The organism is Candidatus Zixiibacteriota bacterium (genome assembly GCA_020853795.1).
GTDB lineage: Bacteria > Zixibacteria > MSB-5A5 > CAIYYT01 > CAIYYT01 > JADJGC01.
The window spans coordinates 1-46,943 of record JADYYF010000004.1; the positions used below are offsets into that span (position 1 = coordinate 1).

A 46,943-nucleotide genomic window follows, 5' to 3' on the forward strand; every position below is an offset into this window, starting at 1 on the left:
AAGTTCCCGTCGGTCAAAGCCTGGCTGCGCACGATTTGACAGATCGCTGTGATCGGCGCCGTCACGTCGTCTTCGTCGACGCGCAGAAACTGCGGATGGTGCTTCTTCCAGCGCGGCAGAGCAATCGTCATCTTGACCAATTCGTCGCGATGATAGTCGCGCCGGGCCTGGAACAATACTCCGCCCGCGCCGATATTCTGTGCCTGCCCCGAGGTTTCGGCGTCGGCTTTGGCGGAGAAAAGGATTTTCTGCGTCGAGAGGTTGCACGAGGATGGGATGCGCAGAAACTTGCGGCGATTCTTTTGCGTGAATTGTGTGGCGGTCGTCATATCCTTCCCCTGTATAGCCGGTCGGGCTGGTGCCGCTCCGGCTGCGCTTGAATTCCGTAACAGTTTGATTATCGGCGGTTTAGCGCGAACTTACAGTTCCCGAAATCAAGAATCTTCTTGATTAACATCGAGGGCTTTAGTAGCGTATAAAGCTGAGATGAGCACCGAGCGGCTGGCCAAGCCCAAATGGCTGATGATGAACGCTAACTTCGGCGCAGGCTACCGCCGCGTCCGCAGTCTGCTTCACGAACATGGGCTCCATTCGGTCTGCCAAGAGGCGTCCTGCCCCAATATGAGTGAATGCTTCGAGTCGGGGACGGCCACGTTTCTTATCCTTGGCCATGTCTGCACTCGCGGCTGTGGTTTCTGCGACATTCTCAAGGGCAAACCGAAAATGCACGATCTGGGCGAGCCGCAGCGGCTGGCGTCCGCTGTCGCCAAGCTTGGCCTGAAACACGTTGTCATTACGTCGGTTACCCGTGATGATCTTGCCGATGGCGGCGCCTCGATCTTTGCCGCCACCGTGCGCAAATTGCGCGAGTACGATCCAAAGATTCAGATCGAGCTGCTGGTCCCGGACTTTCAGGGTTCCAAGGAATCGGTCGATCTGATCCTCGAAGCAGCACCGGAAGTCTTCAATCATAACATCGAGACCGTGCCGCGGCTGTATAACAAAGTGCGGCCGAAAATGGGTTACCGCCGCAGTCTGTCGATCCTGCGTTATGCCAAGGGCTCCGGCAAGGTCAAGCTGGTCAAATCCGGCATTTTCGTCGGAGTCGGCGAGCACGAGGATGAAATCAAACAGACGATGCAGGACATCGCTAATGCCGGCGTTGACATCCTGACCATCGGCCAATACTTATCGCCGTCGGAGCTGCATTTGCCGGTCTTGAAGTACTATCCGCCGGAGGATTTCGCGAAATTCCGCGAATGGGGGCTGACGATGGGGTACAAACACGTGGAATCGGGGCCGCTGGTGCGCAGCTCCTACAAGGCGTCGCACCAGAGCGCCAACCTGATCGAAGTCTAATTTGCAGCCCGGTGAGGACCAAGAAGCAATATAATGAACAGGTTCATAAATTGACTAATACAGCCCGCATTGCCCTGAATTGCCCGTCGGAGAATCGCAGTGATTAGAGTCTTTTTCGCGAAGGAACTTGGTTTCTGCTGGGGCGTCGAACGCGCCATCAATCTGGCCGCGGAAGCCAAAAACAAGAACTCCGGCGACGTGACGATTCTCAAGGAGATTGTACATAATCGTCAAGTGGTCGACTTCTTCCGCGCCCGCGGAGTCGGCCAGGAGAATACCCTCGACAAGATCGACTCCGGCACGCTGGTGATATCAGCGCACGGCCTCAGCCCCAAGCTTAAAGAGCAAGCCAAGGATAAGGGGCTCAGCATCGTCGACACGACCTGTCCCCTGGTTGAGAACGTCCACAACTTCACGCGCGAACTGCTCGCCGACGGATATCAGGTCATTCTCTATGGCGAACCGGGGCATGACGAAGTGCACGGCGTGATGGGTATCGATGAAGACCGGATCCACCTCTTGGCGGAATACGAGGACATCGACCGATTGCCCCGCTTTGAGGGTAAGGTGGCGTTGATTACGCAGACCACCCGCGGTGTCCGGGCCTTTGACAAGGTCTGTGCTAAGATGAAGGAAATCTATCCGGAGATTAGAATCGTCAACACGATTTGCGATGCCACCGACAAGCGCCAACACGCAATTCACGAACTGGCGCCGACGGTCGATGTTGTGATCGTGATCGGCTCGCAGAGCTCCGGCAATTCGCAGCGCCTGCGCGACATCGCCGAGGAAATTTGCGGCCGCGCCTACTTGGTTGATCATCCGACCCAGATCGATTGGGGCTGGTTTGAAGGGGTCGAGAAAGTCGGAGTCACGGCGGGTGCCTCCACGCCGGCGTTTGCGGTTGAGGGGATGCTCAAGGCGATTCATGCCGGTGTTGGTATTGATGTCGAACATTCCGATCCCAAGCTGCTGGAGTACAAATCTTTTGCCCAATACAAAGATGTTCAACAAACCGCGTAGAAAGTCCCGCCAGATCAAGGTCGGTGGCGTGTTGATTGGTGGCGACGCGCCGGTCTCAGTGCAGTCGATGACGACGACACAAACCCGCAGTGTCGACGCCACCGTCGCGCAGATCAAACAGCTTGAAGCCGTTGGCTGTGATATTGTCCGCGTCGCCGTGCTTAATAAGGAGGACGCCCAGTCACTCGGCGAGATCAAGCGGCAGATTAGTATCCCGCTGGTTGCCGATATCCATTTCCACTACCGCCTGGCGCTGATCGCGGCGGAGCAGGGCGTCGACAAGATCCGCACCAACCCGGGCAACATCGGCGATGATACCAAGATGGAAACCGTTGTTGCGGCCTGCAAAGAACGCGGCCTGCCGATCCGCATCGGTGTCAATACCGGTTCGCTCGAATGGGACTTGGTCAAATCGATGGGTCGCTACAATCCCGACGCGCTCGTCGAGTCGGCTCTGCGCAAGGTGCGCTTGCTTGAGGAGATGGATTTTCAGGATATTTGTATTTCGATGAAATCCTCCGAAGTTCCCGGCATGGTCGAGGGCTACCGCAAAATCGCACAACTGGTCGACTACCCGTTGCACCTCGGCGTTACCGAAGCCGGTCCGCTGATGGGCGGCACGATTAAGTCTTCGGTCGCTTTCGGATTGCTCTTGCATGAAGGCATCGGCGATACGATTCGCGTTTCGCTGTCGGCCGATCCCGTCGAGGAAATCAAAGTCGGCAAGAAGATTCTCCAATCACTCGGCTTGTTCTCAAATGCGCCCGACCTCGTCAGCTGTCCTACTTGCGGTCGTCTCCAGACCGACTTGTTCGGCCTGATCGGTCGCGTTGAGAAGGTGCTTGAAGGGATCAAGAAGCCGATCAAGGTTGCTGTGATGGGCTGCAATGTCAATGGTCCGGGTGAGGTCGGCGATGCCGATCTCGGCGTCGTCGGATCGGCGGATTATCTGGCGCTGGTTCGCAAAGGCGAGGTGATCGGCAAGTTTCCGCCGGAGCAACTGGAGGTTGAACTTCTTAAAGAACTTCAGGCCTTCCGCGACGAAGATATGAAGGCCAATGCTGCCTCGCCGGTCATGATTCCGACCGAATAGCGACAAATTCTCTTCGCGCACCACGAATCCACACTAAGCCCCGCCTGTCGCGCTTCCGACATCTATTATAGGTCTGTCGACGGTATAACCTTTGTAGATGTTGATGTCGATTCTGAGTCCGCAATGAAATCGTTCTATCTGACTGCCGCCGTTATCGCGACCCTTTGCCTTGCCTATCTCGCTACCGGCGAGAACCACTTTGTCTTGCTCCTGGCGGCGTTGGGATTCTTCTACGTACTTGCGATAATCGCCGCTTTCAGTCCGCCGGTGCGAAGACTCTATTCGCCCACTGGACCGCGTACCGATACCCGCTACATGACTCGCCTGGAATTGTTGCGCAGTTCCGTCACATTCGCCGGGTTGGGGCTCGGCTCGATGGTGATCATGATCCTCGCTGCCTCGATACTGCCCAAACTCGGCGATAGAGTTGCCGGCAGCCCGGTCACTCTGGGGATCTTCTTTGTAGCCTTCGTGCTCACAGCAATTTGGTTCGTTGGCGGAGTGTACCTGTTGATCCGCGGCCTTCTGCGCCGGCGCGATTACGATCCCCGTGCTGTCTATGAGCGCGATCAGGCCAAGCTTGCTCGGCGCGAAAGTGAAGACGAGCACGAGTAAGTAACCGCCCTCTCATCAGCTGACCGCAGTTGGCGGATGTTACTGCTGGTGCGCAACAATCTGCTTGCGCCTCGCTGTGCTCGGAAGCTTCATTTCCGCCACATGACACTCTATCGCGTCATCGCCGCACACACTCCGCCCGAATATCCGCCGGTCTTCTGGCGCTCCGGACACGCCGTGTCGGTGGGCCGGCGCGATGACGAATGGACCGAATTCTTGTGGTGCACGGACGGTTCCGGGCAATCAGCGTGGGTGCCGAAGTCATTCCTATGCCGTGACGGCGCAACGGCTGCTTTGGGTCATGATTACGATAGCCGCGAATTGCGGGTAGAGGTTGGTGAGCAATTGGAGGCCTTGGATACTGTCGGCGGCTGGGTCTGGTGTCGCAACCAGCTAGGCGAATTTGGTTGGGTGCCGTTGCGTTGTTTACATTATATTAGAGTGAACGATTAAACGATCAATGGTGTTACACTTCACGCCCAACCAGCATGTCGCCGTCGGTGCGATCCTGATATCCACGACCAAGCCGGAGCAATTGGCTGGGTTCTACGCCGCCGGCCTGGAGACCGAGGCTCCGCGCCCGGTTGGTGCCGATCATGTCGGTCTGATGGTCAGCGAAACCTTCCTCGGCTTTGAGCGTGTCCCCGTGCAGCCTCGCAATATCGAAGCGGCCGTCACCGCTTGGTTTCGCGTTGTTGATGTCCGTCTAACATACGAGAGATTTCTGTCCCTCGGCGCGGCCATCAAATCACCGCCCACCTTACAGCCGTGGGGCGAGACTCTCGCCGAAGTTGTCGATCCCGAAGGCAATGTTATCGGTCTGATGGGCGCGGCGCTGATGTCACAACGGTAATCGACCGCGCGAACGGCAACAAGCGATTGACAACGATCGTGGAAAAGCGCACTATGCGCGCCACGAGTCGTCCGAGATGAATCGCTTGTCACTGTTGCACCCTGCGCTCTACGTTCTGCTTTGCCTGATCTGGGGCACGACCTGGATGGCGATTAAGGTCGGCTTGCGTGATGCTCCGCCCTTCTGGAGCGCGGCGTTGCGCTTCATTATCGCTGTGACCATTCTCATGGTTATCAACGCCATCCGGCGCAGTGAATATCCGCGCGGCTGGCGCAATAAGCTCCGTGTCGCCTGGCCTGGGCTCTTCACCTACTTTGGCTCTTACACCTTGACCTACGTTGGCAGCGTCTACATCACCTCGGCGCTTGCTTCGATCCTCTTCGCTGTCATGCCATTCTTTGTGATGCTCTTGATGGTGTTTATGATCAAGGACGAACGCGTAAGCTGGCGGTCACTGCTCGGCGTCGGCATCGGTTTCGCCGGCGTCGTCTTGATCTTCGCCGAACCGGTGAGTTACAGCGAAAACGCTCTGGTGGGAATGGTGCTGCTGCTGCTGTCGCCGTTGGCCGCCGCCGTCGGCACCGTTTCGATTCGTGCTTACCTCAAAGACGAACCGGTACTGCCGATGGTCACCATCCAGATGGCATTGGGCGCGATCCTGTTGACAGCGACGGCCTTCATCGTCGAGGATTTTGCACTATTCCATTTCACCGCCGATTCGGTCGGTGCCCTGCTGTTCCTGGCGATCTTCGGATCGGTCATAGCCTTCAGCGTCTACTACTGGCTCTTGCAGCGAATCAAGCTGATGACGATGTCGTTGATCGCGCTGATTACACCGGCCGTCGCCATGGTCGCAGGCTACATCTTCCTCAATGAGATCCTGACCCCGACCGACTATTTCGGCGCGGTGCTGATACTTGGCGGCGTCGCGGTCGTAAATCTGCAGGGGAAGAAATAAAGGATGCCGGCTCAGTTGTGCAGGAACTGCTGCAGCGGCAGGTGCGATGCTTCGGTGATGTCGATGCGCGTCCGTTGACCGCAATAGCGGCACACCAGCGCGTTCTTCTTGATCACTTCGGCGCAGGACGGACAGTTCTTTTCGTCGGCCCGCAGCGCCGGGAGATGCGCTTTGCGAAAGCGCTTAAGCACAGTCTCGACGCGGTGGGCATCGGCGCGCGGCGTTACGCTGATGAATTCGAAGATGGCGTTCTGGCGCGTGCCGGCATCGTCCCAGTCGATGACCAGGCAGTAACCGCGCACTGGCCGCGGCCGCGCAGTATTGATGCCGAGCGCCTCGAAACTCACATGCTTGGTTGCTGACAGACGCTCCAAGAGCTTCGGTTTTTCTTCGCAGAAGACGTTCAGCACCGCCGCACGCGGAATCCGCCCCAGCTCCTGGTCGTGCTTGCTGATAAGGATATAGGCGACCTCGTCTACGAGGCATTCGACGAAGTCGATCGGCCCACCGAGCCCGGGCATGCCCGCCAGATAACGCCCGAGCGGCACTCGGGCCGGCTTGGCCAGGTTCACCGGCCGATTGCGAAAGGCCAAAATGATCGCCGTCGCGACGGCTGCGCCGAGTGCCAATCCCACGAAGAATGAGTGCAAGTCCATTGCGATTGCCTCCTTTGCTATTGTCGTCGATTGCGCGGAAACCTTGATGGGTCGGTCGAAGTTACCTATTCGTAGAACATGCCGCCGAGACCGGAGCCTGCTTGCCGCTTCTGCCGGTAACGCTCCTGGGCTTCGCGGATCACCCGGAGCGCCGTGTCGCGGTCTTCCCAGCCTTCGACACCGACCTTCTTTTCTTCGAGGTCCTTGTATACCGAAAAGAAATGCTCGATCTCCTTGAGCAAGTGCGGCGGGACATCTTTGAGGGATTCGATATGATTCCAGAGCGGATCGGCGATCGGTACACAGAGAATTTTCTCATCGATACCCTTCTCGTCGAACATCTTGAAACAACCGACGGGACGCGCAGCGATGACACAGCCGGGAAAGGTCGGTTCCCATACCAGCACCAGCGCGTCAAGCGGATCCTGATCTTCGGCCAGCGTCTCCGGCACGAAGCCGTAGTCGGATGGGTAATGCACCGCCGAAAACAGCATGCGGTCGAAGCGGATCACCTTGCGTTCCTTGTCGTACTCGTATTTGTTGCGGCTCCCCTTGGGAATCTCAATCATCACTTCGATAATCATGGCTGCTCCCCGCTACCTCTCGGCGCCGGCTTTGGTTCCGACGGCGCCCGACCGCGACTTGAATCGCTGCAGAGCGGCGATTAATCGATCAATCTCGTCAATGGTATTGTAGAAGTTCACCGCCACCCGGACACCACCCTCGCGGTACACCAGCAGGAATCCCTCTTCTAATAGATATTTCTGCAATTGCTGTCCCTGCGGCGAACTGATGCTGACAATCTGCGAGCGGTGTTGCGGTGTGAGCGGGCTGTTGATGCGGTAGTAGTCATCGTTGCGAACAAACTCGAGCAGCCGGTCGACCAGCGCCAGGTTGTGCGCGAAGATATTGGCGACCCCAAGACTGAGAATATATTTCAGCGCCGCGCTCATCCCCCAGACCTGCAGGTACGGATAGGTACCGAGATTGAACCGGCGTGCATCTTCGAAGGGCTCGCGATCGAAGTGCCGCAAGTCGGTGTATTTCAGTTTCCAGTCCACTCCCATCCACCCCGTGGTCTGCGACCGCAGCGGGCGTTTGGCGTGCTTCGAGACGTAGAAGAACCCTGCGCCCAACGGTGACAGCAGCCACTTCTGCGCGCCCGTCGCCAGCAGGTCGATCCGGCAATCTTTGACATCGAGTGGACACGCACCAAGTCCCTGGATCGCGTCGACCAAAAAGAATATGCCGCGCTCACGGCAGAACTCGCCGAGCGCTTTCAAATCATTGCGAAAACCGTTGTAGTATTGCACGAAGCTGATTGCCAGCAGTTTGGTGCGCGGGCTCGCCAGACGAGTGATCTCAGCGAATGGTGGAAACCCGTCCGGCGTCGGAATGTACTTGATTACAGCGCCGCGCTGCTGCAGTGCCTGGAAGGGATACGGTAGCGACGGAAATTCGTTGTCCGGAATCAGAATCTCGTCTCCTGCCTGCCAGTTGAGCCCGAGTGCTGCCAGATTGATGCCCCACGATGTGTTCATCGCGAACTCGATCTCCGACGGATCGGCGTTGATCAACCGTGCTGCGTTTACGCGGATCGTATCGAGGTGTTCCTTGGCCTCGTGATCACCGATATTCAGCGACATCAGGCCGCTGAAGTGCTCATCGATGCTTTCCTTCACGCACTTCAGTAGCGGCGCGTGAGCGGCATTGTTGAAGAAGACCTTCTGATCCAGACCGTAGAAATCGTTGCGGACCCCGGGGTCAATCATTACCCGCACCTCCTAATAGGCGTAAAGATACGTAATCGTGCCCATCGTTACAAGGATTGTCAGGAGGCTCCAGAGTATCTCGAAAGAGGTTAGCGCAGTCGAGAGACGGTACATATTGTAGGAACGCACTGCGATCGGTAACTGCCCAACACCGAAGACGAACAGCCCGATGAAGAAACCGGAACGGTAGCTCGTAAACGGCAGGATTGGATAGAGAGCCGAATACACCACCGCCGGCAACATCACGCAAAAGACGAAGTTGATCAGGAATGAAGACAGGAACTGCACTTCGGCTACGTCATTCATCTGGTAGCGCTTGAGCAGTGCGCGGAGGATCATGCGCCGAACGAATTCCAGCACAAACAGCAGCGCACCCGCACTCACGATAGCGATTGTCAGTCTTTCCAGGTTCATGATCTACCGGCGTCTACACCCACTTGTGCTCCCGATACCAATCATACGTCTCGCCCAGCGATTCTTCCAGCGATTGCAGCGGCACAAATCCCAGGCGCTGTCGCGCTCTCTCCGATGACGTTGTCCATTTCGGGCAGCTCAGTTCCCTCACCTTGTCGGCGCTTAGCAGCGGCGAGTTACCGAGTTTGCGGTCCAGCTTCTCCATCCGCGGCGCGAGCTTGCGCAGTAACCAGAGCGGAATGCGCAGCGGCTGGATGTCGGTTTTCATAACCTGCGCCATCAGTCGCTGTGCCTGCCACTGCGAGAGTTCATCTTGTGTGTTGATATGGAAGATCTCGCCGACTCCCTCCGGCAGCATGCCTGCGCGCAAGATTCCGTCCACTAAGTCAGCCACGTAGACGATGCTGACGAAGCTCTCTTTGCCGCCGAACTTGAGCATCAGCCCGCAGCGCACGAATTTGAAGAAGGTCAAGACTTCGGTATCGCGCGGACCGAACACCGCCGGCGGCCGCACGATCGTTACCGGCAGTTGGTTCTTCACCGCCAACACGGCCTCTTCTGCCGCGCGTTTGCTGCGGCCGTAGTCCGATACTGGCGCGGCGGGGTCGTCTTCGCGTCTGAGAGCATTGCCAGTGCTCGGCCCGCCGGCCGCTTGCGATGAGACCAAGACGAAACGCTTGAGATTCGGGTTGTGCTTCAACGCCAACTCAAGCAGACTCTGCGTCCCGCCGGCGTTGATGAGCATAAACTCGTCCAGCGATTGGGCTTTCACCAGCCCGGCCGAGTGAAATATGTAATCCACCTTGCCGACGGCTTCCGCCAGCACCGCCGGATTGCGCAGATCGGAAATCACAGGCGTAAAACGCAGGTGAGCGATGTGATCGAGTTTGGAAGTTTGCCGCAGAAGCAGATACAGCTCGCAGCCTAGTTCGGCAAGCCGTTCGGCCAAATGGCTGCCGACAAATCCGGTAGCGCCGGTGACCAGGATGCGCGGCGGCGTCGCGAACGACGGGCTAAATTGGCTTGACTTTAATATGGCCATTCTTTACAATTCGCAGCCTGTGTTACCCGGCATGGCGCCAATCTATCAGGCAGAGGGTTGAAAGCAAACCATATAGTATGGATATCTTTGAAAAGTGCCATAAATTCACCCGCTCAGTCGAGGTGAAGGAAATGGGGGTCTACCCTTACTTCCGTCCGATCTCGACCGCTTCGGATACCGAAGTGGTGATTGGCGGGCAGAAGATGCTGATGATCGGGTCGAACAACTACCTCGGCCTGACCACGCATCCGAAGGTGATCGAGGCCGCGATTGCCGCAACCAAAAAGTACGGCTCCGGCTGCACCGGCTCGCGCTTTCTGAATGGCACCCTCGACCTTCACGTCCAGTTGGAAAATGCCCTCGCCGAATTCATGGGCAAGCCCTCCTGTCTGGTCTATTCGACCGGCTTCCAAACCAACCTCGGCACCATCTCGTGCCTAGTTGGCAAGGGTGACTATCTGCTCATGGATCGCTCCAACCACGCCTGCATCGTTGACGGCGCGCGGCTGTCGTTCGGCAAGATTCTCAAATACGATCACAATGACATGGATGATCTTCAGCGCGTGCTCGAAAGTCTGCCGCTGGATGCGCCCAAGGCAATCGTCTCCGATGGTGTTTTTTCCATGGAAGGCGACATTGTGCATCTGCCGCGCATGGTCGAGCTGGCCAAACAATACAACGCCCGTCTGCTGATCGACGACGCCCATTCTATCGGCGTTCTTGGTCCGACCGGCGCCGGCACCGCCGAGCATTTCGGCTTGGGCGATGACGTGGATATCACGATGGGCACGTTCTCCAAGTCGTTCGCCTCGATCGGTGGCTTCGTCGTCGGTGACGCGCCGGTGATGGAATTCGTCAAGCATTTCTCGCGCACGATGATCTTCTCCGCCTCGATCCCGCCGTCATCGGCGGCGGTCGTAATGGCGGCACTGCAGGTGATGAAGGAAGAGCCGGATCGCAAGGACCGTCTCTGGCAGATCACGCGCAGGGTGCACAAGGGCTTGACCGAACTCGGCTTTAACATCGGCACGACCCAGACGCCGATCGTGCCAGTGCATATTGGCGAGATGATTGAGTGTTTCACCTTCTGGAAGATGCTGACGGAGGCGGGGATATTCGCCAATGCCATTATCCCGCCCGCAGTTGCGCCGGGGCAATCGTTGATTCGCACCAGCTATACCGCCAATCATACCGACGCGCAGATCGACCGCGTGCTGGACACTTTCGAGAGAATCGGCAAAAAGACGGGCATGATATCGGCCATGGTGTAACACGCCTGGACAGGGTTCACGCTTGGGCAAGAGCGAAGATCTCGAAGTCAGGGAGGTGACCTCCTCCTCCCAACTCAAAACTTTCATCAAGTTCCCATGGAAGGTCTATGCGGACAATCCCAACTGGGTGCCGCCGCTGATTATTGATCGCAAGGACTTCTTCAACAAACGCAAGAACCCCTTTTACCGGTTTGCTGACGTCAGGCTGTTACTGGCTTATCGCGATGGCGAGGCCGTCGGCCGCATTGCCACCTGCATCAATCGCTCACACAACGAATTTCATCAAGAAAAAGTCGGCTTCTTCGGCTTCTTCGAGTGCATCCAGGATTACGATGTTGCCCATCGTCTGCTCAAAGTCGCGATGATCTACCTCAAGAAGGCTGGGATGGAAGTCATGCGCGGACCCTGCAACTTTTCCACCAACCACGAAGTCGGACTGCTGATCGACGCCTTCGATAAACCGCCAATGGTCATGATGCCCTACAATCCGCCTTACTACGCCGAGTTTTTCGAACGCTTCGGACTCAAGAAGGCGAAAGACCTGTTTGCGTTTCTAATTACGCAGGACGACGTGCCGAGCGAACGGATTCAGAAAGTTGTTGAGCGGTTGCGCCAACGTTCCGGCGCCAAATTCCGCACGCTCAAGATGAGCGACTTCGACAATGAGGTGCAGCGCGTCATCAAGATTTACAACGAAGCCTGGGAAAACAACTGGGGTTTTGTGCCGCTGTCAGAGGATGAGTTCGTCCATATCGCCAAGGATATGAAGATGATCCTCAACCCCGAGATGGTGCTGTTCGCCGAGATCGACGGCGAGATGGCGGGCTTTGCACTGGCACTGCCGGACGTCAATCAGGTGTTCAAGAAACTCAACGGGCGGCTCCTGCCATTTGGAATCTTCCGGCTGCTGTGGGATTTAAAGATTCGCAAGAAGGGCAAGATCAATCAGGCGCGTATCCTGACTCTGGGCATCGTCAAGAAGTTCCAGAAGCGGGGACTCGACAATGTCTTCTACTACGACCTTTTCTACAACGGCATCAAGAACGGCTATTTCGCCGGCGAGATGTCGTGGATTCTTGAAGACAACCGCATGATGGTTGCCGCCGCGGAATTACTCGGCGGCAAGCCGTATAAGACCTACCGCATCTACCAGACTCCGCTGATGACCAATCTGAACTCGCGGGACTGATCTTCTCCAACTCCAACATCCAGTAAGATGCAAGGGCGACCCTCGCGGTCGCAATGCTGATACGTATCTCGTCTACTCCGGGCGGGAGCAAGCCCCGCCCCAACGGCATTGACAACTGACGCGAGGCACGATTATCTTAGTTGTGATAGGAACTTCAACTGCACCAAGGAGCGCCGCATGTCCGCATCATCGAGCTTGAGAACTCTGGCAGCGATAGCCGTTGCCGCTTTGTTACTGCCGTCAATGATCTTCGCGCAAGCGACGGGTCTGTCGACCGACTTGATCAAGAAGCTACAGGCCGACTACGATCAGAATCGCAGGAATCCGGCGGTTTATAATGCCCTTTCCGCGAACGACATCAACGCGCTCGCTATCGACCGCGACAAGCTGATCCAGCACAACGCGTTTTTTAGCAAGACCATCGAAACCGGCGAGATGACCAATCAGGAGGCCTCCGGGCGCTGTTGGATGTTCGCCGGCTCGAATCTGCTGCGGCCGCAGATTATGAAAAAATACAAGCTGGGCACCTTCAAGCTCTCGACGAATTATCTGTTCTTCTGGGACAAGCTGGAAAAGTCGAACACCTTCCTCGAAATGATGATCGAACTGGCCGGCCGGCCAATCGACGACCGTGAAGTCGTCATGCTGATGGAAGATCCTTGCGGCGACGGCGGCTGGTGGTCGTACGTCGTCGATTTGGTCACGAAATACGGCGTGGTGCCGGATCAGGCGATGCCGGAGACGTACGCGACCGCACATACCGGCAACCTGAACACGATTCTCAACCGCAAACTGCGCGGTGCTTCGATGCAACTGCGGGAAATGATCGTCACCGCCAGGCCGCAAGCGGAAATCACTGCCGCAAAGGAGACGATGCTGCAGGAGGTCTACACGATCCTCGCCCTCAACTTCGGTGTGCCGCCACAGAAGTTCGTCTGGCGCTACGAGAGCAAGGACTCGGTGCAGGTGCCGCCGCAGGAATTCACGCCGCAGTCGTTCTACGAGGAGGTCATCGACACCAAACTGGAAGACATGGTGGCGATTTTCGATCATCCTGGTGTCGAGTACTTCAAGTACTACGAGCTCGATCGCTCGCGTAATTTCGCCGATCGCACTGACCTGCGCTTCATCAATCTGCCGATCGACAGCCTCAAGCGCTACGCGTTGGCGACGATCTTGGGCGATCAGCCGGTCTACTTCTCCTGCGATATCGGCCAGGACAACTACAACGCCAAGGGCGTGCTGGCGCGCGCGATTTTCGATTTCCAGTCGCTCTACGGGTTTGATGTGCGCTTGAGCAAGCGTGAGCGGGTGTTGACACGGGACAGCTATCCCAATCACTCGATGGTGCTGACCGGCGTCGATACCAGTAACGGTACGGCGAGCAAATGGAAGGTCGAAAACAGCTGGGGTGACAAGGGGGGCGACAAGGGCTGGTGGGCAATGGACGACGACTGGTTCGACGAATACGTCTACAGCATTATCGTCGACAAGAAGCTGCTGACCAAGGATGTCGCGGCATTGCTGAAGACGACGCCGACCAAGCTGCCCTCGTGGGATCCGATGTGGGCGCCGATTCGGAAATTGAAGTAATCGTCAGCGCCGGAGGATTCTGTCCGGCAAATTCACAGAATGCGCCGCACAATCGCGCGGCTGGCGGAGGGCCTCTTCACAACGGTATAGTCGGCCTGCTCGAAGGCGCTCAAGAGTCCGGTGAAAGCGAACACGTCGGGCATTTCACCCTTGCGCGGAATCACCGGGTAGCCCTCGACGATGCTCGCGCCGTGCTTTTTGGCGAACTTGGCGGCTGCATCCAGCAGCGCGGTGGCCACGCCCCGCCGGCGATAGTCCTTATCGACAAAGAGGCAGACGATCGACCAGACGGGCTGATCATCGATCGGCTTAAGTGTTCGCGATCGTTCTAGGCCGGGGAATTCGGTTCGTGGTCCGACTGAACACCAGCCGATGGCACGCTTGCCATCAAACGCAAGAATTCCGGGCGCAACACCGGAATCGACGATTTTCTTCAACGCCCTGCGATTTCCCGCTCCCTTGCCGGTGCGCCACTCGGAGCGTTTGACACGCCACCACATGCACCAGCAGCCGGCGCAGGCACCGCGCTCACCGAAGAGTTCGAGCAGTTGTGGCCAACTCGATTTCGAAGCGGGGCTAAACTTGAGTTTCGTCATTGCCACGTCCTCGTCAGAGTCATTCTGGATTCCGGCTTTCGCCGGGATGACGATGTGAAGATTGCCGCACGCAGTTCCCCCGCGCAATCACTTTAGCGACTTCATCAATTCTTGAACGGCTCGTACCAATTGCGGGTCGCGGCCGGCGATGAGATCGTCGGGGAGGTTTTCGACGAAGACGTCGGGCTGCCGCGGAGAGCGGTCCGTGTCCTCCATCTCAACGGTGTAAGCGCCCATCGACGGACGGCGAATCTGCGTGCCGTCAATCAGATTGTACTGAGAGGTCCCGATTACACCGGAGGCCGTCGGGGTACCGATGATCGGTCCGAGCTTCAAGCGACGAAAACCTTCGGCGAAAATCTCGGAGTTGGAGCCGCTGTAGTTGTCGATCAGGAGCGCCATTGGCCGTTCGACGGCTTTGAAGCGCAGCTTGTTCTCTGACGTGGTCGCAAAGTCGCGGAAGCGACGCAGGATAAATGGCGTGCGATCGAGCATACCGAGCAGATGGACGGAAATCCAGCCGCCGCCGTTGTCGCGCACGTCGATCAAGAGTGCTTCCTTTGATTCGGCAATCGACACGAGTTGCTCTTTGAACAAATCGAGCGCAGGCTGGTTCATAGCACGAATGTGCAGATACGCGATGCGGTTGTTCGACAGCGAGTCGACCAGACGGCGGCGCGTTTCAACCCAATCTGCGTAACGCAGGTTATCCAGTTCGGAGGAAGAGACCGGCTTGACTTCGACGATGCGCGGCTGCGCTGCCGGCGCTTCGGCGATCGAGAGCTTGACACGTTTGCCGACGGTGCCGTTCAGACAGCGCTCGATACTGCTGGCTCGCGTGAGCGCCCAATCGTCGCAGGCAAGCAGGTATTGACCTGCTCTCAGTCCCGCGTTGGCAGCAGGCGAACGCGGGTAGAAATACTTTATGCGCAACCGCCCCTCGCGGTCAAGTATGCCGGGATCGAATTCAACGCCGAGTTCGCCGGAGCGGATGTTCTCGGCCGGCTTGGGCTCCTTGAGGATTAGGTCCAGGTGTGATCCGCGCAGCTCGCCCATCATTTCCAGCATCAGGTTGCGGAATTCCTCATCGGTGCGCACAGATGCAAGGGGTAATTCATATTTGCGGCGCACCGCGGTCCAGTCGATGCCGCGCAAAGTCTGATCGTAGAAATAGTTTTTCAGGAGTCGCCACCCTTCGAGAAACTTCTGGCGGTAAGTGGCGAGCTTGTCGAGCTCGAGAGTAGCTTTTACCGGCAGCGATTCGGACTTGCCGTCGCCAGCGGTCAGCGACTTGATCTTGCCGTCTTCGAGGAAGTACAGCTTCTTGCCGTCGGCGGAGATCGTCAACTGCGACTTGTTCTTGCCGGAAGTGGTCAGTTGCTTGAGTTCGGGATCGTCCGTGGCGTTGACCGACCAGATTTCCGGCTTGCCGAGAAGCGAGGCAACGAAATAGAACTTCTTACCATCCGAGTCGAGCACGGGCCAGGTGCTGGCTCCGGAGAGACTAAACGCCTTGCGCCGCCGCGACTCGATGCGGTCAGGATCGATACGAGTAATCTTGACCGAGTCTTTAACTGACTTCGCCGTGTCCTTCGCGGGCTTGGCGAAGAAAAGGCTGTCGAAGGCCGTTTCGGCAAATTCGACGGGCAGCGGTGACAGGTCGATGCGGTAGGTCTGCTCTCCCTGATCGAGGCTCGCCGTGTAGTAGACCGATTTGCCGTCGGCGGAAAAGAGCGGTCGGACGTTGACCCCGGCAGAGCGCGAGAGATTGACCTGCCTGCCGTCGAGATCGACCGCCCAAATATCGGACTCATAGGTGGGGCCGTTCATCGAATAGGTCAGCCAGCGCGAGTCGGGCGACCAGGCGTACTCCAAGGTCGGTTCGAGACCGAAATCATAGAACGCGCCCTTAACCCAGACGGCTTCGTGGTTAGTGGCCAGATCCAGGCGTATGATCTTGTCGAGACCGCGATAAAAGGCTAGGTATTTGCCGTCCGGCGACGACAGGGGCTTCAATTCAGCCTCGCCCGAATTCGTAAGCCGTTTCTCGACTCCGGTGACGGCATCAGCGGCATATATTCCATACTCGCCGTCGCGATCGGAGCAATAGTAGAGCGTACGCGAGTCTTGACCCCAGGCAACGTGTTGTTCGCGCGCTGACGTCCGCGAGATCGGGCGGGCCTGATCAGGATCATCGCTTGGCATGACGAAAACTTCGCCGTGGACGATGAAGGCGAGCTTCTTACCGTCCGGTGCGAGCGCCAACCACTCGACCTCACCCTCAAAAGTCTTCTTCTCCACCAAGTTGACATTCTCGTCAGCAGCGATAGTGATCGGGATTTGTCTGGTCTCTCGCGTCAGCGGATCCAGGGCCCACAGTCGGAAGTCTTGCTCGAAGACGAGCAGCGAGCCATCGGGAGTAGAATTGAGCCACTGCACGCCATCATCGGTGAAATCGGTGAGGCGCTCCGGATCGCCGCCGATCAGCGGCAGACGATAGATCTGCGCCCAAGAGTCATCGTAGTTGGCGACGTAGTAGATCACCGCGCGGGCGGCATCGAGCACCGGCCAAATCTCGTGCGTCGGATGGGTAGTCAGGCGAAAGGTTGAGAACTGAGCATTGGTGCGATCCTGCACATAGATGTCGGAGTTGCCGGTAGTCTTGAGATCGCGGCGCCACCAGCGGGCCCAGCCGGAACCGGAAGTGAAAACAAGATAATGTCCGTCGGGAGAAATGTGGCCATCATATTCGCGCTCCGTGTATCCGCCGGTGAGTATGACCGGTTCACCGCCGCCGCTGCCGAGCTTGAAGACATCGCCCTTGCCGTCGCGATCGGAGAAAAACAGGATACTGTCACCATTCGCAAACCATCCGGTAGCGATATCGTCACCGGTATGAAATGTCAACTGCCGCGGCTGGCCGCCGGTTACCGGGACTACGAATACATCATAATTGTCGAAACGCTGCGACGAGAAGAGCAACCAGCGGCCGTCGGGCGAAAAGAAAGGACGAATATCCTCTGCTTCATGGACGGTAATGCGGCGGGCGTCACCACCGGCGACCGGGGCCGTCCAGATGTCGCCCTGATATGTGAAGGCCACCGTCTGACCGTCGGGCGAAAGCGCCGGATAACGGCAATAGAGCGATTCGGCGTGTGCCGTCGTGATTGCGGTCAAGACAGCGATCAACGAAGCTAAGCAGATTCCAGCAGAGACTCTCATGTAATCACGATTCCCACAGTGAGACATTTACCGGCAATGACTTCGAATTGAGAATAATGCTCGAGACACATTCGCACAAGTGGAACCGTCGACGATGCAGCACTGCATACAACCTCGGCACGGGCAAACAAAAAAAACCCGATCCGGTTTCGGATCGGGTTATGATTTTCTCAGCCGTGTGGGGCGTCTATTTCATGAACGCTTTGACGGTGATCAAGAATGAGTTCGATTCGATTTCGGCGATGCGAATGTCGTTCTCGATCTCGTTGACCGTATCGCGGCGGATGGCCAGCGCCAGTTCGAAGTTCTCAGTAGGTTCGTAAGCAACGCCGGCGGTCAGATAGCGTAGATCGCCTTGATCGGCCAGCAGGCCTTGGGCATTCTTGTTCTTGTCAACCCACTCATACTTGCCGAATACGGAGACGCGCGACAGCCACTTTTCGGAAGTGGCGACGTACATACGGCCGAAGAGCGTGTAGCCCTGGGCTTCATCGACGAATTCGTCCTCAGTCCCGTTATTCCAGTTGGCGTCGTCTTTGGCAACGAAGTACTCACCGAAGGCGGTGACCCACTTGCGATACTTGAACACGCCGGCAACCTGCATACGAGTCTTGAGGGTGTTGTCGGAGAAGCTGCGGCCGCCGGAGCCATCAGCCACATTGGGCTTGCCGGAGTAGTACTGACCCATGAACGCGACTTCGCTCCAATCGGGGCTCTTCGGGAACGGGATCAGTTTGGCAAACATGGCGAAGTCTTTATACTTGTTCTCTTCCGACTCGGTGTAACCGGCGCCGTTCATCACCTGTAGCGCCAACACGCCCCAGGACCCGGGGCAGGTGCCGATGATCGAGAAGCCGAGGTCGGCACGCGGCAGATAGCCAAGCTTGTGCAGGGACACTTCGTCAACATAGCGCAGTCCCCACAGCTTCTCAACCTGGTCGATCCAGATCACGTCGTGCATACCAAAGCGCAGATCGAAGTACTTGAACACGGCGTTGGCCTGGACATAAGCGCTCCGGATGTGCGCATCGTAATTGGTGGAGAATTCCTGGCCGCCGCGCGCAGTGGCTTCGAGAACAAAATTGGCTTGATACTTCTCGCTGAACTGATGATCGACGATCAGCCAGCCACGGTGGACGTTGAAGTAGTTAAAATTCTTACCCTGTCCGTGATCATTCAGATGAAGGAGCCAATGGGCATGAACCTCCCCGCCAAACGTCGTCTCCCCCGCCAGAACCTGAGCACTACCGATGCCAAGAAAGATGGCTAACGCAAGCAGTCCCACGCAGATTCTTTTCATAGCTTCTCCTTGATTTGTCAAAAACAATCCCATTATCCACAGCTACCGTCCGCTGACGGCGGACACGCGGACGCGACGTCGTTTTCCTCGTCTGACCGCAAAAATCTGAAGCGGCACTTTAATCAAATCGCCTGGTACTGTCAACAGATATTTTCTCCGCGCCGCCGGGTGCGCGGATGATGTGGAGAGCCGGGTCGATTTATTCATCCTCTTCGCGGACAAAAGTTTGTCCGTTAGATGGTAAGGGGCCAATGCGGACAAGCTCATAGTCGTTTACACCAGGCCGAGACCAGTTCAGCCAGGTATGCAGCAATCAACTCATGGCCGCGCAGCGTCGGGTGGCAGTGGTCGACGAAGTATTCATTTTCCGGCAGATCGCGCAACAGCGAGTCGATGTCGGCCAAAGGCAGCGTGTGATCGCGACAGAAATCGCGGTAGTTCTGAACGTAAAGCGGTTTGATTCGCAGCGAGAAGTCGTCAAGCTCTTTGGCGCAGCGCAACTGCTCCCGTGCCCGCGTTGGATCGGAACGGTAGAGCGCGACACCGAGATTGTAGTGCGGAATCGGATTCAGCGAGTCGAGGACGATGGCCCGCTCAAAGTCGGCAGTAGCCGGCAATCCGTTCCGCCAGGCGGCGACCCCGTGGTTGTTCCAGGCGCGGGGATCGCTGGAGTCATCCGGAAGTCTTTTTCCGGCCGCGTCGACCACAACCTCGCCAAGCCGATAAACCTGCTGCGTCCACTGATCGCTGCGGCCGGGCAAGAGCAACGTGTCGAGACAGAGTGCCCAGGTGCCGGCCAGTCGCTGCTGCATTTCCTCGGCCATAACCAGGCGGCCTTCCGCGTCCTGGCCGTGGGCGAACACTTTGAACTGGATACCGGGCGGCCAGAGATCGGGTGTGGCGGGTGCGCAGATCATGAGACCGGACTTGTGGCGGGCGCACCATTCAGAGATGGCCGCGAGATTCTCGCGGTTCTCCTCCGGCGTTACGCGCGGCTTGAGGACTTTGCCTTCCATCGGTTGCGCCTTGACGCGCAAGACGATGCCTTTGAGCAGTTGGTAGGAGTAGAAATTGCCGAGGAATCGATTCAGCCAGCCGGAGTAGCGCGTCTGCGCGTAGAGTTCGCGATCAGAGAGATAGCCGTTGATCGAAGGATCATTGTTGCCGACGTAGGCGATCACCAGATCGGGCTGGAGGCGGTCGCCCAGAAGTTCGAGTTGTCGGAGGCACTGCCAGCTCGAATAGCCGGCGACGGCAGCATTGATTACGGTCACCGGCCGCTCGGGTAGCTGACGGCGCAGGATTGTCTCCAGTTGCCGCACGAAGGAGTCCTCGGTGTTCGGTAGTCCCAGCCCGAGCGGTGTGGAATCGCCGAGGAACAGGATGCGCAATTCGCCGGCGGCTTTGGGTGCGATCTCCGGACCGGCCATGCCGTCGGCGTTGACGGTAATGAACCGGCTGCGATAGTTTGGCTTGAGTTTCCAGAACAATTCCCCGTCCGGCTCATGCATCCCCATGAAGTTGTTAAACAGGTGCATCTGCCAGAGCCGGAATTCGTAATTGACATCTTCGCGGCGAGAAAGGTAGTCGATCGAGAGGTTGACCGCGAAGCGGAGAATGACCTCGATGACAAGGATCAACAATGCAACCGCGGCGAATCCGAAGAGCCAATTGCGACGTACCGCTGCAGGCATGGTTAGTAGTTTTCCGCCAGGGAGATTTCGCCGGAGCCCAGGGTCATCGTCTTGCCGTTGACTTCGACGACCAGCAGACCGTTGCCGTCGATGTCAACGGCGCGTCCCGAGCGATGTTCGCCGTTGATCTGAAAGCTGACCGGCTTACCGAGCACTGCGGAGTAGCGGCGGATCGATTTGACGGCGTCTTTGAGACCGCTCCTGACGAAACGCTGGTAGTTAAATTCGAAGCGGCTCAGAACGAGTTGCAGCAGCTTGATACGGTCGATTGGCGCCCCGACGAGCTGGCGCAGTGAGCCGGCCTTGTCGCGCAGCGCCGGCGGGAAGTCCTCTGCCTGGTGATTGACGTTGATACCGATACCGACGACGACATAGCGCACGCGGTCGAGTTCCGCCGCCAGTTCGGTCAGCACGCCGGCCACTTTGCATCCCTCGCAGAGCACGTCGTTTGGCCACTTAAGTTGCGCTTTCAACTTTGAACTTGCACGAATGGCCTCGACGATCGCGAGGGCGGTGATCAACGAAATTCCCGGCGCCTGCGCCGGCGAAATCGGCGGGCGCAGGATCAACGAGAAATACAGTCCGCAGCCGGCGGGAGAGTGCCAAGTGCGGCCAAGACGGCCTTTGCCGGCGGTCTGCCGTTCGGCAATGATCAGCGTACCCTCCGGCTGGCCTCGCTCGGCGTACTTGTGTGCCAGCGTGTTGGTCGAACCGACCCGATCGAGGCTAAAGATGTTTTGAGCAATCAAGCGAGCTTCAAGGCCATGCTCGATTTCGTGCGGGAAGAGCACGTCCGGTGACGATCCGTACCTCACTCCTCCTTCAGCATTACTGAGCAACCCGTAGCCCCAGTTCTCGAGTTCTTTGAGGGCGCGTGCGATCAGTTGCGGCGGCTGGTTCGTGCTGTCGGCGAGTTGTCGGATCGAGAGATATGAGCGGGGATGCGAGCGCAACTCATTGAGAACATCAATCTGCAATTGGGTAATGTCGTACGCCACGAGAGCAGTATAATTAAATTCCGGAGCGATTGCACCTGGTGTGCTACAGCTTCAAGAATGCCGCCAGTTCGCGGCGGAAGATTTCCGGCTTCTCCAGGTGAATCATGTGCCCGCACTCTGGGATTTCGAAGAGCGTGCCGTTGCTCAGGCGGGCGTTGAAGAGCTTGGCCAGCGGCAGGAAATCAAGATCATCGCGACCGCAGAGCAGCAGCACGGGCATGGTTAGATTGTCGAGCAGTTTCATATCGCTTTCGTCGATGTAGCGTCCCGCCTGCTGATCGAGCCAGAGTTTGCCGGGAAATTCCGCCAGCGTTGTCTTGAAGACCGCCCACTCCGGCGATTGACGGTCGAGTTTGCTGAAGAGGCGGAACTGCTCCCATTGGATGCGCGCCTGATCCACGTCGATCTGCCGTGCGGTTCGGTAGACATTCGGCCAGTCGGTGTAGTCCTTGTAGCCGACGATGTGCGGCGCGGCCAGCGCCAACGCCTTGACGTGCTCCGGCGCTTCGATGGCATACTTGACGGCGATGGCTCCCCCGAGCGAGTGTGCGACAATCGTGGTTTTCTTGAAGCCAAGTTCGTTGAGCAGCAGCTTGAGATCGTTGACGTGATCACGGTAGGAATAGCCGGTCGTCGGTACCGAACTCTGCCCGTGGCCGCGCAGATCGTAGGTAATCACCGTGAAGCGCTTGCTGAGAAACTGCGGTAAATCCAGCCAATAGCGACTGTCGGTGACGATGCCATGGATCAAGACCAGCGGTTCACCCTGGCCGAGTGTCTCGTAATAAAGCTGCAGATTTTCGGTTTCCAGAAGCGACATACGGTTATCCTTGGCGCACCACGCGGCGTTCCAGATGGCCGCCAATGCGGGCGAGTACTTCGTAATTGATAGTGTTGGTCCAGCCGGCGATATCTTCGGCGCGAATGACTTCGTCGCCGGAACGTCCAATCAAAACGACTTCGGTCTCGAGCGTAACATCAGGAATGTCGGTGACATCGACCATGAAGATGTCCATGCAAATGCGGCCGCGCACCGGCGCCCGCATGCCGTTGACGAGTACATAGCCAATATTTGAGACGCCGCGATCGTAGCCGTCGAAGTAGCCGATCGGCAGGACGGCGATCTTGAGATTGGCGGTAGCGCGGTAGGTCGTACCGTAACCGATATACTCGCCTTTGTGCACATCCTTGATCTGACCGATCAGTGTCTTCCAGGTCAGCACCGGCTTGAGTAGGCTGTTTTCACCGCCTTTGAGGCGATAAGAGAGGTAAGTCTCTTTCGACGGCCAAAGTCCGTACAAGGCGATGCCGACGCGGGCGAGATCAAAGTGTGTGTGCGGAAAAAGCAGCGAGGCCGCCGACGAAGCTGTATGGCAATGCTGCGGATTTAGTCCAGCGGCTTCGACCTGCGCTCGCATCGTCGAATAACGCCGGAACTGGGCATCGGCAAACGAGTGATCGGTGGTGTCCTCAATGTTGGCGAAGTGCATTGATAAACCTACCAGCTTGAGCTGCGGATTGGCCTTGAACTGGTCGAGAAACCACGGCAGTTGATCCGCCGTCACCCCCTGCCGGTTAGTGCCGGTTTCCAGCTTAAGATGGCAGCGAGCCGGATGTTGCGCCGAGGCTACGCCTTTGAGCTGATTGAGCGTATCGAAGTTGTATACCACAAAATCGAAGGCGCATTCCACCGCGGTCTTTAAATCAGCAGCAGGTACATATCCGAGTATGAGCAGCGGCGATTTGATACCGCCGGAGCGCAACAAAAGCGCTTCAGTCAGATTGTGCACGGCCAAGAAAGGAAACTGCTTGGGCTCGAGCAACCGCGCGGTTTCCAGATAGCCATGGCCGTAGGCGTTGGCCTTGATCACCGGCACCATGCGGCAACCGGACGCCAGGTTCTTCCGGATGGCGCTGATGTTGTGATCAAGCGCGGCGGCGTCGATTTCAACCCAGCTTAATGCGGACGCTTTCATCGCCGCTCATGGTAGGTGTCGGCGGCGGGGGAGTCAACAACAAAGGCGGAGCATTGCTTTTGGTTGACACCGTTTGAGCTTCTGCTTACCCTCACGGCATGGATCTCAGCCCCGAATACCTGATCGATTTGGTTGATCGCGCTTTGATGGAGGACGTTGACACCGGCGATGTCACGACCGGCAGCATCGTTACGCCGGAGGCGCGCGGCAAAGCCGTCATCGTCGCCAAGGCCGACGGCGTGCTTTCGGGACTTGATTTGGCGGCGCTGGTCTTTTACCAGCTCGATCACGAATCGGAGTTTGTTACCGATCGCAAAGAAGGTTCGCGGGTGATGGCGGGCGAACAACTGGTCGAGATCACCGGTAAACAGGCAGCACTGCTTACCGGTGAACGAACGGCGCTGAATTTCCTCATGCACTGCTCCGGCATCGCGACACTCACCGCGAGGTTTGCTGCCGAGATCCGGCACACCGCCTGTAAGATTATCGATACGCGCAAGACCGCTCCCGGCTTGCGCCTGATTGAAAAACGCGCGGTGGTTTCCGGCGGCGGCGCCAATCACCGGATCGGTTTGTTCGACATGATTCTGATTAAGGACAATCACGTTGCCGCCGCCGGTTCAATTACCCGGGCTGTTGAGCGTGCGCAGCAGCGAAATCGTGAAACCGACGGCCGGGCGTTGGCGGTCGAGGTCGAAACGCAAGATCTCGAACAAGTTCGCGAAGCGGTGAAATTGCCGATCGACCGGATCATGCTCGACAACTTCCCGGTCGAGCGCACGGCCGAAGCCGTAAGGGTGATCCGCGAACTGAATCCCGACCTGGAAATCGAAGCCTCCGGCAACATGTCGCTGGCGACGGTACGCGCCTACGCGGAAACCGGTATTGACTTCATCTCGGTCGGACAGATCACGCACTCGGCGCCGTGGTTGGACCTCTCGATGGAATTTCTCAGCGACTGATTTTCGTTCTTCCCGGTCATTTCTGCACTCGTATTATCAGCAGTAGTCACGTTTTTTCGAGGGAGGCTCGTGGTGATTGCACTGACGCCGTGGTTTGAACGCAAATTCAGCTTCGATTTTCCGCCCGGCCACTTTCCACTTTTCCTCGAGCGTCTGCGGGGTGCCGCTCCACGTCTTGATGAAGTCACCCGGGGATTGGCGCCGGGAGTCCTGACGCGGCGGTTCGACGACAAGTGGTCGATTCAGGAGCAGGTGGGGCATCTGCTTGATCTGGATCAATTGCACGTAGCGCGCCTTGATGATTATGGCGCCGGCCGACCCGAGTTGCGGCCGGCGGACTTGTCCAACGCTTGGACGACAACGGCCAATCACAATGCTGCAGTCCTGGGCGAACTTCTGGCGCGTTTCCGGCAAGGGCGCGCGGCCTTTGTGCGGCAATTGGAGACTGCGGATGAAGCGTTGATTGGTCGCAGCGCGCTGCATCCGCGCTTGCAGCAGCCGATGCGGCTCGTGGATATGGTCTACTTTGTTGCTGAGCACGACGATCACCATATCGCGAAAATCCGCGAACTCATCACGCGTCAAACGTAGTTGCTGGCGAACATCGGCCGCTCCAGGTCAGCGCCGCTCCGCAGGTTCTCGCACGTATTGCCCAATCTTGCTTAGAGCTTTTTTGCCACAAGATCAACCACGCCGTGCCAGTGGCCGGGGCCGTGAGAAGTGTCGTAGTAGTCGTATTCGGAGTAATGGACCGGTCGCAAGCGTAATGTGTCTACAGAACACATCCGAAACAATTCGCTATAGTCATATAGCGAATACACACGCCCATTGGCGTCACGAAAAACCCCCGGAGCAATCTCCTTCGAGCTCTTCTTGTGCGCTTGATAGTGTGGATCGTCGATCGAAAACGTCTCGCACAGGAACAAACCGCCCTTCTTCAGGCCCGCTGCAATTGATGCGATTAGCGCACGCGCTTCCTCCTTGGTGAGGAATTGAAGCAGATTGATCGCGCTGATCAGGCTGTAACGGTTCTTGGCGATTTTGAACTGGCGGGTATCGCCGGTGACGGCTTTGAGCGACAGTCGATGCTTGGCCGCCAGTTGCAGGCATTTCTCGACTCCGGCCGGGGCGGCTTCGATGCCGGTGACGTCGAATCCTTGTTTCGCCAGGTAGAGCGCGTCGCGACCTTCACCCATGCCGAGATCGAGGGCCTGGCCAACCGGCGCTAGCTCAGCGAACTTCTTGATAAGGTCCGATGGCGCCGCCCCCCAGTAGAGCTTTTGATTGCGGTAGATTTCGTCGTAGTTTTTCATGTGCGGGGCAATTTAGACAATTGCCGACGTGAACGCAATCGCGGCATTGGCGGTAAAACAATTCGTTCGACTGCCGACAGTGCAGATGATGGTCTGCTTGACGGAACGCGTCCGGGGTGCCTTTGTCTGAGTCTCTGGCGGCGCAGGGCGTTACCCGGCTGACGGGTGATGTCGGTCAAACGCGGGCGGCCAGGAGAGCCCGATCGAGGAACACGTGAAGAATAAACCACGACGAGTGCCATCACCTCCGGCAACGACGCGCAAGCGCATTATCTTTCACTTACACACCCGGCATTCGGTTGACTCGAATCTGGCGCCGCGCGACATCGTCGCCTTCGCGGCAGCGAACGGCATCCAGGTGTTGGCGCCGACCGACCACCACTCGATCCGCGGTGCGCGCGAAATCCGCGAACTGGGAGCGGAGCACGGGATCGAGACGATCATCGGCGCGGAGTTCTCCACTGACCACGGGGACATCATCGGGCTGTTTATCGAGGAAGACATCTTTGCACGCAAGGCGCAGGAAGTGATCGAAGAGATTCACGCCCAGGGCGGCCTGGCCATCCTTCCGCATCCGTACCGTCACCACCATCTGACCGACCAAGTGCTGGACAGTGTGGACGGAATCGAGGTGTTCAACGCTCGGCTGACCGAACAGCTGAATCGCCTCGCGGGCGAACTGGCGGCTTTGCTCAAGAAGCCGTTCTTCTACGGGGCGGATGCCCACTTGCTGCCGGAACTGGGCCTGGTGCGGACGGAAGTGGAAGTGCACGGCGGCGAACCGCTTCGAGCCGCGGTCGCGCGCGGATTGCACCCGGTGCAGCTGCAGGCGACGCGACCGGCACACATCTATCGCTCCAAGATGATCGCCTCAGCGCGGCGGCGTACTCCGATACGTTACCTCAGATCGCTCAGCAAGATGCTGCTGTGCCAGATCCGCGATCGCCGGCACTGAGCTGCCGCCTAAACTTTTTCGTTGACTTGCCGTAAAGAGAGCTGTAGTCTGTGATAGCAATGGCGGGTCAAGTGCCCGACAGAAAGGAGATTGCACGATGACGAAGATTGCCGGAGAGAGGAAAACGCGGGCTTAATTAACTCACCTAAATGCGCTGTCAACAGCGCGCCGGACGTCGTGCAGTTTTCCGCAGACATTTGGGTGTCTGCGATTTTTTTTGTTGGACAGGAGACAATCAGCCATGACTGGCGAAATATCCAAACGCAAGCTCAAAGGAATTACCAAGGCGCTCAGCCGTGACTACCTCGCGGAGAAAGAGCGCCGCAAACAACTGCGCCGCGACAAGGCCAACCGTCCGAAGACGGGCAAGCACAAATCACGGCAGCAAGAGATCGAGGAACTGGTCGAACACGAACTCGAACTGGAAGGGGGCGGCGATGACGCCGAGCAATGACCGCAGCACCGGCGGGATGACCGGCCGGGTGATTCGCGCCTTCGGCAAGACCTTCGTTGTGCTCGCCGATGGCCGCGAATACCTGTGCGACGTGCTGGCACGCGTGAAGCAGGACAAGCATGAGACACCGGTGGCGGTGGGCGATATCGTTGATTTCCAGTTGGTCAGTGCCGCCGCCGGCGCGATCGAAGCGGTGCAGCCACGGCGGTCGAAGTTCTCGCGGCCGCGCGTCGGGCTGGAGGCTAGCGAGCAGGTGATCGTCGCCAATGTCGATCAGATGGTGATCGTCGTCAGCGCTGCGCAGCCGTCGTTCAAGCAGCATTTGATTGATCGGTTTTCCGTGGCGGCCTTCAAAGGCGGGTTGCGACCGGTAGTGGTGATTAACAAGATCGACCTGGAACATCAGGTCGATCTGTCACGTATGAAAACCATCTATCAGAGTGTGGGTATGCCGCTGGTGACAACTTCGTGCGTTGACAATCTCGGAGCTGAAGAGTTGCGAGCGCTGCTTGCTGATCGCGAGTCAATCTTTGTGGGACACTCCGGGACCGGCAAGTCGTCGCTGCTCAATCTAATTCAACCGGGACTTAAGATTCGCACCGGCGAAGTGTCGCGCGCAACGAATAAAGGCATCCACACCACGACTAACGTGGAGCTGTATCCGTTGCACGGAGGCGGCTTTGTGGCGGACACACCGGGGTTAAAGATCTTGGGCATCTGGGACTTGGAGCGCGACGAACTGCAGGAGCACTTTCCCGAGTTTGTGGCCTTTCGCGACCGCTGTCGGTTTCGGCGGTGTTCGCACCTTCATGAGCCGGAATGTGCTGTGCAACAGGCGGTTACTGAAGGTGTAATTTTTCTCGAACGGTATTCCAGTTATCGACAGATTTATGAGAGTTTGCCGCGCTAAACAATTTCGTTGTCCAAGCGATTAACACGAAAGCGGATATAACATTCGCGAACTTTTCTAAAGTTTTTGTTGATTGAAACTCCCCCGCTGCGGAAATATAGCGCAGTCTGCCGAACGCAGACGATGCTTTTGGTTTATTTGCGGAGGAAAGTGACAATTTCAGACCCGTTCAGCCAGCGTCGGCTGAAGTCGGCTATTGAGTCGACGCAGTCGCACGCGCTCGGAGTTTGCATCGCGCTGGAAGGGGCGAGGGGACGTCGCGGCCGAATTCCGCACGGCGACGCCGTTTCATTTTCCGGCAGTCGGATGTTTTCATTTGCAGCGAATTGGGGTCACAGGACCGAATATTTCCTCCGGCGCTGTAAAATTCTGAAACAGGTTGCCGATAGAAGCAAGGTCGAAACGCGATGCACTTGCGGAGCCCCAACGACATCAAAGTTGGACGCGCAACCGCGCGAAAATCTGAGGTGTCAAACTCTGGTAAGTGAAAGTGAAGCAAAGTTTTTTCTTGACAGTCCTGGTCAAAGGAAGTACGTTGACCCGAAATTTTTCCGAGCAGATTATGAACGTGCAAAAATTCACTTGCTCGCGTTCAGAAATTTGCTTAATTGCCGGACTTACTCGGGCGGGGGAGGTCTTTCCCCTGTTTTCCAGACTAGCGCACGGTTAAGAAAGGCAGAAAGCCGTAAGCAAGGTCTCAAGCAAACAGCAGAGCTGCTAACCAAAGCCTCAGGGAAAAGAGACTGTTGGGATTTTTTCTTTTCCCGGCTGACAGGGAAGAAAGCGATTTTCGAAATGTATGGGATGCAAGCGAACGTGGGCGGAAGGGGGGATGATCATATTGCATGATCAGCTAACGGTGGAATCAAGACGAATTGCAATAAACTGTCAAATTTTAAGAGTAAGGAGTCTGTTCATGGAAGATCTGAGCCCTCGCGGTGAGGATTGGAAAGGAGGGTATTGAAGCTGATGCGATTCAATGCCGAAAACGATGTGAATTGGAAAACGGATAAACAACGAGTAGCAAAGGATTGTCGAATGAAATCTGTTCGAAATCTGTTTGTGCTGACAGTTGTTCTGACCTTGGCGTTGTCGATGGCCGCCACTTCTGCATTATTCGCGCAAACCTTTGACGTCGAAGATGCTCCAGCGGTGACGGTGGGCTCGACCTCCGCCAACGTGACTCTTCTGAGAGGAACGCTGGAAGGAGACGGAGTCACCTACCTGGTCGACAACGATACGCTCGTCGCCCTGAGGCTGAAGAGCTGTATCGAGGCAGAGTTTGCTGTCAGTAGCCTCACCGTCGTCAAGAAGACGGGAGCCACCGAAACCCCGGTCACAACTGTGCCGATTACCAGCTCTTTCGAGGAGGACAGCCTTCTCTATATCACCGGGCTGGCGATTCCGGTTGCTGACGGGGATTCGCTGATCTTCAAGGTGACGATCAACACCGCTCAGGCCGTGGCGAATGCCGCCACCTACGACGGCACCGGCCTGGAGTTGTCCATTCTGCCGGATGGTGTTGATCTCCGAGACGAAAATGGTCTCTACAGTCTCGCCAACACCCATAGCGATGGGACGGCGGGCAGTGCTGGTTACGGTCACAATCCGGGCTTTGACGCCCTGAATTGCACTGGCCCCTACACTGGCACTTTTGACCTGACTATCGATTTCAATTTCTCGGCCACTCACCTGGACACCTATGACTGCGGTCCTGAGGTGTTCAATATTGGTGATTTCCTTTACATCCGGGTCTACAATCCGGGTGAAGACGTCGATACCACGGGCGTTACGGTTGATCTGAGCGCTTTTGGTTTGTCGGCGACGCACAATGTCCCGTACCGCTCCTCGACGTTCGACTGGCGCGATACGGTTGAAATCACTGCCGGCGCGCTGGATTTCGTTCCGCCGTTCGGAGTGATCGCCACGATGACCGACATTTACGGCAATTCCGACGAAGACACCGTTGTCTTCAACTCAACCGGAATTGACAATGTGAATCCCGTTGTCGACTCGGCAAAGTTCGCCATCTGGCAGAACGTTGTCGGCCCGGCCGACAACGCCGCCATCGGCGATTGGCTGGTGCTGTGGGTTTACACGTCTTCCAGCGGCTTCTTTGAAGTTGCCGAAGTCGTTGCCGACGTCTCGCGCTTCGTCGCGGGTGCGACTTCCGAGAATCTGGCTGAAGTCACGACCGGCGCCGGTGTCTGGCGTCTGACTTTTGAATTAACCGACAACCTCGGCAAAGACTTGCCGGAAGGCGCGGACACGGCGAAAGTGGCCGCGATCTGGGTGACGGACAACGCGTGCAATACGGTCGTTGATACCATCGACTTCCTGCCGGCTCTCGACATCGAGTCCCCGGGCTTTGCCGACAATAACTACATCACCCTGGCTGACAACGACAACACCGGCTGCACCAACCTTGGTGATGAAGTCCGCGTGGAAATCGATGTCACCGGCACTGACGACATCGTCAATGTCTGGGCCAACTTCTTCGAAGGTGGTCTGGGCGGCACGGCGACCCAGGCGCTGACCGACGAAGGCAGCAACGTCTGGGCGTTGGATTGGACCATCGGCACCGCCGATGATCCGGGTGACGATCCGCCGAGCCTGCAGGCGAAGGATGTCAATAGTGATCCGACCGATGCGATCTATCGCGTGTGGATCTACTTTGAAGACGACGCCGGCAATATCGACAGCACGCAGACCGACCTGCTGCTGAATACGGCCGGCACGGCTTATGTGCCGCTGGATTCGCGCCGTCCGACGCCGATCGTGCAGGACGATGTGGAAGTTATCCGCATGCCGGGTGGCGAGCTGGCTCTCCGCTGGCCGCGCAGTGCCCCGTCGCAGGCGGGTGACGCCAATCAGTTCTATGTCTACGTCGACTCCGTCGGCGCCGACATCAACTACGACAATGTCTTCGGTACGACCTTCAATAACGAGTTCGGCGACCCGACCTACAACTACTGGTACTCGGGCCCGCTGACTCACGGTACGACCTATCGTTTCTCGATTCGGACGCGTGACGACTGCGGTAACTACGAGTTTAACCAGTCGATTTACGAAGGTATTCCGGATGCGCAGGCCCCGACGGCGTGCGTGGTCTTCCCGAATACCGGCGGCAACTACGGTCCGAACAATACGCTGACCATCACCGCCGTCTCGCCTGACGCCGACATTTTGAACGGCGCTGCTTATGCCGTTTACCGGCTGAAGGATCAGGGCGACGGCAATCCGGGTCCGTGGTACAACTACCCGATTTCGACGCCGATGACCCAGGATGGCCAGACCTTCCAGCAAACCATCAACCTGGGTAGCGATCCGAACACCGCGGGTACCTACGAACTTCTGATCATCGGCGTGGATGAGGTCGGCAACGAACTCAGCCTGGCGGATGCGGAAGCCGCTTGCGGTTACTTCGAATTCACCTGGAATCCGATCGCGTTGGTGTGCGATGTGGCCACGATCAACGGCGCGTTTGCGCCGCAGACGCCGTGCGGCTTTAATGTCACGCGCGACGATCTGAACGAAGCGGTGGTCACGATCGTGAACCCGGATGCCGGCAACTTCTACACCGTCGATGTCTGGGTGCAGTACGATAACATCAAGACGCGCATCGAGTACGCCGAGAGTGCGTCGCTGCCGTACACCTTCAACTTCTCGGCCCTCGATTGGCCGAAGACGGTGGGCGGCCCGCTGAGCAACATGATGTGGGTGGAGATCACCGACGAGCGCAGCGGCAACTACTGCGAGACCAGCGTGAATCTGTGCGTGCCGGATCTGATTGCTCCGGCGGCAATGATCACCTATCCGGATGCTTACCAGTGTATCCCGATCGTTCGCCCGGCGGGCGAAGAGGTCGGAATCACGGTTGAGATCAACCCCAACGCGTATGACGGCGACGACGCCGTTCGCGCGGAAGTGTTCTACACGTTAGACGGCACCGTGCCGGGCACGAAGATCGGTGAAGAAGTCTTCGGAGGCGAAGACTACACGACGATCTACTGGGACAACTCCGCGATGAGCGAAGGTTATGTCTGGTTGTACGCGATCGTTTGGGATCAGGTCAACAACTCCTATCAGACGCCGCTCGTGCGTGTGTGCCTTGACGGCACGGCGCCGGAGATGACCCTGTCCATCAAGGATCAGGACATCTATGGCTGCGCCGGTCAGGATGTGAAGTGGCGCGTCGGATCCAACCTTGAATCGGTGGATCTGGTCGCCGAGTTGACCAATCTCGACGGCATTGACATTACCGATGTCATCTTCTTCTACCAGCGGGCGGGTGATCCGGAAGTTGTCGACATTCGCGACTTCTGGAATTGGATCGGCCGCGGTAATCCGGCTAACAACAATTCGATCTGGACCCGTACGTGGGATATCAGCGGCCTCGATTGCGGTTATGACTATCGCATTCGCGTCGCGGTGCGGGATGCGGCCGGCAACACCATGCTCGACATGGATGGCGATGGCTACTTCGACGATTACACGTTCGATGACGCCATGGCAATGGGCGCCGGCATGATCATGTACAAGGATTGCGGCGCTCCGGATCCGGCCGTTTCGCTGTTTGAAACGACAGGTGAGGAAACCCGCACTTGGACCAACCCGTCGGGCGAGCTGAACGGCTCGGGCGACGTGTATGCCAAGATGGGCGAGACCATCCGCGTCCAGACCATTACGATTCCGGAAGACGACACCTGCGAAGTTGAGAAGGTTGAATACTACCTGTGCGGCACCTTTGTCGGCAACGGCACGGATGCTGGCAACTGGTGGGAAATCACCTTCGATCCGTTCGCCATGGGCGTCCTGGATGCCGAAGATGTGGCCAACGACTATTATGATTGCGAGCTCGAAGCCCGCATGTATGATAAGCTCGGCCAGTACTCTTCGGACTACATTGATGTTTACTTCCTCGACACGACTCCGGCCAACGTCCTGATCACCGATCCGGGTGCTGGCTCGTATGTCTGCGGCGAGGTTGATCTGAACCTCGGTATCTTCAACGGTCATGACCTCAAGAAGGTGACCTGGTACTACTGGCCGGCGGCCGGCGGTCCGAAGGTGAAGATTGCCGAAGTGAGTCCGTTTGTCGATGACGAGTCATTGTCGTCCCCGCAGTGGGGCGCGACCTGGAATATCGCACTGAACAACCCGCCGAACGGTGACTACTACATCGGTGCGGAAGTCTGCGATATTGCCGACAACCTGACCGATCCGGAAGACGGTGCGATCCTGGTGCATGTCAATTGCAACCAGCCGAGCATCGTGCTGACCGAACCGGCCAACGGCGGCTTCTTCTGCGGCGGCGAGTACTTCTGTGCTACCGTCAACCAGAACAGCGGCGCGCCGATTGACTACGTCCAGTTCCAGTACAAGCCCTTCTGGTCGGATGAATGGTACAACTTCTACCAGAATCCGGATCGTGAAGCGCCGTGGTGCATGGAACTTCAGACGTACGAAGGTTTCGGCAGCGAAGGTTTCTACCAGTTCCGGGCTTACGTCCAGAACGAAGCGGGTCAGAATACCTATTCCGATCCGATCACGCTGTTCTACGACCAGACCGCTCCGGATGCTCGTGCGGTCACGGTTTCCGACGGTGTCAACACCTTCGACATTGAGCAGCACAACGATCCGTATCCGTCCTTCAAGAAGGGTACGCAGAAGCTGACCTTCACGTTCCGCGCCCGGGACAACGCTTCCGAGTGGGGTCCGTCGCCGATTTACAACTCGGGCGTCGCGATGATTTGCGCCGACCAGGTGTGCACGCCGATTACCACCGACGATGAAGGTTACTTCACGGTCGATTGGGATATCAGCGGATTGAGCGCCGGTGAATATCAGTACGACTTCTCAGTCTATGATGCGGTTGGCTGCAATTACAGCACCGTGACGGTCTACTTCGTGATTTACGAAGGCGATCCGTCGCTGGCGCTGGTGGCCGGCTGCTGGCGCGGCCAGGTCTTCGGTGTCACCGAGTACGGTTCGAGCGTGGTCTTCCAGTATCGCCAAGGTGGCGGTGCGTGGGTCGCTATGGGCATTGCCCAGCAGCGGACCTATGAATACCTGCTGAATCCGGACGGCAGCTACACGCCGAGACAGTGGGCGATCTACACCACTGACTGGGCGCCGGCTGACGGCAATTATGATCTGAGAATGCTGGCTGACAACGGCAACGGCTACGATGAGTCGCTGTCGCCGATCCTGTCGGTGAGCGTTGCGAACGGAATGTGCACGGCGACCAGCAACCCGGCCAACTTCGGCCCGGGCAGCATCGAGCGTAATCTCGAAAATGGTTGCGACAACCTTGAAGGTCTGGCGACGCTGGGGTCGACTTACGGCATGCCGTGGGCGATTGCCGTGTCCTACAACATTCCGGGCGAATTCTTTGAATACGACCTCGTTGGCTTCCACGCGTTGAACCAGCAGGGTGGCGTGAACCGCTACTCCGGCTCGTTCTACTTTGACGCGCTGGTGGACGACGGTTTTGGCGAAGGCCACGTCTACTTCATGGACTACACCGGCACCACCGGTTGGTCGACCATGCAGGATTACGCGACCTTCTGGGTCACCCGCGACTTCGGTACCGGTGGACCGGTCACCTTCGAGGATGTCACTGTTGATATCCCGGCAGAGTGGACCGACTACACCGAGACCTACTCCAACTCGATCGCGATCTGGAAATCCAAGATTGCTCGTCCGAGCGTCTGGGAAGACTGGTTGCTGACGCCGGTGGGTGACAACAACGGCATGATGACGTACATCTCTGATCCGTCCTGCCTCGACTACGGTTGCGGCGACGATCAGCAGTACGCCATCATCACGATGCAGTACGACAACACCGAAACCACTCCGGCCGAATCACTGACCGTGGGTTGGTGGGATGGCGAAGGTAGTTGGCATCCGGAGAACATCTACTTCCCGTCGACCGTCCGCGGCTTCTACACCGAAGGCGGCCAGAACTGGGTGCAGTTCGCGGTCACCTGCTTCGGCGACGGCGACTATGATGATGCTTGGTACTCGGTCGTGAAGCGCACCAAGTACGATGGCCAGGGTTTGGTCACGCGTATGCAGATGGTGCCGTACTGCGATCCGTACACCAGCGGATATCCGGATGTCTGGTACCAGTTCGTCGAACCGTGGCAGTACCAGATCAACTGGAACACGCTGGAAGTCTACCTGGACGGTGTGCGCATCTTCGCGCGCGGCTACCAGGGTGACATGACTCAGCCGAAGACTGGCGAGGCCCCGACGACGGCTCTCGATGAAGGATCGCCGCAGTGGTCGTTCTTCGTCGATGAAGTCTCGGCGCAGTTGCACATCAGCCGCAACTACTATGGCGACTACGACGGACCGGATTCGGGCGACTTTGATAGTGAGTCCGATTATCCGCCGATCCCGTGTGGCAACCACCAGTTCTATATCCGTGTCGAAGACGAACAGGCGCGTCCGCAGTACATCCGTGACAACTTCACGGTTGACTGCACCGCACCGGATGTCGACTTCCCGAACGGCTTCGTCACCGCGAATCCGACGATCACCTTCACCATCAATGATGAAGGCTCCGGAGTCGATTGGAACGAAGTGTTCGTCGACGTCTACTTCGTCACCAAGATGGACACCACCGACGGCGGCAACGACGGTGCGACGCCGAAGGAACGCATGGCGTACATCCAGACCTTCTTCCCGGCCCAAATTCAGGATTACCTGCAGGAGGACGGCAGAACGGTCATCATTCCGACGACCTATGATCTCGACGACGAGCGTGGCTTGTACGTCGTGGTCTTTGACGGTACGTACAAGAACGACTTCACCTACGACGAGGATTACTACTACTACTGCTACTACGGCAACTGTGGTGATCCGTCGGCGTGGAGCAACTTCGATTACTACTACGGAGCCAGCGACGGCGTCGAGGATTGCGTTGGCAACAACACCAATCCGCACGTCCAGTTCTTCGTGGTCGACCGTGAAGGCGCGACGATCACCCTGCAGGGTGACGCCGATGCCTGCCCGTTGGTCTTCCAGATTGCGGACGACGGTTCGGGTATCGATGAAGTCGAGATTTACGAGGGCGGCGACCTGCTGGGCAACCCGGTAGGCTCAGCGAGCGAAGTCGATGCGGCCGGCGAGTGGTATCTCGCGACGACCGGCAACGGCGCGACGCTGTACTACTGCCCGGGTGGGGCCAGTTATGAAATCCGCGTCACCGACAACACCGGTCGCGAGAGCAGCTACTTTGGCTCGCGCGTCGGTACCTTCGTCGATGGCGACATTCATGATGGCTGGGCCGGTCCGAGCCCGTTTGATCCGGCGAAGGAGAGCTTTGCTTTCCACGTGACGCTGGAGAAAGCAGCCGAGAACGTTACGATCCGCATCTTCAATATGGGCGGTGAGCTGCTCAAGTCGATGAATGCCGGTAGCCTTGGTGCTGGCGCGCATGCCATCAGCTGGGACGGCAAGACCGACGGCGGTACGATGGTCGCTCAGGGCGGTTACTTCGCAGAAGTGACGGCTCAGTCGCGCGCCAGTTCGGCCCGCACGATCATCCGCTTTGGTGTGGTGGAGAAGTAGGGAAGACGTTTTGGGGAGTCCCGCTGACCCGGGACTCCCTCCCAGAACCAAGAAACAAAATGATTAGGAGAAAGATCTCGACATGAGAACTCATTCAAAAAAAGTTGTGATCTTCGCTAGTCTGCTTTTCACGCTCCTGCTGGGAGTCAGCGGCACCGCGATCGCCGACGACAATGGCGCCTTCCCGGTATTCCGTACGGGTGTCAGTGCCCGCGCTTTGGCCATGGGCAACGCCTATACGGCGGTTGCCGATGATGCCTCGGCCGGTTACTGGAATCCGGCTGGGCTGACCTCGGTGGAGAAGTTTAGCCTGACGGCGATGTTATCCGACAACATGCGGCTCGATCGGCAGTACATGTACGCCGCTCTGGCCTACAACTTTGGGACAGCCGGTTGGGCCGGCTTCTCGTGGGTCAACCTCGGGATGGATGAAATCCCGGGTGCTGACGTCAGCGGCCCCTCGGGTTCGACCTACAACGTCGACGACCACGGGTTCCTGTTCAGCTATGGTAACAAGCTGAATAACCTCGCGGTCGGCGCGACGTTCAAGGTGGCCTATCAGAAGATCGCCGACTACTCGAATACCGGCGTCGGTTTCGACGCAGGTGCGAAGTATATGGTGAGCGACAACGTCTTTTTGGCGATGAGCGCTCGCGATCTGGGCACCAAGGTTGGCCGGGATGCCGTGCCGGTGACGTTCCGTGTGGGCGTTGCGGCGATGGCGTTCGGCGGTTTCACCGTGGCTGGCGACATCCAGAAGGTGCAGCACCGTGACGATGTCACCCTGTATCTCGGTTCCGAATACGATTATCAGTTCGCTGATAACTATTTCGGCGCGATCCGGGGCGGCGTCTCCGATGGTAATTTCTCCATCGGCGCGGGACTGACCGTAGCGAAGCGTTATTCGATTGACTATGCGTATGTGACCGAAACCGAGACTTTCCTCGGCGAAAATCACCGCATTTCCTTGTCTTTCGCGCTCTAAGATCGATTCCATCGATCAGACTCATACGCCCCTGCTGCACAAGCGGCAGGGGCGTTAAGTTTTGGGGGCCGTGACGCCGACAATTCACCTTGCCTGCCGTGCCGGTCGATGATTATGATGAAGGCGACGTCAACGGAAGGTGGATGCAGAGATGAAAGAATACCACGATATCATCGGTTGTGAAATTCCGGAAGAACTGCCGTTGTTGCCCTTGATCTCGGCCGCGATCTTTCCCTCGGCCGTAGTCTCACTGCAGGTGCGCATCCCCCGCTCGATTGCGCTGCTCGAACTTGACGGCGACGAGAATGAGATCATCGCCACCGCCATCACCAAGAAGGGCGTCACGATCGCCGAGAAACTCGAGGACGTGCACGATATCGGCGTCGCCGTGCGCATCGTCTCGAAAGTCAAAATTCCCAATGATACCTATCAGCTGGTCATTCAGGGACTGCGCCGGATCAGACTGAACAAGCTGACGCAGCTTGACCCGTTTCTGCGAGCCAAGATCACTTGCCTGCCGCAGGACGAGCAGGAAGTTAGCGAGGCAGTCCGCAAACAGCAGGCAGAGGCGCTGGCGCTGTTCCAGCAGATGACGATGCTCGACAATCGCTATCCGCGCGAAATGGTGCAAATCATGCGAGTAAATGCCGAGGATGCCGGCCGCATGGCGGATCTGCTTTCCAGCTACCTGGCGTTCGGTCTGGGCGAGAAGCAGTACCTGGTCTCCGCCGTCGAGCTGGGCGAGCGCTACAATCGCCTGATCAAGCTCATGACCGCCGAACTGCAGCGACTGCAAGTGTCCCTGGAGGTCGAAGGGCAGGTCAAGGTCGACGTCGAGAAATCACAGCGCGAGTACTACCTCCGCCAACAATTGGCCGCCATCAAGAAGGCGCTGGGGGACGACGGCGATACTGACACCCAAGTGATCGAACTGCGCAATCGCATAGCCGTTGCCGGTCTGCCGGAGCATGCCCGCAAGGCGGCGGACCGCGAACTGCAGAGATTGGCCGAAGTCAATGCGATGTCGCCGGAATACAACGTGATCCATACATACCTCGACTGGGTTGTCGATCTGCCCTGGAGCAAGTCGTCCACCGACAATTTGAACATCACGACGGCGCGCTCGATTCTCGAGGATGACCATTATGGCCTCGAAAAGGTGAAAGAGCGCATTCTTGAGTTTCTGGCGACGCGTCATCGCCGCGAAGATCCCCATGGGCCAATCCTCTGCTTCGCCGGTCCGCCCGGGGTCGGCAAGACTTCGCTCGGCCGGTCGATTGCACGGGCGCTCAACCGGAAGTTTGTTCGCATCTCGGTGGGCGGTATGCGCGATGAGGCGGAAATCCGCGGCCATCGCCGCACCTACATCGGCGCACTGCCGGGCAAGATTATCCAGGAAATGCGCAACTGCGGGGTCAATAATCCGCTATTCATGATCGACGAGATCGACAAGATGGGTTCCGACTTTCGTGGCGACCCCTCATCAGCAATGTTGGAGGTTCTCGATCCCGAGCAGAATGACACTTTTCGCGACCTCTACCTTGATTTGCCCTTCGATCTCAGCAAGGTCTTTTTCATCACGACGGCCAATATGATCGACATGATCCCGGGGCCGCTGCGCGACCGCATGGAAGTGATTGAAATCACCGGCTACACCATGATGGAGAAGGTGCAGATCGCGCGGAAGTATCTGATCACCCGCCAGATGAAAGCCACCGGCCTGCGTGAAGGCGAATTCGAAATGACCGATGCCGCGCTGCAAGCAGTGATTAGCGGCTACACTTATGAAGCCGGTGTGCGCAATCTCGAGCGCAACATCTCTTCGCTCTGCCGCAAGAGCATCGTGCGAATTCTCGAGGGCAAGGCGACCAAGCTTGTAATCGACTCGCCGCAGGTCGAGGAGTTTCTCGGCCCGGCGCTGATTATTCCCGACGTCGCCAACCGCCAGCCCGAGGTCGGCGTTGTCACCGGCCTGGCCTGGACGCCGATCGGCGGGGACATTTTGTTCATCGAGACGCTGCGGATGAAGGGCACCGGCAAGGTGATGGTCACCGGCCAGCTTGGCGAGGTGATGGAGGAATCAGTCGAGGCGGCGTATTCCTATGTGCGCTCGCGCGCGCCGGAATTGGGAATTGAGCCGACGATGTTCGAGCAGTCCGACGTTCACATTCACTTTCCCGAGGGCGCGATTCCCAAAGACGGCCCTTCCGCCGGTGTCGCGGTGACCGTGGCGCTGATCTCACTGTTCACGGAGCAGCCGGTATACCACACAGTTGCAATGACCGGCGAGGTGACACTGCAGGGCAAAGTGCTCCCGATCGGGGGCCTCAAGGAGAAAACTCTGGCGGCCTTTCGCGCCGGAATCAAGAAAGTGCTGTTCCCGGTCGGCAATGTGAAAGATCTGGTGGAAGTGCCAAAGGAAGTAATCGCCGGACTCGAGTTGGTGCCGATCGAGACGGTGGATGACGCTCTCGAGCACTCGATGGCAAAGATCATCTTGCCCTCGACCGATGCCGTGATCGCGATCGAGAACATGAAAAACGAACGCGGGCAGTAGGCGGTCACACTTTCCGCGACCGACTGATAACCGCGCCCAACAACGCTAGAGTCGATAGCGAATCCGAAACACGCCGCGCAGGTGCGAATTGGTGTCCTCGCCGGCGAACTTCTCGCTGGGCTTGAAGATTCCCAACTCAAAGCGATAGTCGATGTTCTCGTGCAGTCGCGCCGATCCGTAGAAATCGAATTCGGTTCCGACCGACTTGGTGTCTTCGTCGAAATTGGTCGCTGATTGGAACTCCTTGTTCGAGCGAAACAGGTGTGCGTCAAAACCAATTTGGACCTCGTCGCTCGGGAAGTAGCCGATGCGGCCGTAGAAGTCATTGAACCCCACCGGCGGTTGCTCTGTGAAGTAATCGACTAAGCCGCGGAAGGGATGCGGCGAATAGAGCTGATTGGTCCAGACGTTCCAATCGTTGTCATTGAAGTCATCATCGCCCGAGGTGATGTCAATCCCACCGCCCACCATCAGGGGCCGCTCGTAGTTCATGAAGTACGCGCCGAAGTCGGCCTGGATTAGGTAGGCGGACAGGTCGAGCTCGTTGGCGTCGCCGGGCGCTATGCGCGCCTTGCCGGTCTGAAAGGCGCCGTTGCCTTCCAGCACATACTTGGTGCCGTTGCCGAAAACCTGGTTAAAGTAGACGCCGGGAGTGTAGAGGTGCAAGCGCCGGTGGTCGCCGACCCAGTTGTTCATGCGATCGTAGTAAATGAACGGCATCAAGCCATACTTTGGCAGGTGCAGGTTGACGCCCATGAAATCGTGATCGTCATCTTCAAACGAATCATTCTCGTCGATTTTGAACGCCAGAAATTCCCCGGTGATGCCGCGCTCGGTCATCTTTGTCGCGGCGGCTTCCTCGCGGCGTAGGCGATGATAGGTAATAATCCCGCCATAGTCGCCGTGGCCGTACTGAGCCGACAGGGTCGGATCATTCTGGCGGAAGACCTCGACATCGCCGAGATAAAACGCGGCGCCGTCGAAGGCGCGCCCCTCGTACCAGTTGTCGTCGCCGATGATGCGCTCGTTGCCGACGACATAGCGCATGCGCCCGATATTCCCGCCGAAGTTCTTGAAGAGGCAATCATCGACAGTCATCGTTGCCTGCAGGAGCTGGATCCCCGAACCGGAGGATGAGCCGCCGAGCGTACGCCAATCGGAGAGTTCGATGCGAGCGCGTTCTTTCTCACCCGGGCGCAGATTGAATAGCATCCGCGTGCGCAGATCATGATCGGTATAGGGCAAGTTGTCCGTAAGGTCGTTGATATAACTGAGTCCATAGCGCAAGTCGGCGGCAACGTTGAGCTTGTCGGTGATGGGCACTTCCCCCCGAAGCTGCAGTGCGGCAGCCAATCCAAGCAACAGAACGAAAAGAAGCGATAGAGTAGACTTCATGATTTCTCCTCCCGCGATGAACGCGACCATTAATGCAGAATCTCTGCGCGCGTTTTTTCCAACTGACAGGTTAGTTACAGACGCAAGCAAAGATAGTCGACTAAAATTGTCAACTAAAACAACAGGCGAAGTCGAGGGAGAAATCGCGGCGGCGATTCACTAAATGCGCACCGGCGCGCTGCGGTCAGGCAGCGCGCCGGTCTCTCGGGAGGTTAATATGAAAAGAAAACGGAATCTTAGAACGCGCGGCTCGGCGCTTCCAGCACGACACCCATCTTCTCAACGAATGAGGGGTACTTGCGCAGCAATTCCTTGCGCAGCCGCAGACGAGCGCGATGGAGGTACCAGCGTACAGTGGCCTCCGGCATGCCGAGGATCTCGGATACTTCCTCGATCTCGTGGCCATCGATGTCGCGCAGGACAAACGCCGCCTTCTGCTTGTCGTTGAGCGCGTCAGCCGCCTGCAGAATACACTCCTTGATATTCTTGCGATACAGGCTCATATCGGGCGTGTCGGCGTGAGTCTCAATCGAATCCGAATAGTTCTCAATTGTCTCATGCCGATGCTTCTTTTGTTTGCGGATATAATCGATCGCGGCATTGACCGTGATCCGATACAGCCAGGTTGAGAACTTCTTGGTGGTGTCGAAGCGGTCGAGATTGCGGGCCGTCTTAACGAATACCATCTGCGAAATGTCCTTGGCTTCGTCATAGTCGCCGACCATGCGGTAGGCGATGCCAGCGACCTGGTTCTTGTACTTCTTCATCAGCTTGCCGAAAGCGGCCTGCTCGCCGCCCTGGATCCGCTTGATCAGAGCGACCGTCTCGGCTTCGCTCTGATCCGCCGGGTCGAGCGACTCGGCGGCGACGGAATCATCCAGTTCGAGTTCGTCCGGCTCGGCGATGTAGTCTTTGTTCTTCTTTATCTTCATTGCGTTAACCTCGGATTCGTGTACGTGTCCATCGTAGACCGTCAAACACGATCTTTTATATACCTTGTAACGGAATCATAGCGGGGAGGTTCCAACTTTGAAACAAAATATCGCTACGAAAACGGCGTTGATCTTATTTGCTATTTTCTATAATCTACTGCCTAAATCCCCTTTGGCAATCGCTTATTTGCAACTACTGCAGACTCGCCACATGAATACTAAAACACGACCACAACGATCATGTTTCTTTATTGGAAGCGAGAAACGCAAAAGTAGGCTCGGGCTAAGGCAGCTAAGTTATTGGTAGATTTAGAAGTTACCAGCGTAGGTAATGATGAAGCCCATCGGGTTCACTGCCACACCATCCCGGATCACTTCGTAATGGACGTGAGGACCGGTGGAGTATCCGGTGTTGCCCATTAACGCGATAAGCTGACCGCGAGCGATGTACTGACCTACTCGCGCCCGATATTCGGAAAGATGTCCGTAGACCGTCTTATAGCCATTTCCGTGGTCAATCACTACGGTTTTGCCGAGGCCGTTGGTATACTCGACTCTCTCGACTGTACCGTTGGCGGTGGCAACGACATGCGTTCCAATTTGGTTGGAGATGTCGAGGCCCGAATGAAGTTTGATCTGACCGGTGAAAGGATCACGTTTCTGGCCGTAGCCGCGCATCAGGTAGCCCTGTGCCGGCATGATTGACGGTGTATGGTCAAGATCAGATTTCTTTCTCTGCAGGGCTTCGTATACGAAATTGAACTGGTCCTTTTCGAAGTTGGTGAGGGCGACCAGGCGGTCGACTTCGGCTTCCGTCTGGTAAGCGCTGGAGCGGCTCGGAGCCAACTCCTCTTCAATCGGCAAGATGTTCGGTCCCCCGATACCCAGTTCCCGCTGTTGCGGGTCGATTTCGGGTAGTTCGAATATGGTACGGATTGCCTTTTCCTTCTCGGTCAGTGAGGCGATTTCCGACTGCAGCATCTCGATCGATTCGTTAATGCCGACCAGCTTGGCGCTGAGGAATTCGTTTTCCTTCTGCAGTGACTCAACCTTATGTGCCTCAATACGATTCGAGAAGAATCCGTAGGAGAGGAGCATGGTCAAAATCGAGTAAGTGAAGATCGCGCTGGCGGCAATAACGATTACCGTGCGCGATAATGAGAATTGCCTAACTTGCCCCGAATCTGGAACTATGAAAACCGATAGCTTTTTCTTCATCCCTAAAGAACTTCCCACACGTCGTGCTTCCAGCCCGTAGTAGACCCCCAGAAATTTCCGCCGAAGATAGGCCGGTTCAACACGGTTGTCAAGTTTTTTTCGGTCTGAACTCTCTACCCATTTCATCGGGTTTCAAACCGAAAAATTGAGAGAAAAATTCAACGACTGAACTTATACGGGGAGGCGCTCTGGTGGTTCCCGATCAGCAAAGCCCCGGCTTCTATTTAATGACCTGCCATTCGTGACGGAGAATCTTGTTGACGACCTTAACAAACTTGTCGCCGCTAAGGGTCTGCAGGGAATAGAGATGCCAGCAGGTTTTCTTCGGGATTTTGTACGCCGATTTACGCTTTTTCGCCATGGTGTTATCCTCCACCGTGCTCGTTCGATGGTTGCTGTGTTTCGGCTGCCACCCGTGTCATTCTTTAGTCCCATCCCGGCCTGAGGGCTTCTTGTGCAAAATTAGTGCCGTAACTGTTGAGGTTCCGAACTGAAACGCCGCCAACTCGCTTGTGCTGTGTAGTAACGAGTTACGGCGGGGCCGGAGTGTGGTCGTCTAGACACCGATCAAGAAAAATGTGGGGTTGTCACCCATAGATTGCGGGAAAGTTGCATCAAGCGTATCACACGCAAGTAGAAGTGGTTTAAGCGAGAGCGCTCGTTGATCGCAGAGTCGACGACTCTTTAAGCCGTTAAGCCGTTGCGTGAACGTGCACGTCTAAGAAGCGGAGGCGACCATAAAACCTTTTGGTTTTGCCCATGTTCGCGGCTATCTTTCCGGCCGGCTTGAAACACAATGTTACTGAAGGCGTATCTAAGAGTTAGGTTGAACTGGTGCAGGAACCGGACGAACTGCTGATCGGCAAGGCACTTGCCGGCGACCAGACCGCCTATAAGACCCTCCTGAACCGTCACCAACGGGCGATTTTCCAGATTATCCTGAAAATCGTGCGGAATCGTGACGAGACGGAAGACTTGGTTCAGGAGACCTTCATGCGGGCGTTTCATTCGCTGGGAACCTATCGGTCGGAGTTCCGATTCTCGACCTGGCTGTACAAGATCGCGGCCAACTGCGCCATCGATGCGATCCGGAAGAAGAAAATTGAGGCTTTAAGTCTCGATAAGCCGGTAGAAACGCACGACGGCACCGTCGAAATCGACCTTCCCGACACCTCGTACAACCCGGAAGAGACGCTGTGGGAGAAGCAGCGGCAGATCTCGATCCAGGAAGCGATTGACTCGCTGCCGGATAAGTATCGGGAGGTGATTCTCTACCGCCATCGTGACGATCAATCGTACGAGGAAATCGCGCAAATCCTCAAGTTGCCGGTCGGCACGGTGAAAGCCCGGATTTTCCGGGCGCGCGAGCTTCTGAAGAAGAAGCTCAAGGGTGTCCGCTGAATTGGAGGGAATGAAAATGTGTTCGCGCTTGCAGACCACGATGTTCCTGCTGCTGACCGGGTTGCTCATGACGACGGCGGCAAGTGCCAAAGAGTATCGGTTTGAAGACTCCCGCGAGTACCCGGTACAGGCAGGTTTCAAACTGACGGTCACCAATACTTCGGGTAATCTCACCATCACCAAGACCTCCGGTGACAAAGTTATCGTGCACATCACCAAGATTCTGGACGCCTCTTCGCGCGAGGAAGCAGAAGAGCGGGAAGACTTGATAGAGGTTGACATCGACGCCGCCGACAACCGGATCGACATTGACACACGTTACTCGCAGCGAGGGCGGGGCTTCTTCGAGCAGTTGTTCGGCATCGGCTCCACCTCTTCCCGACAGGTCAATTATGAGATTGAAGTGCCCACGACGGTTGACCTACGGGCGACGTCGACCTCGGGTGACATCGAGATCAACGCCGTCGAGGGTGTGTTCGAGGTGAGCGCAACTTCAGGTAATGTACGGATTGTCGGAGTCACCGGTGATTGTGACGTCGAAACTACCTCTGGCGATTTGATGCTGCAGGAAGTCCGGGGCAACGTTGAAGTGAAGGCAACCTCATCGAACGCGCGCTGTGAGAATATCACCGGCAACATCAACCTGCAGGCAACCTCCGGCGACACGGAGATCCTCTGGCTGACCGGCACGCTGTCCATCACCAAGACCTCCGGAATCGTCCGGGCCGAGAAGTGTTCGGGGGATATCGAGGTGAAGGCGACTTCCGGGGACATCACGGTCGATCAGCGTGAAGGCGGTCTGCAGATTTCGACGACCTCCGGCAATGTTGAGGTGTTATCGGAGTTCGCCAAGGGGCGCCGTTATGAGATCGAAACAATCTCGGGGGATATTCGGGTCAAAGCGCCGGCCGAAGTGAAGGGAGACGTCCGGATTGAGACCCTGTCGGGCTCAATCGACACCGATCTGGCGCTGGAAGTGCGGTCGGTCAATCGTAAGAAGATCGAAGGAAAACTCGGAGGTGGCGGCATTCCGATCGACCTGAGCTCCACCTCCGGCGATATCGTGCTCGAGGAATTCTAACCGGATTACTGAAGATGCTTCGCCGAGCTTGCTATATCACGATCATTGCCTTAGTGGCGCTGGCAGCGTTGATTCCGCCGGCAGTGCAGGCGCAGCGCGAGCGGCCGGACTATCGCGGCAAGGTCTTCTATGAGATTCAAATCGACGATCGGGGCATCATCCTCACCGATTCGGCAGGTAATGAAACCATGGTCCCGGCCGGTGCCAGTGACGAATACGGCGACCTGCCGGGGACACCCGTGCCGCCGCTGCCGCTGGGTGAAGACTTCAACCCGGACGACTATAACGTGCAGATCACGAGCATCCGGAAAGTGGGGTCGTCCGTCACGGTGGAGGAGGATGAGCACGTGATGGGGGAGGTCGTTGCCATCGGCGGAAACGTCACGATCAAAGGACTGGTGGATGGCTCCGTGACGACAACCGGCACGGTCCGCATCACGCGCACCGGAATCGTTCTCGGGAATGTGATCGGCAAAGAGGTGATCGAGGAACCGGGCGCCCGGGTTTTGGGCCAGGTCACCGAGCAGCCGATGGCGGAAATCCCGTGGCCCAGAGTCTACCAGTCGAACCAGTCAT

Annotated in this window: 39 protein-coding genes; 21 read left to right on the forward strand and 18 right to left on the reverse strand. The window is 57.2% G+C overall.

Going from position 1 to position 46,943, the window contains the following annotated elements; genetic code table 11:
* Positions 1-329: hypothetical protein (locus tag IT585_00270; GenBank protein ID MCC6961665.1), on the reverse strand; the 329-nt coding region annotated here is incomplete at its 3' end.
* A gap of 157 nt (positions 330-486) precedes the next feature.
* Between IT585_00270 and lipA the strand changes: the two genes are divergently transcribed.
* The 7 genes from lipA (at position 487) to IT585_00305 (ending at position 5,901) form a co-directional block, all read left to right on the forward strand.
* Positions 487-1,359 carry a lipoyl synthase gene (gene lipA, locus IT585_00275; GenBank protein ID MCC6961666.1) on the forward strand — a complete coding sequence of 291 codons (873 nt, stop codon included), beginning with the start codon at positions 487-489 and terminating at the stop codon, positions 1,357-1,359.
* A gap of 99 nt (positions 1,360-1,458) precedes the next feature.
* Positions 1,459-2,382 carry a 4-hydroxy-3-methylbut-2-enyl diphosphate reductase gene (ispH, locus tag IT585_00280; GenBank protein ID MCC6961667.1) on the forward strand — a complete coding sequence of 308 codons (924 nt, stop codon included), beginning with the start codon at positions 1,459-1,461 and terminating at the stop codon, positions 2,380-2,382.
* Entirely contained in the window at positions 2,363-3,475 is a 1,113-nt protein-coding gene (gene ispG / locus IT585_00285) for a flavodoxin-dependent (E)-4-hydroxy-3-methylbut-2-enyl-diphosphate synthase (protein MCC6961668.1), read from the forward strand. The genes ispH and ispG overlap by 20 nt, the downstream gene beginning before the upstream one ends.
* Positions 3,476-3,598: 123 nt before the next feature.
* On the forward strand, positions 3,599-4,090 hold the full coding sequence (locus IT585_00290; GenBank protein ID MCC6961669.1) for a hypothetical protein: 492 nt from the start codon (positions 3,599-3,601) through the stop codon (positions 4,088-4,090).
* A gap of 36 nt (positions 4,091-4,126) precedes the next feature.
* Complete coding sequence (locus tag IT585_00295) at positions 4,127-4,543, forward strand: SH3 domain-containing protein (protein MCC6961670.1); 417 nt, start codon at positions 4,127-4,129, stop codon at positions 4,541-4,543.
* Positions 4,544-4,550: 7 nt separating this feature from the next.
* Positions 4,551-4,943 carry a hypothetical protein gene (locus IT585_00300; protein MCC6961671.1) on the forward strand — a complete coding sequence of 131 codons (393 nt, stop codon included), beginning with the start codon at positions 4,551-4,553 and terminating at the stop codon, positions 4,941-4,943.
* 76 nt (positions 4,944-5,019) lie between these two features.
* Entirely contained in the window at positions 5,020-5,901 is an 882-nt protein-coding gene (locus tag IT585_00305) for a DMT family transporter (GenBank protein ID MCC6961672.1), read from the forward strand.
* An 11-nt stretch (positions 5,902-5,912) separates the two neighbouring features.
* Here IT585_00305 and IT585_00310 read toward each other — a convergent pair whose 3' ends face one another.
* The 5 genes from IT585_00310 to IT585_00330 form a co-directional block, all read right to left on the reverse strand.
* Positions 5,913-6,557 (reverse strand): hypothetical protein, encoded by a 645-nt coding sequence (locus IT585_00310; GenBank protein ID MCC6961673.1) that lies wholly within the window; start codon positions 6,555-6,557, stop codon positions 5,913-5,915.
* Positions 6,558-6,622: 65 nt separating this feature from the next.
* On the reverse strand, positions 6,623-7,141 hold the full coding sequence (locus IT585_00315; protein ID MCC6961674.1) for an inorganic diphosphatase: 519 nt from the start codon (positions 7,139-7,141) through the stop codon (positions 6,623-6,625).
* Between the two features lie 12 nt (positions 7,142-7,153).
* On the reverse strand, positions 7,154-8,329 hold the full coding sequence (locus IT585_00320; GenBank protein MCC6961675.1) for an aminotransferase class V-fold PLP-dependent enzyme: 1,176 nt from the start codon (positions 8,327-8,329) through the stop codon (positions 7,154-7,156).
* Positions 8,330-8,341: 12 nt separating this feature from the next.
* Positions 8,342-8,743: a hypothetical protein gene (locus tag IT585_00325; protein MCC6961676.1), complete on the reverse strand. Its 402-nt coding sequence runs from the start codon at positions 8,741-8,743 to the stop codon at positions 8,342-8,344.
* A gap of 13 nt (positions 8,744-8,756) precedes the next feature.
* On the reverse strand, positions 8,757-9,785 hold the full coding sequence (locus tag IT585_00330; protein MCC6961677.1) for an NAD-dependent epimerase/dehydratase family protein: 1,029 nt from the start codon (positions 9,783-9,785) through the stop codon (positions 8,757-8,759).
* A 77-nt stretch (positions 9,786-9,862) separates the two neighbouring features.
* Between IT585_00330 and IT585_00335 the strand changes: the two genes are divergently transcribed.
* From IT585_00335 to IT585_00345, 3 genes are all read left to right on the forward strand, one after another.
* Positions 9,863-11,056 (forward strand): aminotransferase class I/II-fold pyridoxal phosphate-dependent enzyme, encoded by a 1,194-nt coding sequence (locus tag IT585_00335; protein MCC6961678.1) that lies wholly within the window; start codon positions 9,863-9,865, stop codon positions 11,054-11,056.
* A 22-nt stretch (positions 11,057-11,078) separates the two neighbouring features.
* Positions 11,079-12,245 (forward strand): N-acetyltransferase, encoded by a 1,167-nt coding sequence (locus tag IT585_00340; protein ID MCC6961679.1) that lies wholly within the window; start codon positions 11,079-11,081, stop codon positions 12,243-12,245.
* 177 nt (positions 12,246-12,422) lie between these two features.
* Positions 12,423-13,838, forward strand: a complete 1,416-nt coding sequence (locus tag IT585_00345) for a C1 family peptidase (protein MCC6961680.1) — start codon at positions 12,423-12,425, stop codon at positions 13,836-13,838.
* A gap of 32 nt (positions 13,839-13,870) precedes the next feature.
* On the opposite strand, the gene IT585_00350 is transcribed toward IT585_00345, so the two are convergent.
* From IT585_00350 to alr, 7 genes are all read right to left on the reverse strand, one after another.
* Positions 13,871-14,434: a GNAT family N-acetyltransferase gene (locus tag IT585_00350; protein ID MCC6961681.1), complete on the reverse strand. Its 564-nt coding sequence runs from the start codon at positions 14,432-14,434 to the stop codon at positions 13,871-13,873.
* Positions 14,435-14,521: 87 nt separating this feature from the next.
* Complete coding sequence (locus IT585_00355; protein MCC6961682.1) at positions 14,522-17,656, reverse strand: PD40 domain-containing protein; 3,135 nt, start codon at positions 17,654-17,656, stop codon at positions 14,522-14,524.
* Positions 17,657-17,843: 187 nt separating this feature from the next.
* Positions 17,844-18,956: a hypothetical protein gene (locus IT585_00360; GenBank protein ID MCC6961683.1), complete on the reverse strand. Its 1,113-nt coding sequence runs from the start codon at positions 18,954-18,956 to the stop codon at positions 17,844-17,846.
* A 263-nt stretch (positions 18,957-19,219) separates the two neighbouring features.
* Positions 19,220-20,650: a hypothetical protein gene (locus tag IT585_00365; protein MCC6961684.1), complete on the reverse strand. Its 1,431-nt coding sequence runs from the start codon at positions 20,648-20,650 to the stop codon at positions 19,220-19,222.
* Positions 20,651-20,652: 2 nt separating this feature from the next.
* A complete protein-coding gene (locus tag IT585_00370; protein MCC6961685.1) occupies positions 20,653-21,648 on the reverse strand; it encodes a biotin--[acetyl-CoA-carboxylase] ligase in 996 nt (331 codons plus the stop codon).
* A gap of 43 nt (positions 21,649-21,691) precedes the next feature.
* The gene (locus IT585_00375; protein ID MCC6961686.1) at positions 21,692-22,468 is read right to left on the reverse strand and encodes an alpha/beta hydrolase; all 777 of its coding nucleotides are present in this window, start codon (positions 22,466-22,468) and stop codon (positions 21,692-21,694) included.
* A 4-nt stretch (positions 22,469-22,472) separates the two neighbouring features.
* On the reverse strand, positions 22,473-23,624 hold the full coding sequence (gene alr, locus IT585_00380) for an alanine racemase (protein ID MCC6961687.1): 1,152 nt from the start codon (positions 23,622-23,624) through the stop codon (positions 22,473-22,475).
* A 98-nt stretch (positions 23,625-23,722) separates the two neighbouring features.
* On the opposite strand from alr, the gene nadC reads away from it, so the two are divergent.
* Both nadC and IT585_00390 read left to right on the forward strand, forming a co-directional pair.
* Entirely contained in the window at positions 23,723-24,586 is an 864-nt protein-coding gene (nadC, locus tag IT585_00385; protein MCC6961688.1) for a carboxylating nicotinate-nucleotide diphosphorylase, read from the forward strand.
* Between the two features lie 72 nt (positions 24,587-24,658).
* Complete coding sequence (locus IT585_00390; GenBank protein ID MCC6961689.1) at positions 24,659-25,177, forward strand: DinB family protein; 519 nt, start codon at positions 24,659-24,661, stop codon at positions 25,175-25,177.
* A 71-nt stretch (positions 25,178-25,248) separates the two neighbouring features.
* On the opposite strand, the gene IT585_00395 is transcribed toward IT585_00390, so the two are convergent.
* A complete protein-coding gene (locus IT585_00395) occupies positions 25,249-25,899 on the reverse strand; it encodes a class I SAM-dependent methyltransferase (GenBank protein MCC6961690.1) in 651 nt (216 codons plus the stop codon).
* A 214-nt stretch (positions 25,900-26,113) separates the two neighbouring features.
* On the opposite strand from IT585_00395, the gene IT585_00400 reads away from it, so the two are divergent.
* From IT585_00400 to lon, 6 genes are all read left to right on the forward strand, one after another.
* A complete protein-coding gene (locus tag IT585_00400; protein ID MCC6961691.1) occupies positions 26,114-26,854 on the forward strand; it encodes a PHP domain-containing protein in 741 nt (246 codons plus the stop codon).
* A gap of 241 nt (positions 26,855-27,095) precedes the next feature.
* Complete coding sequence (locus IT585_00405; GenBank protein MCC6961692.1) at positions 27,096-27,308, forward strand: hypothetical protein; 213 nt, start codon at positions 27,096-27,098, stop codon at positions 27,306-27,308.
* Entirely contained in the window at positions 27,292-28,218 is a 927-nt protein-coding gene (rsgA, locus tag IT585_00410) for a ribosome small subunit-dependent GTPase A (protein ID MCC6961693.1), read from the forward strand. The genes IT585_00405 and rsgA overlap by 17 nt, the downstream gene beginning before the upstream one ends.
* A 1,038-nt stretch (positions 28,219-29,256) precedes the next feature.
* Positions 29,257-36,798, forward strand: coding sequence for a hypothetical protein (locus IT585_00415; protein ID MCC6961694.1), 7,542 nt, complete (start codon positions 29,257-29,259; stop codon positions 36,796-36,798).
* 82 nt (positions 36,799-36,880) lie between these two features.
* Complete coding sequence (locus IT585_00420; GenBank protein MCC6961695.1) at positions 36,881-37,783, forward strand: PorV/PorQ family protein; 903 nt, start codon at positions 36,881-36,883, stop codon at positions 37,781-37,783.
* 151 nt (positions 37,784-37,934) lie between these two features.
* Positions 37,935-40,340, forward strand: a complete 2,406-nt coding sequence (gene lon / locus IT585_00425) for an endopeptidase La (protein MCC6961696.1) — start codon at positions 37,935-37,937, stop codon at positions 40,338-40,340.
* Between the two features lie 45 nt (positions 40,341-40,385).
* On the opposite strand, the gene IT585_00430 is transcribed toward lon, so the two are convergent.
* The 4 genes from IT585_00430 to IT585_00445 form a co-directional block, all read right to left on the reverse strand.
* Positions 40,386-41,735, reverse strand: a complete 1,350-nt coding sequence (locus IT585_00430; protein MCC6961697.1) for a hypothetical protein — start codon at positions 41,733-41,735, stop codon at positions 40,386-40,388.
* Between the two features lie 236 nt (positions 41,736-41,971).
* Positions 41,972-42,667, reverse strand: a complete 696-nt coding sequence (locus IT585_00435) for a sigma-70 family RNA polymerase sigma factor (GenBank protein ID MCC6961698.1) — start codon at positions 42,665-42,667, stop codon at positions 41,972-41,974.
* A 309-nt stretch (positions 42,668-42,976) separates the two neighbouring features.
* Positions 42,977-43,885, reverse strand: a complete 909-nt coding sequence (locus tag IT585_00440) for a M23 family metallopeptidase (protein MCC6961699.1) — start codon at positions 43,883-43,885, stop codon at positions 42,977-42,979.
* Between the two features lie 220 nt (positions 43,886-44,105).
* Entirely contained in the window at positions 44,106-44,246 is a 141-nt protein-coding gene (locus IT585_00445) for a hypothetical protein (GenBank protein ID MCC6961700.1), read from the reverse strand.
* A gap of 470 nt (positions 44,247-44,716) precedes the next feature.
* Between IT585_00445 and IT585_00450 the strand changes: the two genes are divergently transcribed.
* From IT585_00450 to IT585_00460, 3 genes are all read left to right on the forward strand, one after another.
* Complete coding sequence (locus IT585_00450) at positions 44,717-45,286, forward strand: sigma-70 family RNA polymerase sigma factor (GenBank protein MCC6961701.1); 570 nt, start codon at positions 44,717-44,719, stop codon at positions 45,284-45,286.
* A 16-nt stretch (positions 45,287-45,302) separates the two neighbouring features.
* Entirely contained in the window at positions 45,303-46,367 is a 1,065-nt protein-coding gene (locus tag IT585_00455) for a DUF4097 family beta strand repeat protein (protein ID MCC6961702.1), read from the forward strand.
* A 14-nt stretch (positions 46,368-46,381) separates the two neighbouring features.
* A partial coding sequence (locus tag IT585_00460; GenBank protein MCC6961703.1) for a polymer-forming cytoskeletal protein occupies positions 46,382-46,943 on the forward strand: 562 nt, incomplete at its 3' end.

Bases quoted from the DNA above. Each gene is read 5' to 3' on its own strand.
- lipA (MCC6961666.1), top strand. From the start codon at position 487: ATGAGCACCGAGCGGCTGGCCAAGCCCAAATGGCTGATGATGAACGCT.
- ispG (MCC6961668.1), top strand. From the start codon at position 2,363: ATGTTCAACAAACCGCGTAGAAAGTCCCGCCAGATCAAGGTCGGTGGC.
- IT585_00290 (MCC6961669.1), top strand. From the start codon at position 3,599: ATGAAATCGTTCTATCTGACTGCCGCCGTTATCGCGACCCTTTGCCTT.
- IT585_00295 (MCC6961670.1), top strand. From the start codon at position 4,127: ATGTTACTGCTGGTGCGCAACAATCTGCTTGCGCCTCGCTGTGCTCGG.
- IT585_00300 (MCC6961671.1), top strand. From the start codon at position 4,551: ATGGTGTTACACTTCACGCCCAACCAGCATGTCGCCGTCGGTGCGATC.
- IT585_00305 (MCC6961672.1), top strand. From the start codon at position 5,020: ATGAATCGCTTGTCACTGTTGCACCCTGCGCTCTACGTTCTGCTTTGC.
- IT585_00310 (MCC6961673.1), bottom strand. From the start codon at position 6,557: ATGGACTTGCACTCATTCTTCGTGGGATTGGCACTCGGCGCAGCCGTC.
- IT585_00315 (MCC6961674.1), bottom strand. From the start codon at position 7,141: ATGATTATCGAAGTGATGATTGAGATTCCCAAGGGGAGCCGCAACAAA.
- IT585_00320 (MCC6961675.1), bottom strand. From the start codon at position 8,329: ATGATTGACCCCGGGGTCCGCAACGATTTCTACGGTCTGGATCAGAAG.
- IT585_00325 (MCC6961676.1), bottom strand. From the start codon at position 8,743: ATGAACCTGGAAAGACTGACAATCGCTATCGTGAGTGCGGGTGCGCTG.
- IT585_00330 (MCC6961677.1), bottom strand. From the start codon at position 9,785: ATGGCCATATTAAAGTCAAGCCAATTTAGCCCGTCGTTCGCGACGCCG.
- IT585_00335 (MCC6961678.1), top strand. From the start codon at position 9,863: ATGGATATCTTTGAAAAGTGCCATAAATTCACCCGCTCAGTCGAGGTG.
- IT585_00345 (MCC6961680.1), top strand. From the start codon at position 12,423: ATGTCCGCATCATCGAGCTTGAGAACTCTGGCAGCGATAGCCGTTGCC.
- IT585_00350 (MCC6961681.1), bottom strand. From the start codon at position 14,434: ATGACGAAACTCAAGTTTAGCCCCGCTTCGAAATCGAGTTGGCCACAA.
- IT585_00355 (MCC6961682.1), bottom strand. From the start codon at position 17,656: ATGAGAGTCTCTGCTGGAATCTGCTTAGCTTCGTTGATCGCTGTCTTG.
- IT585_00360 (MCC6961683.1), bottom strand. From the start codon at position 18,956: ATGAAAAGAATCTGCGTGGGACTGCTTGCGTTAGCCATCTTTCTTGGC.
- IT585_00365 (MCC6961684.1), bottom strand. From the start codon at position 20,650: ATGCCTGCAGCGGTACGTCGCAATTGGCTCTTCGGATTCGCCGCGGTT.
- IT585_00375 (MCC6961686.1), bottom strand. From the start codon at position 22,468: ATGTCGCTTCTGGAAACCGAAAATCTGCAGCTTTATTACGAGACACTC.
- alr (MCC6961687.1), bottom strand. From the start codon at position 23,624: ATGAAAGCGTCCGCATTAAGCTGGGTTGAAATCGACGCCGCCGCGCTT.
- nadC (MCC6961688.1), top strand. From the start codon at position 23,723: ATGGATCTCAGCCCCGAATACCTGATCGATTTGGTTGATCGCGCTTTG.
- IT585_00395 (MCC6961690.1), bottom strand. From the start codon at position 25,899: ATGAAAAACTACGACGAAATCTACCGCAATCAAAAGCTCTACTGGGGG.
- IT585_00405 (MCC6961692.1), top strand. From the start codon at position 27,096: ATGACTGGCGAAATATCCAAACGCAAGCTCAAAGGAATTACCAAGGCG.
- rsgA (MCC6961693.1), top strand. From the start codon at position 27,292: ATGACGCCGAGCAATGACCGCAGCACCGGCGGGATGACCGGCCGGGTG.
- IT585_00415 (MCC6961694.1), top strand. From the start codon at position 29,257: ATGAAATCTGTTCGAAATCTGTTTGTGCTGACAGTTGTTCTGACCTTG.
- IT585_00420 (MCC6961695.1), top strand. From the start codon at position 36,881: ATGAGAACTCATTCAAAAAAAGTTGTGATCTTCGCTAGTCTGCTTTTC.
- lon (MCC6961696.1), top strand. From the start codon at position 37,935: ATGAAAGAATACCACGATATCATCGGTTGTGAAATTCCGGAAGAACTG.
- IT585_00430 (MCC6961697.1), bottom strand. From the start codon at position 41,735: ATGAAGTCTACTCTATCGCTTCTTTTCGTTCTGTTGCTTGGATTGGCT.
- IT585_00435 (MCC6961698.1), bottom strand. From the start codon at position 42,667: ATGAAGATAAAGAAGAACAAAGACTACATCGCCGAGCCGGACGAACTC.
- IT585_00440 (MCC6961699.1), bottom strand. From the start codon at position 43,885: ATGAAGAAAAAGCTATCGGTTTTCATAGTTCCAGATTCGGGGCAAGTT.
- IT585_00445 (MCC6961700.1), bottom strand. From the start codon at position 44,246: ATGGCGAAAAAGCGTAAATCGGCGTACAAAATCCCGAAGAAAACCTGC.
- IT585_00455 (MCC6961702.1), top strand. From the start codon at position 45,303: ATGTGTTCGCGCTTGCAGACCACGATGTTCCTGCTGCTGACCGGGTTG.